General features: G+C 53.6%; 58 protein-coding genes and 1 tRNA gene (2 of these 59 only partly in view). 27 read left to right on the top strand and 32 right to left on the bottom strand.

All coding sequences use genetic code 11. From position 1 onward, the window contains the following. Window positions 1-432 carry the 3' portion of a DUF4336 domain-containing protein gene (locus AKG35_RS02180; protein WP_011129788.1) on the top strand. 792 nt of this gene lie to the left of the window's left edge, so the window shows 432 of its 1,224 coding nt (coding positions 793-1,224); the start codon falls outside the window, past its left edge; it ends in the stop codon at window positions 430-432. Here AKG35_RS02180 and AKG35_RS02175 read toward each other — a convergent pair. Together AKG35_RS02175 and lepB are read right to left on the bottom strand one after the other, a co-directional pair. Next, window positions 422-772, bottom strand: coding sequence for a DUF760 domain-containing protein (locus AKG35_RS02175; protein WP_011129787.1), 351 nt, complete (start codon window positions 770-772; stop codon window positions 422-424). The genes AKG35_RS02180 and AKG35_RS02175 overlap by 11 nt on opposite strands. A gap of 15 nt (window positions 773-787) precedes the next feature. Then, a complete protein-coding gene (lepB, locus tag AKG35_RS02170) occupies window positions 788-1,408 on the bottom strand; it encodes a signal peptidase I (protein ID WP_011129786.1) in 621 nt (206 codons plus the stop codon). A gap of 50 nt (window positions 1,409-1,458) precedes the next feature. On the opposite strand from lepB, the gene menD reads away from it, so the two are divergent. The 6 genes from menD (at window position 1,459) to AKG35_RS02140 (ending at window position 8,580) form a co-directional block, all read left to right on the top strand. Further along, the gene (gene menD, locus AKG35_RS02165) at window positions 1,459-3,285 is read left to right on the top strand and encodes a 2-succinyl-5-enolpyruvyl-6-hydroxy-3-cyclohexene-1-carboxylic-acid synthase (RefSeq protein ID WP_419177150.1); all 1,827 of its coding nucleotides are present in this window, start codon (window positions 1,459-1,461) and stop codon (window positions 3,283-3,285) included. Window positions 3,286-3,290: 5 nt separating this feature from the next. After that, on the top strand, window positions 3,291-4,184 hold the full coding sequence (menB, locus tag AKG35_RS02160) for a 1,4-dihydroxy-2-naphthoyl-CoA synthase (RefSeq protein WP_011129784.1): 894 nt from the start codon (window positions 3,291-3,293) through the stop codon (window positions 4,182-4,184). A 21-nt stretch (window positions 4,185-4,205) separates the two neighbouring features. Continuing rightward, the gene (locus AKG35_RS02155; RefSeq protein WP_011129783.1) at window positions 4,206-4,784 is read left to right on the top strand and encodes a L,D-transpeptidase; all 579 of its coding nucleotides are present in this window, start codon (window positions 4,206-4,208) and stop codon (window positions 4,782-4,784) included. Between the two features lie 59 nt (window positions 4,785-4,843). Then, on the top strand, window positions 4,844-6,343 hold the full coding sequence (gene glgA / locus AKG35_RS02150; protein WP_011129782.1) for a glycogen synthase GlgA: 1,500 nt from the start codon (window positions 4,844-4,846) through the stop codon (window positions 6,341-6,343). A 120-nt stretch (window positions 6,344-6,463) separates the two neighbouring features. After that, complete coding sequence (locus tag AKG35_RS02145; protein ID WP_011129781.1) at window positions 6,464-7,183, top strand: hypothetical protein; 720 nt, start codon at window positions 6,464-6,466, stop codon at window positions 7,181-7,183. Then, entirely contained in the window at window positions 7,183-8,580 is a 1,398-nt protein-coding gene (locus AKG35_RS02140; RefSeq protein ID WP_011129780.1) for a UDP-N-acetylmuramoyl-tripeptide--D-alanyl-D-alanine ligase, read from the top strand. Before AKG35_RS02145 ends, AKG35_RS02140 begins: the two co-directional genes overlap by 1 nt. Before the next feature lie 26 nt (window positions 8,581-8,606). Here AKG35_RS02140 and glmU read toward each other — a convergent pair whose 3' ends face one another. The 4 genes from glmU to AKG35_RS02120 form a co-directional block, all read right to left on the bottom strand. Next, entirely contained in the window at window positions 8,607-9,947 is a 1,341-nt protein-coding gene (gene glmU / locus AKG35_RS02135; RefSeq protein ID WP_011129779.1) for a bifunctional UDP-N-acetylglucosamine diphosphorylase/glucosamine-1-phosphate N-acetyltransferase GlmU, read from the bottom strand. A 467-nt stretch (window positions 9,948-10,414) separates the two neighbouring features. Next, window positions 10,415-11,362 (bottom strand): MnmC family methyltransferase, encoded by a 948-nt coding sequence (locus tag AKG35_RS02130; RefSeq protein ID WP_041384287.1) that lies wholly within the window; start codon window positions 11,360-11,362, stop codon window positions 10,415-10,417. After that, window positions 11,337-12,662: a 3-phosphoshikimate 1-carboxyvinyltransferase gene (aroA, locus tag AKG35_RS02125; protein ID WP_011129777.1), complete on the bottom strand. Its 1,326-nt coding sequence runs from the start codon at window positions 12,660-12,662 to the stop codon at window positions 11,337-11,339. Before aroA ends, AKG35_RS02130 begins: the two co-directional genes overlap by 26 nt. Before the next feature lie 153 nt (window positions 12,663-12,815). Then, window positions 12,816-14,381: a UbiD family decarboxylase gene (locus AKG35_RS02120; RefSeq protein ID WP_011129776.1), complete on the bottom strand. Its 1,566-nt coding sequence runs from the start codon at window positions 14,379-14,381 to the stop codon at window positions 12,816-12,818. 64 nt (window positions 14,382-14,445) lie between these two features. Here AKG35_RS02120 and AKG35_RS02115 point away from each other — a divergent pair, with 64 nt between their 5' ends. Genes AKG35_RS02115 through sds form a run of 5 tightly spaced genes read left to right on the top strand, consistent with a single transcriptional unit; the run spans window position 14,446 to window position 18,937 of the window. Next, window positions 14,446-15,177 carry a 2-phosphosulfolactate phosphatase family protein gene (locus AKG35_RS02115; protein WP_011129775.1) on the top strand — a complete coding sequence of 244 codons (732 nt, stop codon included), beginning with the start codon at window positions 14,446-14,448 and terminating at the stop codon, window positions 15,175-15,177. A gap of 42 nt (window positions 15,178-15,219) precedes the next feature. Beyond that, the gene (locus tag AKG35_RS02110; RefSeq protein WP_011129774.1) at window positions 15,220-16,041 is read left to right on the top strand and encodes a carbon-nitrogen hydrolase family protein; all 822 of its coding nucleotides are present in this window, start codon (window positions 15,220-15,222) and stop codon (window positions 16,039-16,041) included. Between the two features lie 4 nt (window positions 16,042-16,045). Further along, a complete protein-coding gene (locus AKG35_RS02105; RefSeq protein WP_011129773.1) occupies window positions 16,046-17,140 on the top strand; it encodes an N-acetylmuramoyl-L-alanine amidase in 1,095 nt (364 codons plus the stop codon). Continuing rightward, window positions 17,137-17,943: a glutamate racemase gene (murI, locus tag AKG35_RS02100; RefSeq protein WP_011129772.1), complete on the top strand. Its 807-nt coding sequence runs from the start codon at window positions 17,137-17,139 to the stop codon at window positions 17,941-17,943. The genes AKG35_RS02105 and murI overlap by 4 nt, the downstream gene beginning before the upstream one ends. A 22-nt stretch (window positions 17,944-17,965) precedes the next feature. Further along, a complete protein-coding gene (sds, locus tag AKG35_RS02095) occupies window positions 17,966-18,937 on the top strand; it encodes a solanesyl diphosphate synthase (protein ID WP_011129771.1) in 972 nt (323 codons plus the stop codon). Window positions 18,938-18,942: 5 nt separating this feature from the next. Here sds and AKG35_RS02090 read toward each other — a convergent pair whose 3' ends face one another. Together AKG35_RS02090 and AKG35_RS02085 are read right to left on the bottom strand one after the other, a co-directional pair. After that, window positions 18,943-19,620 carry an HAD family hydrolase gene (locus AKG35_RS02090; RefSeq protein WP_011129770.1) on the bottom strand — a complete coding sequence of 226 codons (678 nt, stop codon included), beginning with the start codon at window positions 19,618-19,620 and terminating at the stop codon, window positions 18,943-18,945. A gap of 374 nt (window positions 19,621-19,994) precedes the next feature. Next, entirely contained in the window at window positions 19,995-20,225 is a 231-nt protein-coding gene (locus AKG35_RS02085; protein WP_157859786.1) for a hypothetical protein, read from the bottom strand. Between the two features lie 363 nt (window positions 20,226-20,588). Between AKG35_RS02085 and acs the strand changes: the two genes are divergently transcribed. Next, window positions 20,589-22,565, top strand: a complete 1,977-nt coding sequence (gene acs / locus AKG35_RS02080) for an acetate--CoA ligase (RefSeq protein ID WP_011129768.1) — start codon at window positions 20,589-20,591, stop codon at window positions 22,563-22,565. A 12-nt stretch (window positions 22,566-22,577) separates the two neighbouring features. On the opposite strand, the gene AKG35_RS02075 is transcribed toward acs, so the two are convergent. Together AKG35_RS02075 and AKG35_RS02070 are read right to left on the bottom strand one after the other, a co-directional pair. After that, window positions 22,578-23,306 (bottom strand): DUF1350 family protein, encoded by a 729-nt coding sequence (locus AKG35_RS02075; protein ID WP_041384286.1) that lies wholly within the window; start codon window positions 23,304-23,306, stop codon window positions 22,578-22,580. Continuing rightward, on the bottom strand, window positions 23,303-23,764 hold the full coding sequence (locus AKG35_RS02070; protein WP_011129766.1) for a peroxiredoxin: 462 nt from the start codon (window positions 23,762-23,764) through the stop codon (window positions 23,303-23,305). Before AKG35_RS02070 ends, AKG35_RS02075 begins: the two co-directional genes overlap by 4 nt. 41 nt (window positions 23,765-23,805) lie before the next feature. Here AKG35_RS02070 and AKG35_RS02065 point away from each other — a divergent pair, with 41 nt between their 5' ends. The 3 genes from AKG35_RS02065 (at window position 23,806) to AKG35_RS02055 (ending at window position 26,465) form a co-directional block, all read left to right on the top strand. Continuing rightward, window positions 23,806-24,735 (top strand): 3'-5' exonuclease, encoded by a 930-nt coding sequence (locus AKG35_RS02065; RefSeq protein WP_011129765.1) that lies wholly within the window; start codon window positions 23,806-23,808, stop codon window positions 24,733-24,735. A 363-nt stretch (window positions 24,736-25,098) separates the two neighbouring features. Then, window positions 25,099-25,758 (top strand): alpha/beta family hydrolase, encoded by a 660-nt coding sequence (locus AKG35_RS02060; protein WP_011129764.1) that lies wholly within the window; start codon window positions 25,099-25,101, stop codon window positions 25,756-25,758. Window positions 25,759-25,886: 128 nt separating this feature from the next. Then, window positions 25,887-26,465, top strand: a complete 579-nt coding sequence (locus AKG35_RS02055; protein ID WP_011129763.1) for a peptide deformylase — start codon at window positions 25,887-25,889, stop codon at window positions 26,463-26,465. Window positions 26,466-27,078: 613 nt separating this feature from the next. Here the strand turns inward: AKG35_RS02055 and AKG35_RS12700 are convergent. The 8 genes from AKG35_RS12700 to ftsH all read right to left on the bottom strand — a co-directional run bounded on the left by AKG35_RS12700 (window position 27,079) and on the right by ftsH (window position 32,586). Further along, window positions 27,079-27,243, bottom strand: a complete 165-nt coding sequence (locus AKG35_RS12700; RefSeq protein ID WP_157859785.1) for a hypothetical protein — start codon at window positions 27,241-27,243, stop codon at window positions 27,079-27,081. 113 nt (window positions 27,244-27,356) lie between these two features. Then, window positions 27,357-27,983: a DUF3987 domain-containing protein gene (locus AKG35_RS02045; protein ID WP_041384285.1), complete on the bottom strand. Its 627-nt coding sequence runs from the start codon at window positions 27,981-27,983 to the stop codon at window positions 27,357-27,359. Then, window positions 27,976-28,206, bottom strand: a complete 231-nt coding sequence (locus AKG35_RS02040; protein ID WP_157859784.1) for a hypothetical protein — start codon at window positions 28,204-28,206, stop codon at window positions 27,976-27,978. The genes AKG35_RS02045 and AKG35_RS02040 overlap by 8 nt, the downstream gene beginning before the upstream one ends. Window positions 28,207-28,256: 50 nt before the next feature. Then, window positions 28,257-28,658, bottom strand: coding sequence for a hypothetical protein (locus AKG35_RS02035; RefSeq protein ID WP_157859783.1), 402 nt, complete (start codon window positions 28,656-28,658; stop codon window positions 28,257-28,259). Between the two features lie 146 nt (window positions 28,659-28,804). Then, window positions 28,805-28,877, bottom strand: a tRNA-Ala gene (locus AKG35_RS02030). Window positions 28,878-28,938: 61 nt separating this feature from the next. After that, complete coding sequence (gene lexA / locus AKG35_RS02025) at window positions 28,939-29,562, bottom strand: transcriptional repressor LexA (protein WP_011129759.1); 624 nt, start codon at window positions 29,560-29,562, stop codon at window positions 28,939-28,941. 135 nt (window positions 29,563-29,697) lie between these two features. Then, the gene (gene argF, locus AKG35_RS02020; protein WP_011129758.1) at window positions 29,698-30,654 is read right to left on the bottom strand and encodes an ornithine carbamoyltransferase; all 957 of its coding nucleotides are present in this window, start codon (window positions 30,652-30,654) and stop codon (window positions 29,698-29,700) included. A gap of 54 nt (window positions 30,655-30,708) precedes the next feature. Continuing rightward, a complete protein-coding gene (gene ftsH / locus AKG35_RS02015; RefSeq protein ID WP_011129757.1) occupies window positions 30,709-32,586 on the bottom strand; it encodes an ATP-dependent zinc metalloprotease FtsH in 1,878 nt (625 codons plus the stop codon). A 1,407-nt stretch (window positions 32,587-33,993) separates the two neighbouring features. On the opposite strand from ftsH, the gene AKG35_RS02005 reads away from it, so the two are divergent. Continuing rightward, window positions 33,994-34,650, top strand: coding sequence for an SOS response-associated peptidase (locus AKG35_RS02005; protein WP_011129756.1), 657 nt, complete (start codon window positions 33,994-33,996; stop codon window positions 34,648-34,650). A gap of 305 nt (window positions 34,651-34,955) precedes the next feature. Then, complete coding sequence (locus tag AKG35_RS02000; RefSeq protein WP_041384282.1) at window positions 34,956-35,750, top strand: potassium channel family protein; 795 nt, start codon at window positions 34,956-34,958, stop codon at window positions 35,748-35,750. Between the two features lie 327 nt (window positions 35,751-36,077). Here the strand turns inward: AKG35_RS02000 and ribD are convergent, their stop codons facing one another. The 5 genes from ribD to AKG35_RS01975 form a co-directional block, all read right to left on the bottom strand. Next, a complete protein-coding gene (gene ribD / locus AKG35_RS01995) occupies window positions 36,078-37,184 on the bottom strand; it encodes a bifunctional diaminohydroxyphosphoribosylaminopyrimidine deaminase/5-amino-6-(5-phosphoribosylamino)uracil reductase RibD (RefSeq protein ID WP_011129754.1) in 1,107 nt (368 codons plus the stop codon). 3 nt (window positions 37,185-37,187) lie between these two features. Further along, window positions 37,188-37,724: a DUF3122 domain-containing protein gene (locus AKG35_RS01990; RefSeq protein WP_419177149.1), complete on the bottom strand. Its 537-nt coding sequence runs from the start codon at window positions 37,722-37,724 to the stop codon at window positions 37,188-37,190. 81 nt (window positions 37,725-37,805) lie between these two features. Further along, complete coding sequence (locus tag AKG35_RS01985; RefSeq protein ID WP_011129752.1) at window positions 37,806-40,319, bottom strand: GH116 family glycosyl hydrolase; 2,514 nt, start codon at window positions 40,317-40,319, stop codon at window positions 37,806-37,808. 102 nt (window positions 40,320-40,421) lie between these two features. Next, entirely contained in the window at window positions 40,422-40,811 is a 390-nt protein-coding gene (locus tag AKG35_RS13450) for a calcium-binding protein (RefSeq protein ID WP_236069635.1), read from the bottom strand. 1,121 nt (window positions 40,812-41,932) lie between these two features. Continuing rightward, on the bottom strand, window positions 41,933-42,232 hold the full coding sequence (locus AKG35_RS01975) for a hypothetical protein (protein ID WP_236069634.1): 300 nt from the start codon (window positions 42,230-42,232) through the stop codon (window positions 41,933-41,935). Window positions 42,233-42,282: 50 nt separating this feature from the next. Here AKG35_RS01975 and AKG35_RS01970 point away from each other — a divergent pair, with 50 nt between their 5' ends. Beyond that, window positions 42,283-43,578 carry a bifunctional cobalt-precorrin-7 (C(5))-methyltransferase/cobalt-precorrin-6B (C(15))-methyltransferase gene (locus AKG35_RS01970; protein ID WP_011129749.1) on the top strand — a complete coding sequence of 432 codons (1,296 nt, stop codon included), beginning with the start codon at window positions 42,283-42,285 and terminating at the stop codon, window positions 43,576-43,578. Here the strand turns inward: AKG35_RS01970 and AKG35_RS01965 are convergent. The 3 genes from AKG35_RS01965 to pheS all read right to left on the bottom strand — a co-directional run bounded on the left by AKG35_RS01965 (window position 43,575) and on the right by pheS (window position 46,120). Then, window positions 43,575-44,105, bottom strand: a complete 531-nt coding sequence (locus AKG35_RS01965) for a DUF192 domain-containing protein (protein ID WP_328284563.1) — start codon at window positions 44,103-44,105, stop codon at window positions 43,575-43,577. The genes AKG35_RS01970 and AKG35_RS01965 overlap by 4 nt on opposite strands. After that, on the bottom strand, window positions 44,102-45,010 hold the full coding sequence (locus AKG35_RS01960) for an NAD(+) kinase (RefSeq protein WP_011129747.1): 909 nt from the start codon (window positions 45,008-45,010) through the stop codon (window positions 44,102-44,104). The genes AKG35_RS01965 and AKG35_RS01960 overlap by 4 nt, the downstream gene beginning before the upstream one ends. Window positions 45,011-45,112: 102 nt before the next feature. Beyond that, window positions 45,113-46,120, bottom strand: coding sequence for a phenylalanine--tRNA ligase subunit alpha (gene pheS / locus AKG35_RS01955; protein WP_011129746.1), 1,008 nt, complete (start codon window positions 46,118-46,120; stop codon window positions 45,113-45,115). A 70-nt stretch (window positions 46,121-46,190) separates the two neighbouring features. Here pheS and surE point away from each other — a divergent pair, with 70 nt between their 5' ends. Continuing rightward, complete coding sequence (gene surE / locus AKG35_RS01950) at window positions 46,191-47,000, top strand: 5'/3'-nucleotidase SurE (protein WP_011129745.1); 810 nt, start codon at window positions 46,191-46,193, stop codon at window positions 46,998-47,000. Here surE and AKG35_RS01945 read toward each other — a convergent pair. Next, entirely contained in the window at window positions 46,985-47,548 is a 564-nt protein-coding gene (locus tag AKG35_RS01945; RefSeq protein ID WP_011129744.1) for a DUF3611 family protein, read from the bottom strand. The two genes, surE and AKG35_RS01945, sit on opposite strands and share 16 nt — an antisense overlap. 45 nt (window positions 47,549-47,593) lie before the next feature. Here AKG35_RS01945 and AKG35_RS01940 point away from each other — a divergent pair, with 45 nt between their 5' ends. The 6 genes from AKG35_RS01940 (at window position 47,594) to AKG35_RS13270 (ending at window position 51,504) form a co-directional block, all read left to right on the top strand. After that, window positions 47,594-48,526: a bifunctional riboflavin kinase/FAD synthetase gene (locus tag AKG35_RS01940; protein WP_011129743.1), complete on the top strand. Its 933-nt coding sequence runs from the start codon at window positions 47,594-47,596 to the stop codon at window positions 48,524-48,526. Window positions 48,527-48,701: 175 nt separating this feature from the next. After that, window positions 48,702-49,763, top strand: a complete 1,062-nt coding sequence (locus tag AKG35_RS01930) for a thiamine phosphate synthase (protein ID WP_011129742.1) — start codon at window positions 48,702-48,704, stop codon at window positions 49,761-49,763. Continuing rightward, window positions 49,760-49,972: a sulfur carrier protein ThiS gene (gene thiS, locus AKG35_RS01925; protein ID WP_011129741.1), complete on the top strand. Its 213-nt coding sequence runs from the start codon at window positions 49,760-49,762 to the stop codon at window positions 49,970-49,972. Before AKG35_RS01930 ends, thiS begins: the two co-directional genes overlap by 4 nt. Before the next feature lie 25 nt (window positions 49,973-49,997). Beyond that, a complete protein-coding gene (locus tag AKG35_RS01920) occupies window positions 49,998-50,975 on the top strand; it encodes a DUF1517 domain-containing protein (RefSeq protein ID WP_011129740.1) in 978 nt (325 codons plus the stop codon). 128 nt (window positions 50,976-51,103) lie between these two features. After that, window positions 51,104-51,271 (top strand): hypothetical protein, encoded by a 168-nt coding sequence (locus tag AKG35_RS13275; RefSeq protein ID WP_011129739.1) that lies wholly within the window; start codon window positions 51,104-51,106, stop codon window positions 51,269-51,271. Window positions 51,272-51,336: 65 nt separating this feature from the next. Next, complete coding sequence (locus AKG35_RS13270; protein ID WP_011129738.1) at window positions 51,337-51,504, top strand: hypothetical protein; 168 nt, start codon at window positions 51,337-51,339, stop codon at window positions 51,502-51,504. Here the strand turns inward: AKG35_RS13270 and larB are convergent. The 4 genes from larB to era all read right to left on the bottom strand — a co-directional run bounded on the left by larB (window position 51,498) and on the right by era (window position 55,050). Further along, window positions 51,498-52,181, bottom strand: coding sequence for a nickel pincer cofactor biosynthesis protein LarB (gene larB / locus AKG35_RS01915; protein WP_011129737.1), 684 nt, complete (start codon window positions 52,179-52,181; stop codon window positions 51,498-51,500). The genes AKG35_RS13270 and larB overlap by 7 nt on opposite strands. Then, window positions 52,178-52,612 (bottom strand): TIGR03792 family protein, encoded by a 435-nt coding sequence (locus tag AKG35_RS01910; protein ID WP_011129736.1) that lies wholly within the window; start codon window positions 52,610-52,612, stop codon window positions 52,178-52,180. Before AKG35_RS01910 ends, larB begins: the two co-directional genes overlap by 4 nt. Further along, window positions 52,609-53,841 (bottom strand): tRNA (guanosine(37)-N1)-methyltransferase TrmD, encoded by a 1,233-nt coding sequence (gene trmD, locus AKG35_RS12555; protein ID WP_011129735.1) that lies wholly within the window; start codon window positions 53,839-53,841, stop codon window positions 52,609-52,611. The genes AKG35_RS01910 and trmD overlap by 4 nt, the downstream gene beginning before the upstream one ends. A gap of 177 nt (window positions 53,842-54,018) precedes the next feature. After that, a complete protein-coding gene (gene era, locus AKG35_RS01900) occupies window positions 54,019-55,050 on the bottom strand; it encodes a GTPase Era (protein ID WP_071818066.1) in 1,032 nt (343 codons plus the stop codon). On the opposite strand from era, the gene AKG35_RS01895 reads away from it, so the two are divergent. Beyond that, complete coding sequence (locus AKG35_RS01895; RefSeq protein ID WP_011129733.1) at window positions 55,021-55,542, top strand: hypothetical protein; 522 nt, start codon at window positions 55,021-55,023, stop codon at window positions 55,540-55,542. The genes era and AKG35_RS01895 overlap by 30 nt on opposite strands. 154 nt (window positions 55,543-55,696) lie before the next feature. On the opposite strand, the gene AKG35_RS01890 is transcribed toward AKG35_RS01895, so the two are convergent. Beyond that, window positions 55,697-56,491: the 3' portion of a bile acid:sodium symporter family protein gene (locus AKG35_RS01890; protein ID WP_011129732.1), read on the bottom strand. It continues 60 nt past the right edge of the window; only the last 795 of its 855 coding nucleotides appear in the window; the start codon falls outside the window, past its right edge — the gene reads right to left on this strand; its stop codon occupies window positions 55,697-55,699.

Below are 56,491 nucleotides of genomic sequence, written 5' to 3'. Positions count from 1 at the left end.
CCTCCCCTGTTGGAGGTGCTGCGCAATGCCTTCAGGCCCGGAACACTTAGCCCTAAAGCCCATTTCGGCCTGTTTCCATTCGCTTGGCAGCCCGGATGGGAAGCTGCGGCTCAGGAGCGTCTCGGGAAGAACGGCCCACTCCTACAAATTGCGCCTGTGTTGGAGCGGCTGGTATTTCCAAGAGCGAAGGACGTCTTATTGGAATGGTTGGATGAGATGCGGCGCCTGAAAGGGATGCGCTGGCTTGTGTCTGCTCACTTCAGCGACATCGTGGCCTTCAAGCCTCATCACGTTCGAGATTTAAGTGAATCTATTTCCAGACGCCCATGGGCTATCAATCAAGCCAGCTGGAGCTTTCTAGGCAGCGTTGATCAACGCCTGCTCAACCTTGGTGTGGTACCGAAAGATCCTCAGGCAGCCTTCAAAGATTGAGATCATCTGTGTCGACTGCCATCGCTTCATCTGAAAACAACGACTCTTCCAATTCCTTGCGTTGCTCCATTTGGCGCAAGAAATATCCAGTCATCATTGCTGATGCGAGCAAACTGGCGAGATTATCTCGACTGGCTGTGACCTTCACTTCAAATTGCTCACCTGGGATCATGCCCAGCAGGCCCTGAACATTGTGGCGAATAATGTCCTGAATATCATTGCTGGCGGACTTGGCAACTCGCTGCAATACATCAGGGGATTGATCCTGAAGGTACTGAATTAGCCCATTACCGTCCTGGCAATCGCTGTTATCGGTGGTCAGGAACTCCGGGTTGAACATCCGGTGTGCTTTTCGTCACGATGTTGACCCTATCGCAGCTAGGTCGTTTGATCCACTCTTGCCTTGGGAGGGGAACCGTATTGGACCGAACCGATTGAGTGGCCAGTACCTCCAAATAGCTGTTCCGATCACAGCTTCTTCTGGTAATGGCCCCCAGAGATGAGAGTCAAGACTGGAATTGCGGTTGTCCCCCATCACCCAAAGTTCATGCTCAGGAACGGTCACCTTCGCCATCTCGTAGTTCATTGGTGCATCACGGCAGTCATCCTTGATGGCGATCTCGTTGCGCAAGAGCTGACCATGATGAACTTCCAGTTGATCGCCCGGACGCCCCACCACGCGTTTAATCAAGGCCGCTTTAGGGTCGTAGCCAGCATCCAGTAGTGCGGATGGCGGGTGAAACACCACCACGCTGCCCAGTGGCAAAGGCTGTTCTTGTTGACGTGCAAGTCGAGGGCGAACCTTCTCAACAAGAATGCGATCCTTCAACTGAAGGGTTGGCAGCATTGAACCGGAGGGAATCCAGCGAGGCTCCACCACCTGCCAGCGCATCAACAAGGCCAGAACTACCCAGAGCAGCAGGCTGCGCCAGCTACCGCTTGCTTCTTTTCGAGGAGGAGAAGGTGTCGGGGTCATCGAAACTGATTAAGTCGGCCCTCGCCGGTCGGTATTGACCGAGAATCGCATTGGCTAAGGCTCAAGCTCTGTCTCTTGCTCACAACAATCTGTTGGTTTGCCTGAGCTTGCTCGAGGCATTTCATGCCTTGGGGCTGCGCCATCTCGTGCTTTGTCCAGGCAGCCGCTCGGGTCCCCTTGCACTGGCTGCAGGAGGAATGGCACGTACCAATCGCTTGCGGCTTAGCACTGCCATTGATGAGCGCTCTGCTGCTTTCTTGGCTTTGGGTTTTAGCACTGCTACAGGCACTGCAGCAGCTGTAGTGACCACTTCGGGCACCGCTGTAGCCAACCTTTTGCCTGCAGCGGTGGAGGCTGATCGATCCTGTCAGCCCCTGTTGCTGCTCACTGCTGACCGCCCCTATCGACTCAAAGACTGCGGTGCCAATCAAACGGTGAATCAGGAGACTTTCTTGAGTCCTGCCTGTCGATGGATTGGGCAGGGCCCAAGAGAGGGGTTGCATCTTTTCAGTAAAGAAACGCTGGAATCATTCGCAGAGAAGGCCTGGCAACGAGCTCATCACCCCGCAGGGGCCGTTCATCTCAATCTGCCTTTTGAGGAACCTCTACATCTCAGTGAAGAAGAGCAGAGGATGATCTGGAAGGGGTGGTCTCCCAAGATTCCACGTTCATCTCCGATCAAGCCAATCAATCTGGCAATGGCAGCTGAGGGGACTAATGGGGTTACCGATCAGGCTCCCTTTGCATTGGATCCTTTACGACCCGGCGTTGTGATAGCTGGTGCTTGGCGAGGCCTAAGCAAAGACCTCTTTGCTTTTCAGCAATCCTTGCGGGAGTGGCAGGCCTTGAGTGGCTGGCCCGTGCTGGCCGATCCACTATCGGCTCTGCCTTCAGACCAACCTGGTCTAATCCGCTCCTGGGAGCTGCTTTTGGCTACTGGGCTTTTAGGCTCTCAGGAGCAGCTTCAAGTGCTGCGTCTAGGACCAATGTCAGCCAGTCGGAGCCTTGAGGCATGGTTGAAAAGCTTTGGTGACGGTCAGCTCCTGATTACAGAGGGAGACTCCCGTTGTCTCGATCCCCTTGGTTTGTCAGTGCAATGGAATCATGGATTGACGAGCTGGTGGCAACACCATCACCATCGCTGGATCGATGCTGATGCAGCCTCTCAACAGGCAACCAAGGCTCTGCTGAGGAAATGGCAAATCAGCGATCGTTTTGCTCAGGAGTGGCTGGATCAGCAGTTACCCCTGCAGGGTGCCATCACAGAACCAGCCCTGGCTCGCTGGTTATCCCGTCTTCTGCCAACTGAGCTACCAATCATGTTGGCAGCGAGTAGTCCTGTGAGGGACTGGCTGGCTTATGCGGACAAGAGCTTATTTTCGAGACGATGCTTCAGTTTTCGAGGCGCGTCTGGTATCGACGGCACCCTTTCTTTAAGCATGGGTTTAGCGATGGCTCTTGGGCCCACTTTGCTTGTAAGCGGCGACCTGGCTCTCCTTCATGACAGCAATGGCTGGTTGCTTGCTCATCCCCAGCGCCCGCCTTTGGTGGTGGTGTTGATCGACAATGGTGGCGGAGGCATCTTCGAGCAACTTCTGGTGAAGACAGCTCCTAGCGAAGCATTTGAGCAGCTGTTTGCCATGCCTCAGGAGGTTGACCCTCTTGCTCTTGCAGGGGCTCATAACATTCCTCACCGTCAGGTGGCCTGTCTCGAAGACCTACCAGCAGCCTTGGAGTGGGGGCTCTTCCAGGCTGGACCTGTTTTGATACGTGTGTGCACGCATCGGCGTCAAGATTCATCGATGAGGCAACAGCTTCGCGAGGGATTGATGATGCATCTGCAGTCGATTTCCCAAAATGGCCACATTGATCTTTGATCCCGATGGCTATGGATTCCAATCGGTTTGATAGGAGGCCAAGACAGGTTTTGCCTGGCAAGCCCACGATCGAATGGGAACCCTGGGGTGAATATCAAGACGTCCTGCTTGATCGCAGTTCAGAAGGAATTGCCAGGGTTGCGATTGATCGTCCGACCAAGCGCAATGCTTTCCGACCACGCACGGTGATGGAACTCTGTGATGCGTTTACCAGAATTCGAGACGACCAACGTTTAGGCGTGGTTTTGTTCACCGGTGTTGGACCTGCTGACGATGGCGGCTATGCCTTTTGTGCAGGTGGTGACCAAAGTGTGCGCGGCGACGGTGGCTACCTCGATGAGGAGGGTTTGCCGCGCCTCAATGTTCTCGACCTACAGCGCATCATTCGCAGCTTGCCAAAGGTTGTGATTGCACTTGTCGCTGGCTATGCGATCGGCGGCGGCCAAGTGCTGCACTTGTTATGTGATCTCAGTCTGGCGGCAGAGAATGCCGTGTTTGGGCAAACCGGTCCCAAGGTGGGCAGCTTTGATGGTGGCTTTGGTGCTGGTTACCTAGCCAGAGTCGTGGGGCAACGCAAGGCTCGTGAAATCTGGTTTCTCTGTCGTCAATACGGAGCTGAAGAAGCGCTGAAAATGGGGTTGATCAACGAGATTGTTCCTCTTGATGGTCTTGAAGCAGAGGGAGTGCGTTGGGCAAGAGAGGTGTTGCAGCACAGCCCCACAGCCATCCGCTGCCTGAAGGCCGCATTCAATGCTGAAACCGATGGCTTGGCAGGACTTCAGGAGCTAGCCGGCCAGGCCACCCATCTGTTCTATCGAACGGATGAAGCCCAGGAGGGGCGAAATGCTTTTCTACAAAAACGACGTCCAGATTTTTCAGGCTCAGGCTGGCTTCCCTAACCAGCCGCTCTAGGCAGCGTCATGATTGACGCATCGTTTGCTTTGGGGAAGGAGTTCTTGCTACCGCTTCCACTGCCGCTGCTGCCCTCCCTGATTCATGCAGCTGTTCAGGACTCTCTTCCCCAAATCGTCGCCAGCTTCCCCCTCGCTGTGATTGAACGTGAGGGGCGGCATCTGGTCTTGGATCGGCGTAGCCGTCGGCTGCTTGTTTTGGAAGATGGCTCCTTAATTAAAAGCTTCTCAGTGGCGGTTGGCATGCCTGGCTGGGAGACTCCGACAGGTGAGTTTCAAGTTTTAAGCAAAACTCCCCATCCCATTTGGGAGCATCCCCAGAGCGGAAAGCGAATCGGATCTGGGCCGAAGAATCCCCTTGGTAGTCGCTGGATCGGCTTCTATCGAGATTGCAATGGTAGAGACGCTCACGATGGTGATCGTTGGCTAACGATTGATGGCTGCGTCACGTCTGGCTTCCATGGAACGCCCCACCGCTGGACTGTTGGCCGAGCCGTTTCCCATGGTTGTGTTCGGCTGTTTGAAGAGGACATCCAATCCCTCTATCGGCTGGTCAAAATCGGCACGCCGCTCAAGGTTCTCCCATGATCGTGATCTGATTGAGCTGATGCACATTTAGAGTCTCGCGGCTCTCGACTGACTTGAAAATGCGCGTGCTATTTGCTGCTGCGGAATGCGCGCCGATGGTCAAGGTTGGTGGAATGGGTGATGTGGTGGGCTCATTGCCCCCAGCTCTGGCCAAGCTTGATCATGATGTGCGTCTGATCATGCCTGGTTACGGCAAGCTCTGGAGCTTGCTGGATATCCCTACTGATCCGATTTGGCGGGGTCAGACCATGGGCAACGAGTTCGCCATCTATGAGACAAGTCATCCCAGCAATGGTTTGCCCCTTTATCTGGTAGGGCATCCAGTGTTTGATCCTGAAAGGATCTACGGCGGAGAAGACGAAGATTGGCGTTTTACGTTTTTCGCAAGCGCGACAACGGAATTTGCCTGGAACGTTTGGAAACCGCAAGTGCTGCATTGCCACGACTGGCATACCGGGATGATTCCTGTGTGGATGCATCAGGACCCTGAAATCAGCACGGTCTTTACCATTCACAACCTCAAATATCAGGGCCCCTGGCGCTGGAAACTTGATCGGATGACTTGGTGCCCCTGGTACATGCAAGGGGATCACACCATGGCGGCAGCCTTGCTTTATGCCGATCGGGTGAATGCCGTCTCCCCCACCTATGCCAGAGAGATTTGTACATCTGAATACGGGGAGAGCCTTGATGGCTTGTTGAACTACATCTCTGGAAAACTGCGTGGGATCCTCAATGGCATTGACCTGCAGGATTGGGACCCTGGCAATGACAAGTCTTTGCCAGCCACTTTCAATGCCGATGACCTTTCAGGTCGTGCTGTGAACAAGCAGGCCCTTCAACAGCGCATGGGGCTTGAGGTCAATCCAGACACCTATCTACTGGGGATGGTGAGTCGGTTGGTGGATCAGAAAGGGGTTGATCTTCTGCTGCAGGTGACAGAGCGGTTGCTTGCTTACACAGATTCCCAGATCGTCGTGCTGGGCACTGGTGAGCGTGGTTTGGAATCCGGCCTGTGGCAATTGGCAATTCAGAACCCTGGCCGCTTCTCGGTTTTCCTCACTTACGACGATGACCTAGCACGTTTGATCTACGGCGGCAGTGACGCATTTCTGATGCCGAGTCGCTTCGAACCCTGTGGCATTAGTCAGCTGTTGGCCATGCGCTACGGCAGCGTGCCGGTGGTGCGCAAAGTGGGTGGTCTTGTCGACACGGTGCCTTCCTACGACCCTATTCATCAAACCGGTACTGGATTCTGCTTCGATCGATTTGAGCCTGTTGACTTCTATACAGCATTAGTGAGGTCTTGGGAGGCGTTCCGTCATCGTGATTGCTGGCGTGAGTTGCAGCAACGTGGAATGACTCAAAACTACAGCTGGGATCGCTCCGCTCTCGACTATGAGCAGATGTATCGGGATGTCTGTGGCTTTAAGGAGCCGTCTCCTGATGCGGCGGTTGTGGAGCAATTTTCTCTCGGCCAGGGTTCAGATCCTTCCCGTCAGAACCAGGACAGCAATGCGAAAAAAAGAACCAGACGCAAGAAGAAGGGGAATGATTAAAAAAAGAGGTTTAAACTTGGTTGTTGGTTTTGCAGATTTAGCGGCTCTTTTGCAGACGACTCCATTGCTGCGCCCCAATCTTTTCAATCTGCCGCTTGGTCGTCAGGGCTCCTGATCAGCATGGGAAAGTCGCCCCCCCGGCCAGAGAAGCAAACGGGACAACTCCCAGTCCCCTATACCAATCCCTGGGTATCCCTGAGAGAGGGATTTCGTGATGTCTTCGCAGACCTTGGTCTGCGACTCAGGCAACTCTGGCGTCTCAACCGGCAAGGCGAATTCTCCACACCAAGGTTCTGGCCTTCTGCAATGGCACCAATGTTCTGGCCATTGACACTTGCAACAGTACTGGTCTTGGGAGTGTTCCTCAGCAGTCTGCTGATTGACCAACCTGCAGCTGTGGCACAACTAGATCCTGCAGAGACGTATCCCAGCAATTCAGCTGCATTGGCAGTGATGTCTAGCCCCTCCACTGCGGAGTCAGAACCTGTTGCAACGTTGTCGGAGCCTTCTGAACTGGAATCCACACAACTTTCAGCGCCTTTAGCTGTACCTCTTCAGCTTGAGCCTCTCTTAACGATGCTGGCAGACAATGATCTCCCCAGTGGCTTGCTTCTTGCAGCCGAACCAAGACCCCTGGACAATGATCTTGTGTTGAGACTTAGTCCAGTTTGGAACAACCTCAATTCATCTCGACAGCGTGAACTTGCCGATCGTTGGCAGGCTCTTGCTGAACAGCTCGGTTATGACGAACTTCAACTTCAAAGCGAGGATGATCAACTGCTTGCCAGGACAGCAAGAGTGGGTGTGGGCATGATCATTTTCGATCAGGATTTGGCTTAATGAGACTGCGTCTGGGGCAGCTGGTCGAGTTTTGGGGTGCTCCGATGCATGTTCACGCGTCTGACCTAGATCTTGACCAAGCTGTTGGTCCGATCTGCACAGACAGTCGTCAGTTGAGCGAAGGCAGCTTCTTTGTGCCGTTGGTGGGGGAGCATTTCAATGGCCATGCCTTTCTTGCTCAAGCTCTGAAGCTTGAGGTCCAGGCGGCTGTGGTGGCTCGCAAAGATCATCATCCAGTACCCGAGGGTCTCCCCCATTGGATTGTGGAAGACACTCTCGAGGCTTATCAGCAACTGGGGTTGCTGCATCGCCGTCAGTTGAATGTACCGGTGGTTGCCGTCACAGGTTCAGCAGGAAAAACCACGACTCGGGAGTTGATCCGCTCTGCACTCACACCCCTTGGTGAGGTCTTGGCAAGTGCAGGCAACAACAACAACGACGTGGGTGTTCCGCTCACCTTGTTGCAGGCTCATTCAGATCATGGCGCAGTTGTGGTAGAGATGGGGATGCGTGGAATTGGGGAAATAGAACGTCTCTCCTGTTGCACCCAACCAGACGTCGCTGTGATCACCAATATCGGCAATGCACACGTCGGTCGTTTAGGTAGTCGTGCGGCGATTGCTTCCGCCAAGTGTGAGATCACCACTTGCCTGAAACCCAGAGGCGTGATCGTTATCCCAGCAGGGGATTTGCTCCTGGAAGATGCTCTTGAACGGATCTGGCGGGGGCGGGTGATCCGCGTGGCAGTTCAAGACAATCAACAATTAGAGCCACCAGAGATTGCAGATCTGCATCGAAGACCTCTACCCAAGGCCGATCTCGTTGGCTGCGTTGACCTGGCCAAGGGTGAACTATTGCTAGAAGGAAATGCCTACACCCTGCCTTTAGAAGGGATGCATAACGCTTGCAATTTGATGCTGGCACTCGCAGTTGCCCGTGAATTAGATGTCTGCAAGGAATCGCTATCCAATCTAAAGGTAGACGTTCCTGGTGGCCGTAGTCGACGGCTAAAAGTTGGCAACTTCACTGTTCTAGACGAGACCTACAACGCTTCGCCCGAAGCCGTGCAAGCAGCATTGGAACTATTAGCAATTCAACCGGGGCGTCACTTTGCAGTCCTCGGAACCATGCTGGAGCTAGGAGACCAGAGCGTGGCTTTGCATCGCCAAGTTGCTGAACGGGCGGTACAAGTTGGTTTAGATGGACTCGTCGTCGTTGCTGCAGGCGCTGAGGCTGAGGCCATGGCAACAGCAGCAGGGTCCTTGCCGCATTTGGCCGTCGTTGCCAACCCAGAGCAGGCTGCTCAGCCATTGCAGGCTTGGCTTGAGGCCGGCGATGTGGTTCTGCTTAAGGCTAGTCGTGGTGTCGCTCTAGAGAAATTGATCCCATTGCTCTAAGAGGGCTAAGCCTTAATCCTCTCGTTTCACTGCCAACCATTTTTAATCAGTTGTTTGGAGCGGCCAAGGGCGAGAGCACCATTGGGAACATCTTTAGTGAGAGTGGAGCCAGCTCCTACTGTCACGTCCGACCCTAAAACAATCGGCGCCACCAAAACGGAATTCGCCCCTGTTTTGCTGTTATCACCAACCACGGTGAGATGTTTTCTCACACCGTCGTAATTTGCAGTGATCGTACCGGCCCCGACATTGACATGGCGACCAAGTTGTGCGTCACCGATATAACTGAGGTGATTCACCTTTGAACCCTCGCCAATTTGGCTTTTTTTAATCTCCACAAAGTTGCCGATACGGCATTGATCAGCGATGCCTGCTCCAGGGCGTAGGTGTGAGAAAGGGCCAATAGCCACCTCATTTCCCACTTTGGCATCACATACAACGGAATGAAGAACGCTGACTCCATGGCCAAGTTCGGCATTCTCAATCAAGCTTCCTGGGCCAAGCTGGCAGCCATCGCCAATATTGCAGCAGCCCCGCAAATGGGTTTGGGGTTCAATTACCACATCTCTACCGAACTGACAGTCTTCACTAAGCGTGCAGCTAGCAGGGTCAGTAAAAGTGACCCCTTCCTTCATCCAATAGTTACGTAGCCGTTCTTGAAGCAGCGCCTCACAGTTGGCAAGTTGACAACGATCGTTGATGCCATTCACCTCATCGGGATCAGCCACCTCTACATGCATCGCAATAGGTAGCAAGGCCACAGTGTCGGTGAGGTAGAGCTCACCTTGATCATTATCACTACAAAGTTGGGGTAGCACTGCGGCCAATTTCTTCCAATTGAAGCAGTAGATGCCTGCGTTAGTGAGATTGTTGTGGCGCTGTTCGTCACTACAGTCGCGATGTTCAACGATGCTGCTTACGCGGCCTTGTTGATCTGAAAACACCCTGCCATAGCCCGTGGGATCTGCGAGTCGGGCTGTTAGCAGCGTGACGTCGGCACCACTTGAGCGATGTTCGTTCACCAAGTGTTCGATCGTGCTTGGTCGAAGTAATGGGACATCGCCATTGAGAACCAAGAGCTCGCCATCAAAGCCCTCCAATACGGGCAGTACTTGCTGCACCGCATGACCTGTGCCGTTCTGAGGTTGTTGAACAACAAACTCCAAGCCTTGCCAATCAGTGAGCTGCTGTTGCACCTCTTGCGCCTGGTGGCCAACAATCAACAAGCGCCGTTGAGGTTGAAGGCCCGAGCAACTGGTCAACACCCGCTCAACCAATGTGGAACCTGCGAGCGGTTGCAAGACTTTCGGCAGGCAGCTCTTCATGCGGGTGCCCTTCCCAGCAGCCAAGATGGCGACGGCAAGCATGGAGCGAATGGCGAATCGGCCGGAATCTAATTGAATTCCGACAACTTCACTGCAGTTAACAGCATTTAAGCAGGATCAGCTCAGCTTCTAGCGGTGATGATTCAGCCAGAAGAGCGCCAGAGAAGTTTCTACTTTCACTAGCACTGGCACTTTGCAGGCAAAGAAGCACACGATGATCCCACATAAAAAGCCTCCTTATTGATAAGTCATATTGATGAGTCATTGTTCAAGCAATCCTATAGATCATGATCAACAATCTCAGGTAAAAGCAAGCTGCCAATCATTGGTATGAATCACCCAGTAAAAGAGGATCCATTAAATCAAACGCTGCAACAACATCTCCTTTGGGATTAATCAGCTGTAAAGAATGAACTTGCGTTGAGTTGGAAGGATTCAAGAATGACTCTAAACAATCTCTTTCAAGTCTTATCTATTCTAATTTTTCACTCGTTTCTTCCTGACAAAAATCAACCATGCCTTTGCTTGGCTGTCCAACGGTGGTGCCAGGTATTGGTCGCCTCTAATCCGCAGAGCTGTTGTTCAGTGCTGCGCCGCCTCCGGATCACTTCTGCCTGATCTTCTCCAGTTGGATCGCGGTACGGAACGGCTGCGCGTGTATGTAGATGTTCATGTTCCATTGCAGTAAGCGCCCTCCAACCAGGCCCTTTCTCTCCAAAGCTGATCTTGAACTGCTTCATCCCCATGGTGCCACTGCTCCAACCTCCGCGCTCCCCGGGAACTTGCAGTAGCGAGAATAATTTCAGCCCTGCTCGCTGCAAGCTGGCACGTATGGCCGCTGCACGGCTGTAGGTCAGGAGCCTCCCACCTGGAGCTAATCGTATGGCCAGGCCATGCAGAAACTCTTCACTCCATAGCTGTGGGCAGCGACCTGGAGAGAAGGCGTCGTGAAGAATCAAATCAAACTGCTGATCTTGGGGTAGCTGATGAAGCGTTTGGCGTGCATCACCCCACAACATTGTTCCCCTGCTCTCTGGCTGATCCCAACCATCACAATCTCGGATTAAAATAAGTTTCTGGTGGACCGATGCTGACCAGGCACTACAGAACCCCGTCTGCGCCAAAGCGAGTTCCAGTGGTCGCCTGTCAATCTCTAGACCCCACCACAGCACATTCGGTGCTGGAGTTGGCATGGCATCCAGCACAGCCGCAGTGTTGTAGCCAAGACCCATGCATACGTCGAGGATCCGAAGAGTTTGTCCGCCACTAAAGCGCGTCAACTCTGCCGGTTGTGCGAATTTCGCGCATGCTTCATTCAGCGCTCCGGCGGAGTTGTGGAACGCTTCGTCGAAGTACTCACTATGCAGGCTAAAGCTACCATCCGCCGTTGGGAAAACATTCAGTGCCCCCAAAGGGCGAGAGTGGCCGGCATTAGCGATGCAGCCGCTCAAGGTCATCCCAGAAGTTGGGGTAGGACACAGCCGCAGCTTCGCTACCAGTCAAGCGAGAATTGCCCTCCGCCAGCAACGCAGCCACCGCCAGACTCATGGCGACTCGATGATCCGTTTCACTATCGAGGTCTGTGCCTCGCAGTGTTCGTCCCCCTCGGATGGTGAGCCCATCGGCATGTTCGTCGATATCTGCTCCCATAGCCGTGAGCTGCCTGGTCATCACAGCGAGCCGATCGGTTTCCTTGACGCGCAGTTCACTGGCGTCAGTAATTTTGCTTTCACCATCACAGAAACAAGCAGCCACCGCCAGGATCGGCACCTCATCGACCAGGCGAGGAATGATGTCCCCATTGATGCTGAAGGGCTTTAACGATCCTTGCCTCACCCGTAGGTCTCCAACTGGTTCACCGGCGACTTCATGGCGGTTGAGCACCTCAATGCGAGCTTCCATTTGCTGCAACACTTCCAGAATGCCGGTACGGGTGGGGTTTAAACCAACGTTTTCCACCACGAGCTCAGCTCCAGGAACAAGCGCTCCTGCGACAAGCCAAAAAGCAGCGGAACTGATATCACCTGGCACGACAATATTTTGCCCATAAAGCTTTTGTCCTGGGCTCACTCTGATATGGCGACCCATCTCTCCTCCCACCTCGAGATCAGCACCGAATGCCCGCAACATGCGTTCGCTGTGGTCTCTCGAATGGGCTGGTTCGATCACAGTCGTTGCCCCATCGGCTGTAAGGGCTGCCAGCAGCAGGGCTGACTTCACCTGGGCACTTGCTACAGGTGTACCGATGACACCACCACGAAGTTTCTGACCGCTCACGGCAAGTGGTGCGAAGTCGCCGTTGGATCGTCCTTTAATTTTGGCTCCCATCATTGTTAATGGCTGGCCAACCCGATTCATCGGTCTACGGCGCAAAGAGGCATCACCGCTAAGCACGAAATGGCGGCCCTTGCGTGCCGCCAACAGCCCTAGCATCAGCCGAATTGTTGTGCCGGAGTTACCGCAGTCGAGTACATCTTGCGGTTCTTGGAGTCCATCGAGACCAACGCCTTCAACGCGAACTATTTGCCCGACATGAATCGGGCCGATCGTGGCTCCCATCGCTCTAAGACAGGCGGCGGTACTCATGGGATCTTCAGCAGGTAAAAGGCCCTCGATGGTTGTGACCCCTTCTGCGATAGCTCCAAATAACAGCGCTCGATGGGAAATCGATTTGTCTCCAGGGACTCGCACCGTTCCAGAAAGCCCACCACCTGCTCGAAGCTCACATGACGATGAGGCAGTGTTTGTAACGCTCAATGGGTGTGGCCCGGATCAGATCGATCTTATGGTCAAGCGTTTGACCTTATTTCCAATTTGTTTTTGTGCTGTGTAATTTGTTTCTTTTGGACCATCTCAACCAGCCGATATCTACATCTGCCGAGTGTTTTTAGGTAACAGTCCATTTTTAATTCAGGTCTTTTTGACCATCGCTTGACGACAAAGGCTCTCCATCACATAGCCGAACAGGCTTGGATCAGGTTCTTCGCTACCCAAATCCTCCAGCCCCAGCTCCTGCCATCGAGCATCCACCCTGCTTTCTAGATCTGCATCCCGGCTGAGTGGCTCGCCCCATTCATGGCGCTTCTCAGGGCCAATCTTAGTGGTGGCGTCGATGGCCATCCTGCCTCCAAGCCCTAGATGTTCGCTAGCGAAATCAAGGCTGTCGAAGGGGGTGTTCTCAAGTACAAAGAGATCCCTTTGCGGATCGACCTGTGCAGCGATAGCCCATACCACTTGGCGTGGATCTCTCACGTTGATGTTTGCATCTACCACGACAACGAATTTTGTATAGGTGAATTGGGGCAAGGCGCTCCAGAAAGCCATCGCGGCACGCTTGGCTTGTCCTGGATAAGACTTATCGATTGCAATCACCGCCAGCTTGTAACTGAGGGCCTCCATCGGTAGAAAGAAGTCAACAATCTCCGACACCTGTTGACGCAAGATGGGCGTGTAGATGCGGTTCAAAGCGATGGCGAGCATCGCTTCTTCCTTGGGTGGGCGGCCGCTAAACGTCGTGAGGAAAATCGGATCGCGACGTTGAGTCACGCAGTGGAAGCGCACCAATGGTGAGGACTCCACTCCTCCGTAGAAGCCCATATGGTCACCAAATGGACCATCCTCTAATTCCTCACCTGGTGTAATGGTTCCTTCCAACACCACTTCGCTGTGGCTAGGGACTTTCAGATCCAGTGTTTTGCAGCCAGTGAGCCGTACACCCTCTCCTGCATAAAGACCAGCAAAAAGCCATTCACTGAGTTGCACAGGAATCGGAGTTGCTGCGGCCATGATCAGCAGAGGGTGTACACCAATAGCAATGGCCACCTCAAGCTTCTGACCCATGGCAGCAGCTTTGCGTAGGTGCCTGGCTCCGCCACGAACGCTCAGCCAATGCACCGTCATGGTCTTTGGCGATTGGCGTTGTAGGCGATAGACCCCCACATTCGGCACTCCCGTCTCCGGGTCTTTTGTAATCACAAGACCCAGGGTGATCACACCACTGGCATCTCCTGGCCAAGGCCGGATCAAAGGCAGATTGTCGAGATTCAAGGCATCTCCACGCAGCACCTGCTGATGGCAGGGAGGTGTGAGATCCAGATCTGGTCGCGCTTTGATCAGATCCCAAAACACACTTGCAAACTGTCTGGTTTCTTGCAGACCCTTTGGCGGCCTTGGTTGTTGCAGCAGAGCCAAACGAGTTCCCAGATCCTCAAGTTGCTGAGCGTTGTCCAGACCCATGCTCCACACCACTCGCTCCAAGGTGCCCATCAGATTCACTGCCACTGGCATCGATGAACCAATCACGTTTTCGAACAACAGGGCCGGCCCACCCAAGCCCAGCACTCGATCAGTAATAGCGGCGAGTTCTAAATCTGGTTCTACGGGGGCAGTGATCCGCCTTAGTTGGCCACGTTGCTCAAGTAGGGCTAGGAAGTCCCGCATGTCTTGGGACGCAGGTCCGGGACGAAGCAGGGGCATGGTTGGTAAGACAGCCAGCAAAATTATCTAGTTACTGTGGCGCACGTCGTTCCCTATCGAGGCCATGCAGCTCGCTTATTTCCATGTGGCCGCGGATGTGCCTCAGGGGGCTGAGCCTGATGCTGCTGTCGTCATCGACGTTCTCAGAGCCACCACCACCATCGCCTGGGCTTTAAACAACGGTGCCGAAGCTGTTGAAACCTTTGCTGATTTGGACCAACTGAGGCAGAGCGCCGCTCAATGGCCGGAGTCTTCCCGTTTGATGCTTGGTGAGCGAGGCGGACAGCGCATTGAGGGATTTGATCTGGGGAATTCCCCCGTCGCTGTGGTGCCCGAGCAAGTGGCTGGCAAAAGACTATTTATGAGCACGACTAACGGCACGCGCTCGTTGCAGCGAGTGCGTGGGGTTCAGCGTTTATTCACTTTGGCACTACCAAACCGCAAAGCTGTTGCAGACCACTTGTTAATGGATCCACCTGAGCAACTTTGGATTGTTGGTAGTGGCTGGGAAGGGGCCTACTCCCTGGAGGACTCTTTGGCGGCCGGAGCATTGGCCGATTTGCTATTGGATGCTGCGGCTGATGAGGCTTGTGTCGCGAACGACGAACTCACTGCTGCACTAGCCCTTTGGCAGCAGTGGAAGCACGATCCAGAAGCCTGTCTTCGTCAAGCCAGCCATGGCCAACGCTTAATTGGGCTTGGCGATCACGATGCAGATTTCAGATGTTGTGCTGAATTGGATCGGCTTTCTGTGGTTCCTGTTCAGGTCAAACCCGGAGTCCTTTGTGCCTCTTGAAACCTCACTGCGATCTAAAGTTTCGCTCTCTGTTTCAACCCTGTGACCGACTTTCTGGCAGCCGCTTTGCAGCTGACGAGCACCTCGGATCCAGAGCTCAATTTTGCTGCTGCCGAGGAGCAGATCGAACTGGCTGCCCGCCGTGGGGCGGAATTGGTGGGATTACCTGAAAATTTTGCCTTTATGGGTGATGACGAGCGACGTCTGGAGCTGGCACAAGACTTAGCTGAGCAATGCAGCCGCTTTCTGGTCACCATGGCAAGGCGCTACCAGGTGGTGCTTCTGGGCGGGGGCTTCCCTGTACCTTCAGGAGATAGCAATCACACGGTCAACAGAGCCGAATTGGTCGGTCGTGATGGTCAGCTGCTAGCGAGATACGACAAGATTCATCTCTTCGATGTGGATCTACCTGAAGGCAACACCTATCAGGAGTCGGCCACGACTACGTCTGGTCGTGAACTACCCCCGGTCGTGGATGTGCCAGGACTATGTCGAGTGGGACTATCCATCTGCTACGACGTGCGCTTCCCTGAGCTCTATCGCCATCTCGTCAGTGCTGGTGCCGAGTTATTGATGATTCCAGCAGCATTCACGGCTTTCACCGGAAAAGATCACTGGCAGGTCTTACTTCAAGCCAGGGCCATCGAAAACACCTCCTATGTGCTTGCACCTGCCCAGACAGGTCGTCATTACAGCCGTCGACAGAGCCATGGACATGCCATGGTGATTGATCCCTGGGGAACCGTCTTGGCTGATGCAGGAGTGAGTCAGGGTGCAGCCATTGCTCCTGTGGATAACTCGCACATTGGTCGCATTCGCGCGCAAATGCCAAGCCTCCAACACCGGCAGTCAGCACTGTTCTGAGCCAATGGCCTCGGCTCCATCCCGCCCTCTCATCCTGCTGGTGGTTGGTGCCTTGCAGATCCCTTTGGTTTTGGCAGCGTTGCCGGCCAGAGCGGCAAGTGCTTTAGCGGCCTGGGCACTTGGAATCGACGGGGTGTTGCAGTTGCGTACATCAAGAGGGGCTCGTCTAGAAGCGTTCTTTCAACCAGCGGATGGGGCCCAAGGAGCAAAGGTCTGGATTGATTTTCCTGGAGAATTGAGCCGCTCCCGCAGCCTGCGGGGTAGCGGGCCGGTGCGTGCAATTCGTTTGGGGATACCAACGCCTGGCTCAACTCGACTGGTGATTGAGTTCAAACCATCAATCTCTCTGAATCCAAATCAGCTCAAGCTGATAGGAACCTCTCCGGACCGCTGGAAGCTCAACTTCGAAGGCTTACCGACCCGCGGGCTTCGCCCTATCGGTGAAGGAGACCTGACAGCATCAACTTTGAGCCGATGGGCTCCTGGAATCCGGATTACACCCACACGGACGCCTATCAATGCCTCTGGTTTGCCGAATGTTCCCCGCGGGCGCTTTAGAGTTGTCATTGACCCTGGTCATGGTGGTCCAGACCCTGGTGCTATAGGGATTCGCGGTCTACGTGAGACGGATGTTGTTCTCGATGTTTCCCTTCAGGTGGCCCAGCTATTAGAAGCTCGAGGGGTGCAGGTCATCATGACCCGCACAGCTGATGTGGATTTGGATCTACCGCCAAGAGTGGCGATCGCCAATCGAGTAGGTGCTACTGCATTTGTAAGCATTCATGCCAATGCCATCAGCATGTCCAGACCACAGGTCAATGGAATCGAAACTTTCTATTTCTCTGATTCCCGTTCAGCCAGGTTGGCGTCTCATATCCAGCAACAGGTGCTGAACGTCTCCCCTGGGAGCCCCAACAGAGGGGTCAGACGGGGCCGTTTCTTTGTCATCCGGCGAACCACAATGCCCTCCGCCCTAGTTGAGACAGGTTTTTTAACAGGACGGCTAGATGCTCCTCGGCTGGCTTCAGCAGCCCATCGCCGCAAGTTGGCTCTGGCTATTGCTACTGGCATCCTCAACTATTTGCAGGGGGTCCGTTGAAGCCTCGCTTGGGATTATTTGATAGCGGCGTGGGTGGGTTGACTGTGCTCAGGCGAGTGCTGGAGCGCCATGGGCAGGTGCCTTGCCTCTATCTCGGTGATACCGCCCGAGTCCCTTACGGAAACCGCATGCCGCATGAAATCCGAGTGATCGCCAAGGAGGTTGTCCAGTGGTTACGAGACCAGCAAGTGACTGCGGTTGTGATGGCTTGCAACACCACGAATGCGTTGGCTTCTGATGTGGCTGAAGCGGTTGCGGGAAGGATCCCTGTCGTGAGGTTGATTGAGGCAGCAGCCAACATGCTTTCGGAAGAGCGTGTGGGAGTACTGGCCACTCCTGCTGCTGCTGCATCAGGCGCATATGGCAAACAAATTGAGATCTCTCGACCAGGCACGATGGTTATTGAGCAGGGATGTCCGGCCTTTGTGCCATTGATTGAGACTGGTCAACTCAGCAGCGAGGAGCTTTATCAGGCGGCGCGTGAGTATCTGAATCCACTCTTGGCTGCACAGGTGGAAGCAGTGGTTCTCGGATGCACTCACTATCCTCTTCTTGAACCGATCTTACGTCAGATTTTGCCGCAAGATGTGCGCTTGATTGATCCTGCTATCGGTGTGGCCCGCGAGCTGGATGTTCTGTTGGGTAGCCCAACGATCCCATTAGGAACATCACTGTCGCTGACCTCTACACGGTTCTGCGTGACTGCCAATCCCGAGGGCTTTGCCACGCGTGCTACGCCATGGTTGGGCGAGCGTCCTCAAGTTGAGTTGGTTTCACTGCAATGTCCTGCCTGCGCCTCGTAAGATCACTCCACCGAGGGAATCCATGGCCACCGTTACTGAGCTGCTGCAGCCGGTCGAGCTGGATCTTGAGACCCTGCTCACTGATCTGCGCAGCTTGATTGGTGCCGGTCATCCCATTCTTCAAGCAGCGGCAGAGCACTTATTCAGTGCCGGGGGCAAACGCCTTCGCCCGGGCATTGTGCTGTTGATCTCAAGAGCTTTATCTGCCGATGGTGATCTCTCGGCCCGTCATCGTCGGCTGGCGGAGATTACCGAGATGATCCACACGGCTTCTCTTGTTCACGACGACGTCGTCGATGAGGCTGCCACTCGCCGAGGCGTGGCCACTGTTCATAGCCGTTTCAATCATCGCGTTGCGGTTTTGGCAGGTGATTTTCTATTCGCACAGGCCAGTTGGCATCTGGCTAATCTGGATAACTTAGCTGTGGTCAAGCTTCTCAGTCGGGTCATCATGGACCTCGCGGATGGGGAGGTGAAGCAGGGCCTCTATCGCTATGACACAGGCCAATCATTTGCGACATATCTAGAGAAGAGCTATTGCAAGACGGCTTCTCTAATGGCCAACAGTGTGCAGGCTGCCGGCGTACTCAGTGGTGAGAGTGTTGAGCATCAGAAATTACTGCATCACTTCGGTCGCCAGCTTGGACTCGCCTTTCAGGTTGTCGATGACATCCTCGACTTCACAGGCAGTGAACAGCAATTAGGCAAACCTGCCGCGAGTGATTTGGCCAGTGGCTATCTAACGGCACCGGCTCTCTATGCGCTAGAAGAGCATTTAGCTCTAGCTCGTCTGATTGAGCGAGAGTTCAGCGAAGAGGACGATCTTGATCAAGCCCTTGAGCTGGTGCGTAATTCGCAGGCCATTTCACGCAGCCGTCAGTTGGCTGAAGATTTTGCCAGGGAATCTCGTGAAGCCATCGCTTGGCTACCAGATTCACCTTGCCAGCGTGCATTAATGGAACTACCTGATTTTGTTTTAAGCCGTCTCTACTGAGCTTTTCAGAGTGCATCCCAAGCCTGCTGGAGATGGTCAAGAACGGTTTTTAACTGAGCGATTTGACGAGGATTCTCATCTTTAAACTTGCCATCGCAATTGATGTGGACTTCGTTTTCGCTCAGCACCCAGACATGACACCCTGCGGCTAGAGCCGCCTGTGTGCCGGCCTGAGAGTCTTCCAATGCCCAACAGGCAGTCGGCTTGACCGCCAGCCGCCGCGCGGCAAGCAGATAAGGATCTGGAGCGGGTTTGCCTGCTGTAAGAGATAGATCATCGCCAAGAACTCGAGTCTGAATCTGTGCAAGCCAGCTGTGATGGATACTTTTAAATGCCACGGCATCTGCCGTACTACTGGAGGCCATGGCCATTGGCAGCCTGTGGTCGTAGCACCAGCGAACCAATTCCTCCGCTCCAGGCATGGCTTTGGCCTGACTGAGCAGATGCTTTGCGATCGGCTGGCGCACGGCTAAGAGCTGTTCGATCCCTACCGGGGTGTTCAACCAGTTGTTGACCAGCTGAGCACAATCAAGCCGCCGCCGACCTTTTAACATCAACAACTGACTTGTACTGAGACTGGTAGCAAAGACAGCCGCTGTTTGAGACCAGGCCTGAGCATGTAGAGGTTCAGTATCCAACAACACTCCATCGAGATCAAACAAGCAGGCCGCAGGGAAGGACATGAACCAATGCGCACCCTCTCGGTTGACTTGATTAAAACTCAATATCCAGCTCAGTTATTTTCGATTGGATGCAAGTTGTCAATGGTTTAACAGGAGGTTGTGTGGCTCAACTCATACTTTTAACACCTTTCCTGTAAAAGTGACTCAACTAGCAAGAGAGACTGCTCATCAGTCATGAAAAGAAGCCGCTATCGCGTTTTCATCTGAAAGCTGCGATTTTGCATTGAGATGTAGGCTCTACTTGACTTGCGTCTTATTGGTCCATCAGATGACCTTATCGTCAATCCAAAGACAACTCTGCCATGAAGCAAAAACTAACACATGTCAGACTGGCCAAGCATGATGTGATGACTTAAGCAAGACAATCCCCTTATTCAAAGAAAGTTGCCATTCAAGTCATTAAACAAATCTCTAAGCTTCCACTCAACTGAAATAGTGAATATGGCCGCCAAGCAATCATGCTGCTGAGATGCTTCAAGAGATTCTGGAAGCACAAGACAGCCGACCTGATAAAAGTCGACACCTGTATATGTTATCAGCATCCAGCTCAGAGGATGAATACATTTTTCAAGTTTATCAATCGCACAAATCAACTCAGCCGGCATCACTTTTACAATCGACTTTAGGACCCAGTCACAAGTGTCATGCTGAAGTGATTCCGAGTTAATAGATTGCCCGCAGAGTTGGTCCATCGTTGTGCTGCTACCAGCATTCTTTTCACCATTAACAGGAATGTATTTTCTGACTATATTTGGCGGACTGCAAGCAGATAGGAAAAGACTTTAAAATTGATCATTTTACTTTGTATTTTTATCTTATTTCAGATTTTTACTCTTTCAATTTGTACTCATTTAGATGCCCTTCAGAGACTGTCGCTTCGGGGGTTCGTTTAAACAAGCGTGTCACAGCGCTGTAGTCCCTGCTCTTAATCGCTTGAATGCGGGAAATCACTGGTCATTGATTGCCTTATGTCCCCTGATCCATCCGGCACCATTAAGTCAGTCCTGCAGGAGCAGCGCGTCTTTCATCCCTCCGCAGAGTTGGCCTCACAGTCGATGGTTGGAAGCCTGGAAGCCTATCGTCGGATGGCAGAGCAAGCCAAAACTGATCCTGACAGTTTCTGGGGTGAAGCCGCTCGCACTGAGCTGGAATGGTTCGAACCCTTTGATAGCGTTCTCGATTGGTCGAATCCTCCCTTTGCGCGTTGGTTTGAAGGAGGCACGACAAATCTTTCCTTCAACTGTCTTGATCGCCATCTCAATGGGCCGAAGGCAAACAAAACAGCCCTGATCTGGGAGGGAGAGCCAGGTGATGTGCGGCGCTTCACCTATCGAGAACTTCATGCTGAAGTGTGCAGGGCTGCCAATGCGCTGAAAGCTCTTGGCATTGGCAAAGGTGACCTGGTTGCCCTTTATATGCCAATGGTCCCAGAAGCGGCCATTGCCATGTTGGCTTGCGCCCGTATCGGAGCCCCACATTCTGTTGTCTTTGGTGGCTTTTCCGCTGAAGCCCTTAGAGATCGTTTGGTGGATGGTGAAGCCAAAGCCGTGATCACTGCTGATGGTGGTTTTCGTAAGGACAAGGCCGTTGCCTTGAAGCCGGCAGTGGATGCTGCATTAGCCGAGGGTGCCTGCCCCAGCGTGACGTCGGTGCTGGTGGTGCAACGCACGAAAGAAAGCGTGGTGATGGAAGCTGGTCGAGATCAGTGGTGGCACGAGCTTGTGTCAGCTCAATCGCAAGAGTGCGCGGCGGAACCCATGGCGAGTGAAGATCGCCTGTTTGTGCTCTACACCTCTGGCTCCACTGGAAAGCCAAAGGGCGTTGTGCACAGCACGGCAGGCTATAACCTCTGGGCTCACCTCACTTTCAAGTGGATCTTCGACATTCGCGACGAAGACGTCTACTGGTGCACAGCCGATGTGGGCTGGATCACAGGCCATAGCTACATTGTTTATGGGCCTCTTTCCAATGGGGCGACAACTGTGATGTATGAGGGGGCACCACGCCCATCCAAGCCTGGAGCCTTTTGGGAGCTAATTCAGAAACACGGGATCACGATTTTTTACACTGCACCTACGGCAATTCGGGCATTCATGAAAAGTGGTCGGGCTGTACCCGATCAATACGACATGAGCAGTCTGCGCTTGCTAGGTACCGTCGGAGAACCCATCAATCCTGAGGCCTGGATGTGGTATCGCGAGGTCATCGGTGGTGATCGTTGCCCAATTGTCGACACTTGGTGGCAAACGGAGACAGGTGGGGTGATGATCAGCCCATTACCTGGTGCGACGCCAACAAAGCCAGGGTCTGCGACCCTTCCCCTACCAGGCATTGAGGCTGAGGTGGTTGATGCACAAGGCGAGCCAGTAGCCGTTGACGAAGGTGGATATCTGATCGTGCGACGTCCTTGGCCAGGAATGATGCGCACCGTGCACGGAAATCCTCAACGCTTTAGAGAGAGCTATTGGGAATACTTACGCCCTAAGGATGGCAGTTTCATCTATTTCGCAGGCGATGGAGCTCGTCGAGATGGTGATGGTTATTTCTGGGTGATGGGCAGGGTGGATGATGTGATTAACGTTTCAGGCCATCGTCTTGGCACGATGGAAATCGAATCGGCATTGGTGAGTCACCCGGCAGTGTCTGAAGCGGCAGTGGTTGGAAGACCTGATGACCTTAAAGGTGAAGCGATCGTGGCCTTCGTCACCTTGGAAGGAAGCAGGGAAGTGAGTGATGCTTTGATTCAGGAGCTTCGTGTTCATGTGGGCAAGGAGATCGGCCCCATTGCTCGACCTGATGAGATCCGTTGCAGTGATGCCTTACCCAAGACCCGCAGCGGCAAAATTATGCGGCGTATCTTGCGGGCTTTGGCCGCTGGAGAGGAGGTCAAGGGTGATACCAGCACCCTGGAAGATCGCTCCGTACTGGATCGGCTTAGAGCCTGATCACAACCTCGTTCATGGGCTTGCCCAAGAAGAGATCGTTTCCACCAATTGATTGAGAGTCTCGGCCCGGGCGGAGTCATCCGCCCAGTCGCCGAGAAGGTTCTGCCGTAACCCTGCACTGGCTGGGGTGAGGTGATCGCCTGGAAGATGCAAGCTTTGTGTTGCATCTTCCACTCGCTGCTGGAGACTATTCAAAAGGCTTGGGCTCTGATCGAGGCTGTCATTCCCAAAACTCACCAATAAGTTCTGAGGTTGGTGGTAACTCTCGCGGATCAATCGCAATGTTTCATTAGGGCTTGGGCTGAATTCCGTGTAAAAGCCAAGCTTTGGCGCAAGTTCGCGAAGCATGGGAATCGAACGATCAGCCGTGAAATTGTTGAAGCTTAATGCCACCAAAGCCCTGCTGTTACGACCTCCATCTGGGGCTAGAAGATGCAACTTACAGCCAAGGCTATGGCCCAAGCGAAGGGGTGTAGGAAGGGCTCCGACTCTGGCCTCAAGTTGTTGTCGACAACGACGCAAATGTTTCCAAGCTTCATTGGCCTGAGCCTGATGGTCGAAGCCTGGCACATAGCCCCAAGCATGAACCGCCAGATTGTGGTCAGCTAAACCTTCAAGCAATCGTCGGTAGCTGAGCTGGGGGCTCGCCGCCAAATAACTGCCCCCCACCATCTCGACCAGTGCGATTGGCTGAGCTGGCCATAGTCCCCAGACGTTGCCGAGGCGTCTCCATCTGGTCATCGTTTCTTTTTGATTTCCTCCACGACACGGCATGCCTCACGCATATGAGCAGGACCATCGAGGAGATTATTAAAAATATGGCGGATTGTTCCTTGGCCATCAATCACGTAAGTAACTCGGCTTGGCAGCATCCCAAGGGTGCGAGGAACTTCAAAGGCTCGCCGCAGTGTGTTGTCCTTGTCGCTCAGTAATGCATAGGGCAGGCCATGTCGTTCTGCAAATTGCCGATGACTAATGTCATCGTCTCCACTCACCCCCCAGACTTCAGAACCGAGGTTCTCAAAAACTGAGTAATTGTCTCGAAAGCTACAAGCTTCGGCTGTACATCCAGGAGTGTCGTCCTTGGGATAGAAAAACAACACGAGTACTTTGCCTTTGAGATCATTACTCCGCCGCTTGTTGCCATTTTGATCAACCAGATCAATGGCAGGAGCCTTATCACCAACTTGAAGGGCCATGCAGAAGCTCGCATCTATGGCGCACCCTAGAGAGCCCCTTGATGGGTGCGGGAGAATACAAGCAATCGATTGATGAACTCGGCGTGGGGGAAGCAAAGCAGCATCTCTTTGGAGCTGGTCAGTTGGATCTTCTCCCAGATCTCAATGCAGAAGAGGCAGTTGTCACTCCTTCAAAAGCTGTCACTACTTCAAAGGCTGTCTCTTTACCGCAACCTCATGCACCAGTAGCACTGCCTTCTTTGCATCGAGAAGCTTTGAGCTCACTGCCAGAGATGCTGCTGATCATCGATACGGAAACCACTGGATTGGATCCGAAGCGAGGTCAATGCCTAGAGGTTGGCGCCATCCTTTTCCATGCACCGCAGCGTGCTGTGCTTGCCCAGCATTCCTTTTTGCTACCTGTGGAAACCAATGCGGCTGAATCAATCAATCGCATCCCCGCTGAGGTCACACGCTTGGATCAACCTTGGCGACAAGGGCTGGACTATTTCCAAGCCTTACTGGATGCCGCTGATCTGTTAGTTGCTCACAATGCTGGCTTCGATCGTCAGTGGTTCGGAAAGGATCAGCTTCCAGCTGTCTCCAAGCCCTGGCTGTGCACGATGGAAGACATCGCTTGGCCAGTTGATCGTCAGCTTCGTTCAAGGCCTTCTGTAAGAGATTTGGCTCTCGCTTATGGCGTGCCAGTATGGGCCGCTCATCGTGCTCTCACCGACTGCATTTATCTCGCCGAGGTGTTCGCCCGTTGCAAGGATCTCGAAACGCTCCTGCTTCATGGGCTAGAGCCAAGGCGTTTGATGCGTGCCCAGGTGTCTTATGAACAAAGACACCTGGCCAAAGATGCTGGCTTTCGTTGGAATGATCCAATTCAAGGTGCCTGGACCCGACGCTTAAGTGATCGAGAGGCCGCCAAGCTTGACTTCCAAGTGGTTGCTATTGATCAACAAGAGGAGCAGCCATTGAGTGCATAACGTTGCCTTCAATGGCGTCATCCGTTTGAGAAAAGGTTGAGCTGCCAAACATCCTTGCTCCGAGAGAGTTGAATTCTGATTGATTCCCTTAGTCAAGAGCTGAACTCTCCTAACAGTCTTATCACTTGCTTGCTGCCGCTGTGGCATAAGCGATCAAGCTTGCGAGTTCTGGTTGGAAGGCAATTAGAAAAACTGCAATTACCTAAGTAAAGACTCTTTGTCAGGGATTAGATCAGCCCTAGGTCACAACCCCATTGAATAGCTACCTACGATTATTTGTTGAGCCATTCCGTTCCTTCCTGACAAAAACGATGACTCACCAAGCATGTCTACTTAGCTGCCAAAAATCAGGAGAATGCCTAGATGAATAAGTTATCGATGGATCCCACTCCACGCTTGGTGAATGGTTCTAGCGCTGCACCTGCCACCCTGCTCTTAGCCCATGGGGCTGGTGCAGCAATGGATAGCCCTTTCATGACAGCGATGGCCAGTGGCTTAGCTGAAGTCGGTTGGCGAGTGGTGCGCTTTGAATTCTCATACATGGCTAAACAACGCATTAGTGGCAAACGCTCTCCCCCTGATCGAATGCCGAAATTGAAGCAAGTCTTCCTCGAGCAGGTCGAGAGCGAAGCTGCGCTTCGACCTGTAATCATTGGCGGTAAGTCGATGGGAGGCAGAGTCGCGAGTCTTCTGGCAGATGAACTCTCAGCCAAAATGAACGTACTTGGCTGCATCTGCCTGGGTTACCCCTTTCATCCCTTGGGGAAACCTCAGCAGTTGAGAACTGAACATCTTGCCGTGCAAAAGACGCCAACCTTGATTTTGCAAGGCGAACGCGATGGGATGGGGCGACAAGACGAGGTAGAAACCTACACTTTGTCGCCAATGGTCTCTTTGCAATGGATGCCTGCCGGAGATCACAGCTTCAAACCCACCCGAAACTCTGGACTCACTGAAACCGAAAACTGGACCGCAGCAGTGACTCACTCAAGTAATTTTTGCAAGAGACTGCTAAGCAGCTGAACATTAACAAAAGCCAAAACAATGAGCCTGATAACTCACTTGTCCATTTACAGAATCTTGCTCATCCTTGTGGCTGGTTTTGTTGTGTTGGCGAAAACTACAGAAAAGAGAAAGGGAGGTTAATGATCATGGCTGTGAAAGAAATCCTGCGTATGGGCAATCCTCAACTGAGGAAAGTGTCCAATGTCGTCGATGATGCCTCTGATGAGCTGATCATTTCACTCATCAAGGATTTACAAGACACGGTGAAGGCCCATCAAGGAGCAGGGCTCGCCGCACCCCAAATTGGTGTCCCTTTAAGAGTGGTGCTGTTTGGTGGAGGAGGCCCTAATCCTCGCTATCCCGAGGCCCCATCGATTCCACAAACACTTCTGATTAATCCTGTCTTAACACCAATCGGCTCTGATCTAGAGGATGGTTGGGAGGGGTGCTTGAGTGTGCCAGGCCTGCGGGGCAAGGTATCGCGCTGGAGTCGGATTCACTACAGGGCGCTGAATGAAGATGGTTTTGAGGTTGAGCATTGCCTTGAGGGCTTCCCAGCTAGAGTTATCCAACATGAATGTGACCACTTAGACGGGGTTTTGTTCCCCGATCGTCTTGTTGACTCTGCCTCATTTGGCTTCACAGGGGAGTTAGAAACTGCTGGCATCATTGAGAAGCTTTCCAGTGCAGAGCAAAAAGCATCACAACAGAGCAGAGCAGATTGAAAGATTAAATCTTATTCTTAAAGAGACAACGCGCCATCATTAGCCAAGGGCTAAACAGTGACAATGGTCAACATGAGGCTATTAATATGGACATTTTTTGTATTTATCATGATGCTAGAAGTTGCTCCCAACGATGGACAAATTCTTGTAGGAACGTTTTCTGGACTATTGATCGGACTGTTAGTGCACACACTGAAAAGCTTAGACAAAGCACAGTAAGATGAGAAATTAACAGCTGCTGACGACTTAGTAGTGACTAAATCCAGAGAACAGCTTGAAAAGTGGATGAGTGAGACAAACTCCCTCCTCCACAAAAGGCTGAGGAATAGAGCAATAAAGCGACGCACTCTACGGGCCTTGACATTAACTAGTTTTATCCTGATCGTTGCGACAGAAATCGCCCCTAATGCCGATGGCCAGGTTGTCTTTGGTGCATTTCTTGGCATAGCCCTATATCACTTCTCCATTGAATTAGAAAATCTGGAGGACAGTGAGTAAAACCAGAACTGATTGCTTTACTTATTAGCAACTGCTCTAGATAACACGATATAGAGTTCCCTAAATGTCGACAGATTAATGACAACGACTTATTTAGCGAGAAAGGACATTCCGATCAAGTTGAGAGCCGCGGGGTGATCCGGCACCTTGAACACCATGCAGAAGTGAGGTGGGTGGCAGCGTTGTCAGTCCAAGTGGTGACGCCCCTGTGACCAACATCACAGCCCTCGTTGAGGCAGGTCGCCAGGTGAATCGTTGATTCGGCCGATGGTTGGTTCATCGAGAGGGGAGACCCTCCACCGCTTCCAAACCAATGAAGCGCTTTTTCTCACTATTTGTAGGTCGCTGGTTCACCACTGCCCGGCGGAGAGAAGTGCAGTCATCACCGTCGTACTACTCTAAAAATTGAGCCTCAGCGGTACCCCTGCCGCGCCTGGTGTCAGCCTCCAGCGACCGCAGCATCCCGCTCAATTCAGCGCGGGTCAGCAGAACACCAAGGCCAGCCTGCTCGTAGAACTGCAGCCACATCCCGAGCGCCTCCGGGGAGAACTCCTTCTGATGCAGTGGGCACCGGCGGGCAGGATGTTTCTCCCTGTCTTGTGGTTCGGAGTCCTCCCATACCTTCAGCAGCAGGTCATACCGAGCCTTCTCTTCCTGCTGAAGCTGCCGGGATGGATCGGAGATGAGGGCCTTCTGGATTGGACTCTTGGTCAAACCGCTTGGCCCCACTAGCCCGACGTACAGGTTGGCGGGGACCCAATAGCGACCATCCGGCGACACCTTGGTGCCGAGCTTGAGCAGGCCGCTGTAACCGCAGAGCAGCGTAAACACGGAGGTCAGCGCATCGGCAGGCAGCACCTCCGTCACCATCTCCACGGCCCTCGCTAGATCGGACGGCAGGAGGTTGTCGAAGCTGAATCGCTGGCGGCCCTGAGCGACCCGGATGCTCTTGGCGGCATCCCTGATCGCCTCGTCCGGGATGGTGGAGTGATGGTCTACCACCGACTGCAGATCAGTCATCGGCGGGCCTCCGGTAGCCGTGTTGCTGGGCTTGCCACCAGAACGTCCCAGCACTGATCTGATCACCTCCAAAGCGGAGGATCTGGTCGGGGTCCCAACCGTTAGGGCTGTGGGCTTCGAGTAGTTTCCGAGCCACATCCGTACCGTACCCAGCGTCGCGGCAGGCAGCCTTCAGGCCCCAGGCCATGTTCCGATCCACCGGGTAATTGCCGTGTCCCGGCACCCGTGGCGGGATGAGCTTCAACGCATCGGCGATGTCCTGCAGCGTCCGCGTCAGCTGCTTGCGATAAAGCGACTTCGGGATGTGACGCGGGCGTTCCGGCAACGGGGATCGATGACGGCCTCCCAGCCGCTGTCCTCCTCCTCCAACGAGCGTGTGATAGTGGGGGTGGCGCTGTCCTTGGCATCTAGTTTCTTTTTGGCCTCAGCCAGCGAGCAGTGGCGCTCGTCCACCAGCTGCTTGTGCTGGCAGACCTTCAGAAAAATTTCCCCGCTGCAGGCCGGGTTCCATGGCACCCCCAACTGCACCGATTGTCTGGGGTTCTGGTGCTGCTTTCCATCATTGATGCGTCGGGTGAGCTGGGTGTCACCGTTGCGATCAGCGATGCCCCAACCCATTCCACACCTGTCTTTTATCTGCCCACGAAGGCGGGCGAACCACTTCTGCTGAGGCATGTGCGCAGAACAATTCCTATGCGCAGAATCATGCGCAGAAATGGGCAGACATGTGACTACCCAGGCAGGACACGATGCGCAGAAGGGCACTAAAAAAGCGGCCTTTCTGCCGCCCAAAACCCTGTCTAGGACAGTATTTTTAAGAATGGAGCCAAGGAGACTCGAACTCCTGACCCCCTGCATGCCATGCAGGTGCTCTACCAGCTGAGCTATGGCCCCATAAACGCCGGTAACACTGGGCTCGTACCGCCGTCAAAACACAGCTTACAACGGCAAGGCCTCAAACCTGACGCCAAACAGCCACGAGCTTGCCCTGAACCTGCACCTGATCGGCTGGTAGCTCAATCGGCTCATAGGCGGTATTAGCAGCCTCAAGCCGCACCGAAGCGCCGTTGCGGTGAAAGTGCTTCAGCGTGGTGCCACTTCCGGGCACAAGTGCACTCACCACCGTTCCATCTCGCAGCCGCGAAGGCTCAGGCACTGGCTCCATCAGAACCACATCGCCATCTGCAATGTAGGCATCCACCATCGAATCACCATTCACGGTGAGCGCAAACAGTCCACGGGTCTCCAAAACTGGTGCAAGATCTAACCGCTCCTGAACATCATCAAACGTCTCCACCAAACCACCAGCGGCAACTGCACCCAAAACGGGAATACCGGACACCAACCCACCAAGTAGCTGCAAGGTACGCGCCTGCCCTTCCTGCCAAGTAATCCATCCCTTCTGCTGCAAATGTCTAAGCCGGCTCTGCACCGGCGCTGGTGAGCGCAGACCCATGGCCTGCATCATCTGTCGAATCGAAGGGCTGTGGTGATGGCTGCTGATGTAATCAGCCAACCAGTCATAAAGCTCCTGCTGGGCAGAAGTAAGCAACTCAGGAGAAGAGGCAGCCAATGGCAATGCATTGATTCGTCAATACATGTGTACCTATAGGCACTGAATCTGGCAAGGGTTTAAACACCAAACAGTGCAGCCGCAAGACGATTCCGAGTTAACCGGAGTGCTCAAAACCGAAAGCAGCAATCCAGCCTGGAACTAGAGACCACCAAGCACGGCCGCAAGCAAAGCTTGCTGAACATGCAAACGATTTTCAGCTTGATCAAAGATTCGACTGGCCTCTCCTTCCATCACGCCTGAACTGATCTCCTCCCCTCGATGAGCCGGTAGGCAGTGCAACACGATCGCATTGGGATCTGCATGAGCAAGCAAATCCTCATTGAGACAGAAACCACGAAAGGCCTCTTCCCGCTGCGACTGTTCCTGTTCCTGTCCCATCGAGGCCCAAACATCGGTGTACAAAGCCTGCGCACCTCGCACTGCATCAACTGGATCTGTCATCACTTCAATACGAGCATCAGCCACTGCCAAGTTGCGGGCCTGATCAATCACCTCAGGTAGAGGTTCAAATCCCTGCGGGCAGCCAATCCGAACGTTGACCCCCAAGAGAGCGCCGCAGAGCATCAAAGAATGTGAGACGTTATTTCCATCGCCCACATAGGCCAAGGTCTGGCCGGTTAATGACCCGAGAGCCTCTTGAATCGTTAGGAAGTCAGCCATTGCCTGACAGGGATGCTCCAAATCAGTCAAAGCATTGAGCACCGGAATCGAAGCCCAATGGGCGTAATCCAGCAGTTCCTGCTGAGCAAAGGTCCGCACCGCCATCACATCACAGAAACGACTCAACACTCTCGCCGTGTCTTCAAGGGGTTCGCCCCGGCCCAATTGTGTCACCTGAGGATTGAGATCCACCGTTTGCCCGCCAAGGCGTGCCATCGCGACCTGAAAGCTCACTCGTGTGCGCGTCGAGGCCTTGGTAAAAATCAATCCGAGAACTCGATTTCCCAAATCAATGCGGCGATCCCCGCTCTTGAGCTGACGGGAAAGCTCAAGCAAGGCAACGGTCTGCTCCGCAGTGAAATCAGCACAGGAGAGGAAGTCTCGACCCTTGAGGTCTGCAAGGACGGCTGCAACACCTTGGGGATTGACAGCCATTAGGGAAGCTTCAAAGAGTCTTTATCGGAGACCAGCCCCCCTGCCGTCAAGCCTTCAGGCAATAACAACACCTCTAGGGAGAGAACTGGAATCAAGCATCTGTATCAGCTCATCGCCTTCGATCACTTCCTTTTCGAGGATCTTCTGGGCGATGGTCTCCAGCAAGGCGAGGTTATGCCGAAGAATCGAAAGGGCACTCTCATGACCTTGATCCACCAAACTCCTCACCTCCTTATCGATGGCCTGAGCAGTGGCATCACTCACAACTCGGCGTGGATTGTTGTTACCACCAAGGAAACGCCCCCCACCTTGCTTGTCATAAGCCAGAGGGCCCAAAATATCGCTCATCCCATAAGTCCCCACCATCTGCTCAGCAAGGTCAGTAGCGCGCTGTAGATCATTAGCAGCACCAGTGGTGATCTTGCCAAACACGATTTCTTCTGCTGAACGCCCTCCTAACAAGGTGGCAATCTGACCTTCAAGGTCTTGCTTGGAATTGAGGAAACGCTCCTCAGTAGGTAACTGCAAGGTGTAACCAAGAGCACTCATCCCCCTTGGCACGATTGAAATCTTGGCGACCTTGCTACCTCCAGGCATCAGGTGTCCAACGATGGCGTGCCCCACCTCGTGATAGGCCACAACCTTCTTCTCATCATCCTGGAGCACTCGGCTCTTCTTCTCAAGGCCTGCCACAACACGCTCGATCGCTTCGTTGAGATCCTGCAGCTCTACCTCTTTTCGTTTACCACGAGCTGCCAACAGGGCCGCTTCGTTCACCACATTGGCTAGATCAGCTCCAGCAAAACCGCTGGTCGCCTGAGCGATGCGGTCTAAATCAACCCCTTCGGCCAATTTCACTTTCTTGACATAGATCTCGAGAATCGTCTTGCGGCCAGAGAGGTCTGGGCGATCCACAAGGACCTGTCGGTCAAAACGACCTGGCCGTAGGAGGGCCGCATCAAGGACCTCGGGCTGGTTGGTCGCAGCCAACACGATGACGGGCTTATCTGTGGACGAGAAGCCATCCATTTCCGTGAGCAGCTGGTTAAGGGTCTGCTCACGCTCATCGTTGCCTCCTACGACACCCATTGAGCCAGAACGACTTTTACCGATGGCATCAAGTTCATCGATGAAGATGATGCAAGGAGCCTTCTTCTTAGCCTGCTCAAACAGGTCCCTCACGCGGGCTGCACCAGCGCCGACAAACAGCTCGACAAACTCCGAACCAGAAATAATGAAAAAGGGAACCTCTGCCTCCCCAGCAACAGCCTTGGAGAGCAAGGTCTTACCTGTACCAGGCGGGCCCACAAGCAGTACACCCTTAGGAATGCGAGCACCTATGTCTGTATATCGCTCAGGTGTTTTGAGAAAATCAACGATCTCAGTGAGCTCATCTTTTGCCTCATCGACCCCTGCCACATCGGCAAAGGTGACTCGTGACTCTTCATCAGGCACATAAACCTTCGCCTTGCTCTTCGTGAAACTAAGAGCGCCCTGGGCACCACCACCACCCATCGAACGCCTGGCAAAAAACTGCAGTACAAGGATGAAGATCAGCGGAGGAACAACCCAGCTGAGGATGGTGGAGAAAACATTGGGCTTCTTCGGCGGCGCTGCTGCAAATTCAACTCCTTTGCTTTCCAAGCGTTGGGGCAGATCCATATCGAAGATCGGCGTAGTGGCCAGCAACGAAGGTGCTCCCTCCTCAGGATTGGCCAGTTCGTATCGGATCTGATCCTGAGTGATGAATGCCCGCTTCACGGCGCCATCGTCAACCTGATCAATAAATAGTGAGTAGGGAACCCTCGGCACCTGTGCAGCAGGATTGGGTAAGAAGCTGCTGAAAAGCAACAAAACACCGAAACCGATCAACACCAAATTGACGATGCCAAAGCGTCGATTCGGTTTGTTGTCATCCTCACGGATCGCCATCGAAAAAAATTGATTTCCGGGCTGTCACGCTAAGACGATCAATCCGTAAGCGCTTGCCTTTACTGGTGTGAGAACCGAACGTCACCCCAAACGAAGCGCTGCTGGCTGCCTTGGAAACGTCAATGCATCGTTGTCAGTGGCTGCTAAGACAAAGCCTTTTCGTTAAGGGTTTCAAGGAGTTCACCGCCAATCAAAGGCACTCATTCCCCCCAAACCAAGACATTAACTGCCATCTGATTACTAGTGAAGCCGATGCTGCAAAGACAGTTTCAAGGCAACCAACGACACCCCTAGGGCAAAAAAAGAATCTTGCAGTGCATTGGCACCACAAGTCTTGATGTCGGCCTCTTCGAAAAAGCGCTGCCTGAACAATCAATTTAGTTTCTGTAGAAGCAAGACATTTTCTTTAGCCATGAGAGCAAACCAATGCCATGAAGGTATTTACTCTCAGGCAATTGCGCCTAAGCGATGTAACTTAGGTGCTTTATTATTATTAATCAAACATTCGACCCCCGAGAAAGTGGGCTAGGATTCATTAAACAAAAGGGAGGCATTCGCTTCACCGTGACAACCTAAACTGCGCCTGGCTGTTACCGCAACCAATCGGCTGCATTCTCCTGCAGGCATTCACAAATCCATGTCCTACAGCGACAAGGCAACCCCAATAAGGTAATTTCTCACGGGGGTGTCTATAGCGAGTAAACGCTGATATCTATATGCAGGAATATCTAGAATAGAAGTCATCTTGACTTCTCAGAAAGGCCAGTACCGATACAAACTTTAGGCGCTGAAGCATCAACAGGTCAACCCTGAAATCTATTGATCTAAGCAACGAAAAAACTCACCGCCATGAAGTACCACCCATTCTATGTAAGCGCAAAAGGCGGGACAATTCAGTGTTTCGAGGACGACAGAGGTCGCCTGTTTCGAGTTTGCTCAAGATCTCAATGCCTTTATTGCGAAGGGCTGCACTCAGCAAAATCACATCTTGACTATTTAGAGAAGTCTAAAGAACTTCCTGCAATGTTGCTGCCTCCATGTTCTCCTCTTCAGCCAGATGAGCTATGGCCGTATCCACCACTTGCCCTGCTGATGGATACGGCAACAAACGTCTTAATGGAGAACGACTCTGCCAGCCCTTCAGGTATCACTGAAAACACGAAGTCAAATCATGAGTTTTCGTTAGAATCAGAGCAGACTTGGGATGCTGTTGAGACTTACTTTGAATGCATTTCAACCTGCTCACTTGATGACGGCGAATGTCTCACCAGCTGTGTTGAGCAACTAAGAGAGGCTGAAGAGTAAGCAAATTCCATATCTCGACCATCTATCAACGCAAACACACAAAAAAGATCAATAGAAAGGTCTTATCAGACACAATCAAGCCCTGGGAGAGAGAGAGGAACCATGTGTGGCTGCTATAGCCTCACCACCCCAAGGGACACTCTGCGAAAGGTCCTGACGCCGTGGCTGACTAACAGCTCTTCGTCAACATGGCTAAAGCACTACGCCCCTCGCGCTGAAATCCACCCAGGCGAGCCGGTGCTCGCGCTAAGAGAGCATCAAAGACATACGGATGTAACCCATTTTCTTTGGGGCTTTTTGGCCAGCTGGGTGAAAGACCCCTGGCGAGGCCCAAGGCCAATCAACGCTCGTGCCGAAACCCTTGCGGAGAAGCCATCTTTTCGCGCAGCTTGGCGTCATCACCGCTGCCTATTACCTAGCGATGGTTTTTATGAAAAAGGGCAACGGATTCATCGTTGCGATGGTGAACCGTTCTGGCTGGCGGGGCTGTGGGATCACTGGATCGGGCCCGATGGCAGCGAAGTAGAAACCTGTTGCGTCATCACCACGCGCGCCAATGCCTTAGTGCGTCCACTGCACAAGCGGATGCCTGTCATCGTGCCAAATGGCTTAGAAGAGGCCTGGCTGGAAGAAGGGGATGCCACCCACTTGCATGGACTTGAAAGCTTGCTTAACCCCTGGGATCCACATGATTGGTGTGTGAGCCGAGCCACCAAAATGGCTTCAAGGACCAACCCAAATCAATTACAGCTTTTCTGATCGCGGCTGCCCCACTTCTCCCCACACGAATGAGAGCTCTCAAGGAATGACCATCCACTAATACAGCTTGATTGACAAACAGAGAAGAGAATTAAGCCATTTAAGAAACGGAGCCCTTCGCAAACAAAGAGTTAACGATGCCTGCAGGGAATATCTTTACTTGGAATGGTCACAAGCTATATTCCTGCTATCGTGACCCTGAGAGAAACAAATATCGAACAATCATCTAAAACGTTTCTTCTCACTAAACAGGGGCTTGACAAACGCACCGCTTCACTAAACATTTTATGAGCTGATTGCTTCGGTTGACTACTACACCACGGCAACGAAAACATCAATATCGAGAGAGGCTTTATCGCCTGTTGCTCGCTTTTACCCTGCTGCTATTAGCAAGCTTTGCCGTACCGCAGTTTTATTGGCCTGCTCCAATTTGCTATTCAGTCATCGCAATTCTTATCACCAGGTTGCTGGCGAGAAAAGTCAAACACCATATCTGGAGAGAAAGGCTCTATCAGTGGCTGGGATGGGCAGCATTGCTGAGCCTGTGGTTCTGGGTGCTCACGCCAAGTCACTGGACCTACAGCGGTATTCCCCTGATATGGAGCTGGATTGTGTTCGTAAGCTGGAGCTTAATTCGACTGGTGAAGCAGCTGAGTCGTGAGCACCAAGTCAGCGAAATGGTTTTGATGGGAGCAGCCGCGGGATACTTACTCTTAGGAATCAGCGCCGGGCTGGTGATGAATGCCTTGTATACGTTTGAACCCAACAGCTTTGCGCTCCTGGATTTACCCAGCCAGGCCATCACCAGCAACAATCACAGCGTACTGAATACGCCTCATAAATTTGCCGAGATCAACTACTTTGCCTTCGTGTGCCTAACCACCGTTGGCTTCGGGGGGATCAAGCCGATTCTGCCCGCAGCAAGGATGGTGAGCGTTACCACCAGCATTGTTGGCCCTCTTTATCTAACGCTGATGATGGGTGCTCTGATCAGCCGCTTTTCAAGCAACAGCAGCAGCGAGCGGATTAACAAAGAATCGGCTCCAAAAGACACTCAGACTTCAGATCATGAAGTCACGACTAATAAAAAAGATGGATAAATTTTGCATATTACCTAATAACATCAAGGTCAAGTCAACTGTCAAGTAGCTCTCACCATCATAACTCTAAAGCCTCTCCCCTGTTCATCACCCTTCTGGCAATTTCAGCTCGATTGACAGATGGATTGACAAACATTGCGATTAAAATCAACACGACCTACAAAGCCTTCTGAATCTTGTCAATTACAAATACACCAAACAATCATCGATTGATGCTTCCAACATTGTTGCGATAACTTTCTGTAGTCAGCCTATAAAAATAGTTACCAATACAATTCATAGATACAACTTACTCCAACAATATTCAAACGATAAATATTATATACCTCAGCAATGCTTAGAAAGCTCATATTGCAAGAGCCAGTCAGCCCCCAACGACTGCAATGAGCCAGACGCGAGCCCAACAACCTCTTTCATGCTTGTGAGGCCAAGATCATCAAGTGGTGTTCTCGCCGGCAAGCCACCCAACAGCTTGGGAGCCACCACCACCGCCAATTCTTGAACACAGCCTTGCTGCAATGCTGCGGCTGCTAAGCCTGGCCCGCATTCCCACAGCACACGATTGCAGTCTTGTTGAGCTAAGGCCTGCAGCAACTCAAGCGGTTCAGAGACAGGCAAAGCAAGTAGCTCAGGCCCCTCAGGCAAATGAGCCAACTGTTCATGGCCAGGCTCTAGGCCATGTGCAACGAGGGTCTGAGCCACTGCAGTGTTCCAAAGCTGAGCTTGTTGAGGCAAGTCAAGGCTGCGACTCAGCACCACCCGCTTTGGTTCGGGGTCAGAGTGCCCACGACTGGTCAACAACGGATCGTCCGCACGCACAGTGCCGCCTCCAACGATCACAGCATCACATTGGCCACGTAAGCGATGCACCCAGCGACGCGCTTCACCACCACTGATCCACTGACTGGCGCCATTGGGAAGAGCCGTGCGTCCATCGAGGCTCATCGCCCATTTGAGAATCCCCCAGGGGCGCCCAGTAGAAACCCGATGCACAAAAGCCCGGTTCTGATGTGCTGCTTCGAGCTCCAACACAGCAGTGATCACCTCCAGCCCGGCATCACGCAAACGAGTGATGCCGGCTCCAGCAACACGAGGGTCTGGGTCCTGCATTGCCACCACAACTCGGCGAAGTCCGGCAGCGATGACGGCCTCCGTGCAGGGAGGCGTGCGGCCTTGATGACAACAGGGTTCCAGGGTGACCAGCAGGGTCCCACCGCTGGCCTGTTTACCAGCTTGTGCGAGAGCGCCTACCTCCGCATGGGGCTCACCAGCACATGCATGAAAACCCTCTCCCACAAGCTTTCCAGCCTTGTCTAGAACAACTGCCCCAACAAGAGGATTGGGACTGGTGCGACCATCTGCGAGAGCAGCTAACTGCAACGCCCGCCGCATCCATGGCAGCCAAACAGCACTTGCAGAGGGGTTGACCTTCATCAACTATTGAGAAGCCTGCGGCAATGAACGCCACTCGCCGACGACATAAGGAGGCACAGGCAGTTCAGTAAACACACCGGCGAGCTGCAAGCGCAGTGGGCGATTGTTGGTTAAATCATCCAGCAAAGGGTTGAGATCGAATTCTGCTGCCGCTTCACGGCCATCCTTCGCCAATTGCGGACTGGCCATTGTGATGTCATCCAAGGCCCAGTCGCGGCGACCGGCATGCACAAGCAGTGCGGTTGGATGATTGAGACGAACCTTGCCGGGATAACCAACAATCCTCAACACCACTGGCCCACCTAGCGGGCCCTGGCGGTAAGCCACCACCTGCCAACTGTGATAATCGAGGTCACGCAGGGTCTCAAAGCTGCGTACAAATAAAGAACTTTCATCACTTTCATTGGTCAACACCTGCGCCTGGGCAAGAGATGGGCTGAGCAGCAACAGCACAACAGCCACAAAGAAGCAAGCCAAAGCCCTCTTCAGCATGAAAAGGCCAGGCCATCGATGCGATGCAGAACTCCCTGCGCTGGACATGACCTCAAAGAAGGTCTTAACAGCGTATGCAAAAAACCATCGCTGCCGATAGGACATCCCTCACAGATTGGCGCCACTCATTCACCACTCAGACCCTGCCCGTTCGGCACCTGGAATCAACTGCCAATCCGTATGCGTTGCCCACAGGGCCCAGATCGCCATTGCACGCAAATAGTGGCAAGCCCTATAGGTCTTCACTGCAGTAATCGCTTCTGGGGTGCGGAACTGCAAGCCACCGCCATACACCTGATTAACCACCGCGGAACAGATGGCTGTGGCCGTCGTTGCATCGCCCATCAATCGGTAGTAGGCCGCCAAACCGAAGTTGATACCAGTCCATACCTCCAAGGGATGGGTTCCCTTGGGATCAAGTGGCATGCCATCACGGCACAAACCATTGGCAACTCCCAAACGGCCGCCTTCAAAGCCTTCAAAGCAGGCCTCTTTGACTGCATTCAGACTGCTGCGACTGCGTTCATCAGCAACAACAGAGGGCAGCCCCAGCAAGCGTGCATAGAAATCACCACAGAGTTGATCAGCCATCACCACGGGCGTACCACTCTCAGCATCGATCTTGTAATACTCCCCATTCCAAAGCAGCCGATCGAAGTTGACCCGTGATTGCTCAAGCCAACCGCTGAACTGATGTTGCTCCTCTGCCGTATTCAGCCCTAAGTCCAATTGCAAGCGCTGTGCCATGGCTAGAGCAGCCTCAAGAGCTGCAATCCAAAGAGCACCGCAATAGGCGCTCACGCCTTGTAAAGGCCAATCGTCAAAGGTCTGATCCGGAGCACCACCGTTATCAGGCAGACCATCGTGATTGACATCAAACCGCTTGAGATAACTGAGGGCTTGCACTACCGCCGGCCAGCATTCAGCCAAGAAGCTCAGATCTTCACCATTCGGTGAGAGAAGAAACGTTCGCCATACCTGCAACACATAATCACTGGCCAGATCTTTCCAGAGATTGCAATCCTGATAAGCGGTGTAGTTGGTGGCATCAAACGGCGACTCATTCGGTGCTCCCAGATCATGGGGAGTAGCCGCCGCCCTCTTTCGGGGGGCCTCGACCCGGCCACGCCCCTGGGTGAAGTACCAGCCAATTGGTCGTGGCGTGGCATCTGCCGCTGGAATGGCTCGAGCAAAACTACGCAAGACGGCCTTATCGAGCTCAGGCCACAACTGCAGCAAAGCCAAGGAGCCATAGAGGCGCACATCAAGACTTTCGTACCAGGCGTAGTCGAAGCACTCAAGAACCCCAAAGCGACCCACCGGATCTCCTGGACGGGCTGCCGTCCAAAGGCTGCCACCGCTAGCCAAGTCGTAGAGCTCATTGAACAAAGCCATTCGCAAGCGCTCCGGCAGATCCTCACGAGCCAGCACCGGTGCTTGCCAGGCATCAATCTGCTCACGCCAATCAGACCAATCACTCAGGGCTTCTGCAGCAAGAGCGGCGGCCGCCTGACCATCGCTGCCATGAAAGTCGGTATAACGACGCAAATCGCGAACGCCTGTAGCGAAAGCCGTCACCGGTAGATCCCAACTGATCACCACAGGGATCTCAAGACTTTCGCCAGGTGCCAGGGTGACCTTCACCGCTAAAGCAGCGCTGGTCTGCTCCCCCGCCAAGCTCTTGTGTGCGGTATTGCTGTTTGGAATGGTTCCTTCACTTGCGAAGGAACTCCACAGTTCGCTGCCATCTCCGCTGGGATCCCAACGGCTACAACGCATCACCTCCACTCCAGGCAGATGATCAGGAACAGCCAAACACCACTGCCCTTGGCCCTCAGCCAATGGGTCAGCTCGCTCACCCTCCATCAAGACACCAATCAGCCCTGGCTGATCAATCCAACGATTGCACTGCCCCTCGCCACGGCCGATGGCAGGCACATAACTGTGTTCAGGGCTCCCATCATCGCGGAAATGCACGCTGGCCGAGGGATCGGTGTTTGTGAACCAGCCACATGTGTTGCGCCAACTCAGCAGCAGCGACAATTCCAGAGATTGCGATGTTGGGTTCTGCAGCTGCCAACGAAACACGGCCAGGGGGTAGCTCGTGCGTCGGTAATCACCAGGAAGGATTGGACTAAACGCTTCGCAAACCAGCTCAGCCGCGAAGACTCCTTTGTAATGGGTCCAACTGAGCGGATAGCGGGCTGAATAGCTACCAGTCTTGCGTTGCTCTGTACTGGCTGGATACCAGCTCCAAGAGGAGAGAGGCTTGTCTAGCTCAGGCTGAGAGTCATCGGTTTGTGGCGCTGTAGCCAGCGCATGAGCACGCACCTGATCCCCCTGCCGCTCAAACAAAGCGAACTGGCAATCAGGAATGCTGCCCTGCCAATGCTCACCACCATCAAGATTCCAGAGATTGAAATCACCGCGTGGGCTACGCCCGATACAACCGGCCCCGAAGCCTCCCAGGGGCATGCCATGCCAGGGCCCATCATCGAGATTGCTGGCATAACGCACCGTGTAAGGCTGTTGCCAAGGCAATCCAAAAGCACGGCTCCAGCTGGCGGCAGGCACACTCCAAGGCTTCAAGCTCGATCCACGCTTCAACAAGGATCTGAAAGCTGAAAAGCCAAAAAGGGCCATGGGGCAAGAGATGATGCGCCCAGCTTGTCAGCAGATCAGCCGACCAGCTAGGGGATCACGGCATCGTTTGAACCTTGTTGGCATAACAACGGTTTCTACCGCTCAGATGTAATCAATCACATCTGCAGCTAGGAACTCATCCTTATCAACATCCAGAAGGGTGGTGTGAATGCCGTCTGCTCTGATCGATAGATCATCTCCGGCTTGCCTCAGGGAACACAGAACCCCATCACCAACAGAGATGCGATCGTTTTCAGCGAATGAAAAGACGATGATCACATCAACACCACGACTCAGCCAGTAGGTGTCAGCTCCACGATCACCTTTAAGGGTGTCATCACCGAAACCACCATATAGCCAATCATCGCCATTTCCTCCAGCAACTTGATCATCTCCAGCGCCTCCTAGTAGAACATCATCACCACGACCGCCAAAGATCACTTCATCTGCAGATGCTCCAGCCAAGGAATCATCAGCATCAGAAACAATCATTCTTGGATCTCTCAAGCTCTCAGGAAGAACACCAGAGAATGATTTCGTATAAAGCTCAATATCATTACCATCACCACCTTTGTCTGTGATGAAAAGATAAAGTGTTCCTCCGTTATCGCTTTTAAATCTGCCTATTGAATCTCCTTCATCAAGGCCATCATATTCACCAGAGAGATTTCCATCAACTTTGGCAATCACAAAGGAATCACCAGCAGAAAGTTTAAAGCCATCAATTAGCGAAACATCGAGTTTTCCTGCGAGTTCTAGATCACCGGTAATTTCAATCCAATCGTGGTCTGTTGCTGTTCTATCGCCATCGCTGTGGCAAGTGCCGCCAAGTCCTATATCTTTAGAGCCACCTTTCTTGTAGTGGTTGCAATCAATGAGAATTCCGCCTGCGGAGCTACTAGGATTGACAGTTCCATGGTCTATCCAACTGCCTAAAATTACACCATTGTCTGCACAGGTTCCTTTATTAATAAAGCCATTAAAGCCTAGGCTGTTTTTCTAATTATCAATAGTACCGTTGTTGCGCAGCTGCCGCCATCGTTGTTGTTCATCGTGCTGCTGTTACTCAGCGTGACTTTGTTGTTCAGCGTTCCGTCGTTAATGTTGTCCAACGTGCCTTCGTTGTTGTTGCTAAGCGTGCCATTGTTATTTATCAACCTACCGTATTAACCAGTCCCATGTTGCGCCCTAGAGTAGTGATTGTGCTTCCTAGTGGATTTAGATTAGGCGAAATCTGCCTTCCCATTGCCCTAATTAAATCATGAGCCAATAATAGCACTCGCGAATACTATTATTTAAAGCATTTAATTGCATACAATAACCCAATGACTATGCATGAATGATTCATCTAATCCAATGAAGATAATCTTCCGCAGCTTTAATTATCTTTCTGTCTTTCCTCAGTAGATCTATTGCTTCATCTGATCTGTATTAGCAGTAATCGCCTGGCCCCCTTACAAAGGGCTAGGCTTTCGTCTCGGCGAAAATACCTAACAATTCCAAAAAGAAGCTTCACAGCCTCCGCTTAATAGCAATGATCGACCTGTAGCTAATCAACTCATCAATATACAAATGCGCCCCTAGACCAAACAAACTGCCGAACTCTTACTTCTCTACTCAGCATCCAACAAAGCATCGATGGTGACGGCAGAACGAACCAAGGCCTGGTAGCGCTGCAAAACACGGCGATTGCGATCCAACCAGCGCGCTGGATCATGAGCTTGAGCTGAACTTGCAGCAATATCAAGGTGAGGGGCTTCTCCATCAAGCAATTTCAACTCGTCCTGCTGCTGAATCAAGGCAACAACCAACTCATGCAAACGCCGACGGCGATCAAGCACAAACGCATCCTGTTCCTGATCCGTTTTCTGCACCTTGCCCGCCACCTTGCCCGCCTCCATGTTGCTCACCATTCAAGGCAAAGACAAGTCAGCCATACAACCTCTCAGCCGAGAATGACAACATGCCCGCCTCAATCAGCTCCGCAGCGATCCACATCATCGGCACCGATGCCGCAGGCCTAGATCACCTTGCTACTCCATTGCACGAGCTAGTGCTCTCAGCCCAAGGGCTGGCTGCACCAACTCGGTTATTGCAACAGCTGCCGAGCTGGTGGCAGCAGCAGCAAACGGATCAGCCTTTGCCAGAACTGATGGCGAGCGATCAACCAGAGGCTCTGATTGCCTGGTTGCACCAGCGGCAGGGCACAGCCATCGTGCTAGCCAGCGGCGATCCGCTCTGGTTCGGCATCGGCAGGCGGCTACTCGAGGCCTGTTCTGCTGATCAGCTGCACTTTCATCCAGCACCTTGTTCGCTGCAACTAGCCTTTGCCCGGCTTGGACGCCCTTGGCAGGATGCCGCCTGGATCAGCCTGCATGGCCGTGACCCGGCCCCCTTAGCTCAAAAGCTGCAACAACGCCCCGCAGCTCTAGCTGTACTAACCGATCCCAACCGCGGTGGAGCCGAAGAGGTGCGTACGATTTTGCGCGCTTCTGGCCTAGAAGCTGCCTATGCAGTGTGGCTTTGCGAACAGCTCGGACACGCCAATGAACGGGTGCAACGGCTGACGCCACAGGATGCCTTGCCATCGGATCTTCATCCCCTACACATGGTGGTGCTGCTTGCCGAACAAGCTGCTCCAGCAGGAGATCCAGCCAAGCTTCCATTGTTCGGTCTTGACGATGGCTTGTTCCTGCAACACGACGATCGCCCTGGCCTGATGAGCAAACGGGAGCTCCGTGTTCAGCTCCTCTCAGAGTTAGAGCTACCAGAACAGGGCGTGCTCTGGGATTTAGGTGCCGGCGTCGGCAGCGTTGGCTTAGAAGCCCTACGCTTGCGCCCACAACTGCAATTGCTTGCTGTTGAAAAGCGTGGCGGCGGCGCAGCGCTGATTAAGGCAAATGCTGCCCGGCTTGCCGTTCATCCTGCTGCTGTGCTCGAAGTTGAGGCCCTCAGCCTGCTGAATGGAACTGATCTACCAGCAAAACTCAGCAACCCCGACCGGGTGCTCCTAGGGGGTGGCGGCCGCCAGGGAGCTGCTCTACTCAAGGCCGTATTGCAAAAACTTCAACCACATGGAGTCGTCGTGATTCCACTGGTAACCGTTGAGGCCATGGCAGAACTCAAGCCCTTACTTCAAGATTGCGGTTGCACCGTGAAAGTGAGTCAACACCAAGCCTGGAGGGGCCTGCCGCTGGCAAACGGCACACGCATGGCGCCGATGAACCCGGTGATGATCCTCAAAGGCACGATGCCTTAAGGCTGCCAATCAACAAGCTTCGGCAAAGGTTGAATCTGCACAACATCACCAACCTTGATGGATAGCCGTGCTGCCTCCCCGGCCGCCAACTCCACCACTCCATCCGCCGGCAGCTTCGGGCCATAACTCGGGCAGGGCAAATGCGGGCAAACAGGTACAGCCGCCTCAATCGCAATCACCCGACCCTGATCAACAAACACCATGTCAAGCGCAGCCAAGGTGTTGTGCATCCAAAAACGCAATCGCCTCGCAGGCTGAAACGGAAACCACATGCCCTGGCCTGATGGCAAGGCATGGCGCTGCATCAATCCCAAGCGCTGTTCTTCTGCCTTATCGGCTACCTCCAATAACAAACAAGTACCGCTTTTAAGGCACCACTGAGCTTCGAGAGGCAAATACTGAGGCGAGGGTTCTGCCCGCACCCCAATAGCTGAAAGAACGCTGAGACCTACCGCCAGCCCTCCCCAGAGCAAAGGAAACCGCAATCTCTCCCCCCCCCACTGCAAGCAGAGGGCCCTACAGGTCATGGTCGATCAGGTTTGGCAACATGCGGCAAACCCCAGCCCAACTTGTTGCGCAACACCTGGAAGAACTCGTGATCTGCCAAGCGCACAAATCTCACAGGATGATCACTACGACGAATCAGTACTCGGTCTTCTGGCCACACATAACAACCCGCACTGCCATCAACCACCATCATCAAGCGATCCGCCGTCGCTGGAAACACAGTCACTGGCTCCTGGTCGCTGAAAACCAGCGCTCTTGACGCCAGCGAATGAGGGGCAATCGGTGCAAGCTGAAGCACCGGGCACTCAGGTGTAATCACCGGGCCTCCTGCACTGAGTGCATAAGCCGTTGATCCCGTAGGCGTCGAGAGGATCACACCATCAGCAGAGATATCCACTGGCGCATGGCGACCGATCGCGACTTCGAAATGACACATGCTGGTGAGTGGTTCACGATGCAAGGCCATTTCATTCAAAGAGAGTGCCTCCCAGCGGCACTGATCACCGCGCAACACACTCACCACCAGGGTGCAACGCTCCTCAATCGTCCACTGCTTGTTAAGCACCTGCTCAATCACCCGATCGAGATCAGCCAAATAGGCCTCCGCCAGGAAGCCAAGGTGTCCGGTGTTGATGGTGAGGATTGGCACCTGCACAGGAGCTGTCTGCCGTGCCGCCGAAAGCACGGTGCCATCACCACCCAGAACAATCGCCAGTGCCATCGAGGCATCGAAACCCTCAGGTACGCACGCGTTGTAACCAAGCAGGCGCAAATGCTGATCTGGATTGGCAAAGCCAACCATTCCACCAGAACTACTTGCTCTGACCACTTCGATACCAGCCTGTTCAAGCCGCGACTGAAGGGTCAATGCGGTCTCTACCGCCAACTCTTTGCCGTCATTAACGATCAGTCCGACACAGGGCACCGATCGAATGAAGCAAAGAACGAGCTCACTTTATGGGGATTCAGCTGTTTTTGGATGATGCACTACGGCGATGCTTCATCCAGCACACGATCGGCTATCGACTCAAAACTGCTCAAGGAAGCGCAAATCACTCGTATAAAGCCTGCGAATGTCGTCGATGCCATGACGGACCATGCAGAAGCGTTCCACACCAAGGCCTGCCGCAAACCCACTCCAGCGCTCTGGATCAAGCCCCAGGCCCTCTAACACTGCTGGATCAACCATGCCGCAACCCATCACCTCCAGCCAACGCCCACGCCACTGCACATCCACCTCTGCCGATGGTTCGGTAAAGGGGAAATAACTAGCCCGAAATCTCACCGGCATATCGCCAAAGAATGCCTTGAGGAAAGCCATCACCGTGCCGCGCAGATGGCTGAAATCAAGGCCTTCATCAATGGCCAACACCTCAACCTGATGAAAGACAGGCGAATGGGTCGCATCCACTGCATCACGCCGATAAACCCGGCCTGGCGCCACAATCCTTACTGGCGGCGGATTCTCTTCTAGATAGCGAATCTGCACAGGCGAGGTGTGGGTACGCAGAAGCAGATTGCCGCCCAGATAGAACGTGTCCTGCATGTCTCGAGCGGGATGGTCCTCGGGAATATTCAAGGCGGAAAAGTTGTAGTGATCGGTCTCCACCTCCGGGCCTTCAGCCACCCGATAGCCCAAACCAGAAAACAGATCCACGATCTGCTCAGTTGTTGTAATCAAAGGGTGGCGATGGCCCACAGGAATGCCACTGGCAGGCGCAGTGACATCAATCGTTTCCTGCAGCAGCCGATCAGCCAAAGCTGCCGCTTTCACCACCTGCAACCGTTCCCCTAGCAGGTTTTGCACCTGTGTTTTAAGCACATTGGCGCGCTGACCAACAAGCGGTCGCTCTTCACTAGGGAGCTTGCCCATCGCCCCGAGAACACCAGACAAGCGCCCTTTCTTGCCCAACAGACTCACCCGCAATTGCTCCAAGGCATCCGCATCTGCGGCAGCAGCGATAGCAGACACCGCCTCAGCCTCGAGGGCATCAAGCTGGTCGGTGAGCTGCTGCAAGGAAATAGTGGCGCTCACTGAAAAAAGATCGCAGCCACTGACTTTAGGTAGTCATCATGATTAAGTTCCCCGCAGTGGATACGAGGAGATGACTCCGTTGCAAATTCTGATTAGCAATGATGACGGAGTTTTAGCTGAAGGCGTCCGCTGCCTAGCCGCTGCCGCCGCCAGCCGCGGCCATAGGGTCACAGTGGTCTGTCCCGACCATGAGCGCTCTGCTACCGGCCATGGCCTCACCATCCATACCCCCATCCGAGCCGAACGCGTCGATGAGCTCTATGGGCCAGGTGTGAAGGCTTGGTCCTGCAGTGGCACGCCGGCAGATTGCGTAAAACTGGCCCTCTCGGAACTCTTGGCAGAGAAGCCCGATCTAGTGCTCTCTGGGGTCAATCATGGCCCCAACTTAGGAACTGATGTGTTCTGTTCAGGCACGGTGGCCGCAGCCATGGAAGGCACCCTTGAGGGATTGCCGGCGCTTGCGGTCAGCGTCGCCTGCTTCCAATGGAGGGATTTCCAGGCTGCTGCCCAATTAGCGATGGATGTTGCAGAGAATGCATTGGCAGACCACTGGCCCAACAACCTGCTCCTTAACCTCAACATTCCCCCCTGCCATCTAGAGCAGATGGGATCACTGCGCTGGACTCGCCTTTCAATACGCCACTACGAGGAACAGTTCAGTCGACGTGTCGATCCGCACAGCCGCACCTACTTCTGGTTAGCAGGAGAAGTGGTGAAAGATCTTGAGACCGCCGGTGATGGTCCACGCGACTGGCCCAGCGACGTGGCCCAAATCGAAACAAATTCCCCCTCCTTGACACCCATCCAACCCGATCTGTTTTGGCGTGGTGATCTTTCTGCTCTACCAGCAGCATGCGTAGCCAATCAACCAGTGCGATAAATCCTCTGCAATAACCAAAGCGAAAAGATCAGACCAACCAAATGCGCAAATAACACCTGGGTGTTGCTCAGAACCGAAAGCATCTCCAAGGAGGTGATCGGGTAATTATCTAATGCAGAACGCCCTGCACCAATCGAGATCCCCGGCGCTTGCATCGACGCCTGTACAAACAAACTTCCAGCCAACGATTGATAGCCAATGGAGGAGAACACCAACCCGAGCAGATCAACAATCACGCCCCGTTTAAGCAGACGACTGGTCTCACCACGACTGGGGCGAACATTACTGTTGAGAGCCCTACCGAGGCGAACGATCAGCCAACCCTGCCAAAGGCTGTAGAGCAAAAACAAGAACGCCAAGCTTGTCAGTGACAAGCCAGGACCAAGCCCTAGTGCTCGCTCAGAGTTGCGGGCCAAGCTGCTGCCGATGTTGTTGAACAACAGCACGCCAACGACAACAACCCCAAGGATTGTCTGTATCCAAAAACGAATCCATCCCATGCGGCGCAACCCGAGCGAAACCATTTGAAGATCGAGAGGGTCAGCCATCCGAGTTTTTGCGGCGGTCGTTCAAACTTGCCATCTACGCGCGCCATGTGCACGGCCACCTTGATTCCTCTCTGCCCCCCTCAGCAGGCAAGAACCCCGACAGCGCTTGCCCTCGGTAGTTTCGATGGCCTTCATGCTGGCCATCGCCGCGTTATTGAGGCTGTTGTAAACAATGCGCCTGGCGTGCCAACGGTGGTGAGTTTCTGGCCCCATCCTCGCGAAGTGCTCTATGGCGAACCACGATTACGACTGGACCTGCCTAGCGAAAAAGCCTGCCTCCTCGCTCCGCTTGGTGTCGAACAACTTGTGCTGGTGCCCTTCGATCGTGCTCTGGCATCCCTCAGTGCCGAAACCTTTGTAAAGCAAATGCTGATCCACACCCTCAAAGCAGAGCGCATTGCCGTTGGGGCCAACTTCCGCTTTGGACGTAATCGTGAGGGCGACACAACCACCTTGCAACAACTCGCCGCAGCCGCCGGAGTGGAAGTGATGGTGTTGCCAATCCTGGAAGACACAGAGGGGCGAATGAGCAGCAGCCGCATTCGCTCCGCTCTCAGCGAAGGCGATCTACAGGCAGCAACGACCCTGATGGGCCGGCCCTATCGCTTCCGCGGCCGTGTCGTCAGCGGCCGCGGCCTTGGGCGAAAACTGGGCTGGCCTACAGCCAACTTGCAAGTTGATGGGCGCAAATTCCTGCCAGGCCTTGGGGTCTATGCGGCCTGGGCATCAGTCAAAGATGAAAGCAAACCCCTTGCTGCCGTGATGAATTTGGGCCCCCAACCCACAGTGGATCCAACATCGCCCTCCGCCGTAGAGGTCCATTTGCTGGATCAGCAAATGGACCTGGAAGGATGCGAGATCTTGGTTGAACCGATCCAGAGACTTCGAGGCCAGCAACGCTTCGCAAACCTTGAAGAACTCAGCACCCAGATTGGCCGCGATGCAGACCTAGCACGCAGCAAATTGAAGGCCCGATAAGCCAGCGTTAAAAGGCAAGATCAAGCAGGGGTGGGATAAGCATTCGTCAAACCCCAAACAATGAAGACCCCGATCCCACCTAAAAGAACAACCCCCCAGATCAGAACGTTCATGGTGCTATCTGAACCACTGTTGTCCATGATCGGAATGGGGATGCAATTGTGCCAAGACTGCCATGAAATCGATGCCTTTCGCCCCGATCGCAGATCTACGTGTGGCTCAGCTGATCGATGCCAACCTCGATCGAGCTCGGGAAGGATTGCGAGTCGTCGAAGACTGGTGCCGCTTCGGCCTAGATCGTGAAGAGCTTGTGATGACTCTCAAAGACTGGCGTCAGCGACTGGGTCGCCATCATCACGACAGTTACAAACAGGCACGCTCCACTGCTACAGATCAAGGGATCGGCCTCAGTCATCCTGCTCAACAAGAGCGACACGAGCCATGGCATGTTGTGGCAGCCAACTGCGCACGCGTTCAAGAAGCTCTACGCGTGCTTGAAGAGTTCGCCCGTCAGCCAGATCCTCAGCTGGCAGCCAGCGCTGCTGCAATCCGCTATGGCCTCTACGACCTAGAGGTGACCGTGCTGCAGGCCAACGCAGGCAAAAAGAGACGCCAACAATTACAGGACTGCCATCTTTGCCTGATTACGACATCACAATCCGATCTAAATAGCAACGATCTGCTCAGGACAGTGAACGCAGCATTAGTCGCTGGCATCGACATGGTGCAATACCGCAATAAAGAAGCTAGCGACTTGCAACGACTGACTCAGGCAAAAGAACTGGCCAGCCTATGCAGAAAGCATGGGGCGCTATTCATCGTTAATGACCGAATCGACTTAGCCCTTGCGGTGGACGCCGATGGCGTTCATCTCGGCCAGGACGACCTCCCCACAGACGTAGCAAGGCGACTGATCGGCAGCGAACGACTACTGGGTCGAAGCACCCAATTCCTTGCCCAGCTTCAAAAAGCTGAAGCAGAAGGTTGCGACTATCTAGGAGTGGGACCTGTCAACAGCACAGCCACAAAACCGGAACGACAACCAATTGGGCTTGCCTATGTGAAGGAGGCATCTAAAGCCACCCAGCTACCTTGGTTTGCCATTGGTGGCATCAACATCTCAAACCTAGAAGCATTACGTCAAGCCGGAGCAAAGCGAATCGCTGTGATCGGAGCGATCATGAATTCCAAAGATCCTGCCGCTACCAGCCTTCAACTACTGGAGGCTCTGAGATGAAACTGATGGTGAATGGTGAAATCAGGGACATCGAACCAGAACCGATGCCAACCTCGCTGGCGGCCGTGATCGAACAGCTGGGCTACCACCCTCGCCTTGTCGTTGTGGAGTTCAACGGCACAATCCTGACACCAAATCACTGGCAGGAGCAGCTGGTGCAGGAGATGGACCAACTTGAAATCGTCACTATCGTCGGCGGAGGTTCCTAGAGTTCAGACCAACCGCCGCAACGTTTTGGCCAGCTTGCCAAACCTTCCCTCCAAACGCACGCTCAGCCGCTGGCTGACGGCTCTATTGCTGCCGCTCCTGGTAGCAGGCTTGATTCTGGTTCAACCCGAGCCAAGCCATGCCGCTCGTGGTGGACGCATCGGAGGGGGAAGCTTCCGTGCACCCTCAATGCCACGCAGCAGCGGTGGTATGCGCGGCGGCTATGGAGGAGGTTATGGAGGATACGGCGGGGGCTACCGCGGAGGTGGTATCGGTTTTCCCTTCCTCATTCCCATATTTGGTTTCGGTGGCGGCGGCCTTTTTGGCTTCCTAATTCTGATGTCGATTGTGGGCGTTCTGGTCAATGCCGTACGGGGTGGTGGCAGGGGAAATGCCGCCCTTAATGGTTCAGGCGAACTCGCTCAACGGCCCACTGCGGCTGGCCCCGTCACCATGCTGCAATTGCAAGTAGGGCTTCTGGCCAGCGCCAAGGCTCTGCAGGAAGATCTGCGCGAGCTTGCGGCCTCAGCGCAAACAGGCAGCTCAAGCGGGCTGCAACGGGTTCTGCAGGAAACCACCCTTGCCCTTCTGCGTCAGCCAGAGCTCTGGGTTTACGCCAATGTAGAAACCGGCAGCGTGCCGTTTGCTTCCGCAGAATCCACATTTAACCGTCTTTCGATGACCGAACGCAGCAAATTGCGAGCGGAGGTGACATCCAACGTTGCCGGCGAACGACGAACTGATGAGCTTTCAGAAAAGAGCGCCGGCGAGGCCGATGCAGCAAATGAATACATCGTCGTCACGATTTTGGTTGCATCCAGCAGCCGCATCAAGCTGAGTGAATCAATCAGCAGCGAGCAGCTACGAGAAAGCCTTCGCATCCTTGGATCCACCTCTTCAACTGATTTGATGGCCCTGGAGGTGATCTGGCAGCCCGAAGGTCGAGGTGATGTTCTGAGCGCAGAAGAGGTTGTGACGTCCTACCCCAACCTGCAGCACCTCTGATTGCATACCCCGATCAAGAAGACCCAAATGCAGGTCTTCACAAAATCTTCCACAAAGAATGACCGTCATGAACCAAACACAAGGCCTAAGTATTGATACCTTGATTCGAACACATTCCCGCACCCACCTTGTCTGCCGCGTCCCGACCTGACCCCCGTGCAATGGAATGGCAAACCAATGGTGAATTGGCTCGTGGTGATCTATTTGAACTAGTTCGCCGTTTGCGTGATGTTGAATTGCCAAGTCACAGCAATGAACTATGGCGACTTGGTGCCAAATACGAAGAAACAGAGTGAATCCCGGCACTACCCTTGCGCGATTCAATTAGGTACCCCATCGTTCGCTCAATCAAGAAAAATGCATGGGTTCACGTTCGTTGCATTGGGTGAATACAACAGTTTTGGCAGAAGCCCTAATGCGCTATGAACAGAATCGCTTGCCACGATCAATGAAGCTCTGGGTTGAACAGCTACTTGAACTCAGCCCCCAGGATTCTCACCAGTTGCTGTCTCACGATCCAGATTATTGATTGACAGCTACTTCGCCTGTGATGGCTGCTTTAAGGATGCGCAGTGCCGCCATAGCAGCTCCATAGCCATTATCAATATTCACCACCACCAGACCAGGTGCACAACTGGCGAGCATTCCCTCAAGGGCTGTACGGCCTCCTGCACTGACCCCATAACCCACTGACACGGGAACACCAATCACAGGCTGTGGCACAAGCCCTGTCAACACAGTCGGCAGGGAACCCTCCATGCCTGCGCAGGCAATCAGTACCTTGGCTCGTTGCAGCCGTACCAACTGATCGAGAAGCCTTTGCAAACCAGCAACACCCACATCCAGCAAGAGTTCACTCTGGATGCCATGCCAACGCAACGCCAAAGCAGCTTCCGCCGCTATAGGCAAATCACTGCTACCACCACTAAGCACCACGACCTCACCAAGTGCAGGCAGCAAGATCGCCGGATCTCCGAGTGTGAGGCAACGAGCCTGAGCATGAAACTGCACATTGCTAAGCAGATCTGCCACGGCCGCCGCCTTGGCTTGATCAACCCGCGTAACCAAGGCCAGTTCACCCGCAGCCTCAAGACGACTCAGACATGCTGCGATCTGTTCACTGGTCTTGTGTTCACCAAAGATCGCCTCCACCATGCCAAGCCGCTGCCGCCGCTGTAGATCCAGCCGTACCTGCGGCTCAGTCACTGAGGCACCAATTCGCCTTCAAATTGCAGCAAGAAAGGATGACTACTGGCCTGACCTGTGGCCTCACGGGCCAGCTGTTCAAAGCGTGCCTGCACCACATCCACCTCAGCCTGTGGAATCGATTTCCACTGTTCTCTGCTGGCCCAACGAATCAGCAAGATGCCCTCCTCCTGTTCAGCGTCCCAAAAAATATCCCGCCCCAGATAGCCACTCTGCTTCGCGAGCCAGGGTTCCCAACTGCCCTGCTCAGCTTTGAGCCAAGCCTCCCGTGCATGGGCCGGCACCTTGATGCGCAGATGCTCGACGACAGCAACGTCATCGCCGCCATCAGGATCATGACGAGCGGCAATCGCGACATCAGGATGACCGGACAACATCACTAGAAAGCTAAGAACAAAGGAAATCAACCTAGACAAGCTTCTGCAATTCATGTCAGGCCTATCTGCTGCAACAGTGCGACTGCCTGACTACTCATCCCCTCCTCTCGACCTTCCGGTCCAAGCCCTTCATTGGTGGTGGCCTTCACACCCACGGCATCCAATTCCACCCCCAACCGTTGTGCCAGGTTGCTGCGCATCGCATTGATGTGAGGCTTGAGCTTGGGACGCTCAGCCACCACCACAGCATCCACATTCAAAATCTGCCAGCCGCGATCTCGTACCAGAGCCACAACCTGCTCAAGCAGCATCAAGCTATCGGCCCCTTTCCAGCGGGGATCATCCGGCGGAAAATATTTACCGATATCGCCTAAAGCAAGAGCCCCAAGCAAGGCATCCATCAGCGCATGAACAAGAACATCAGCATCGCTGTGACCATCGAGCCCCAACCCATCGGGATGATCAAGTGTCACGCCACCAAGAATCAAGGGGCGGCCGGGCACTAAGCGATGAATGTCATACCCGTTGCCGATACGAAACTGCATGGAGGTAGAACCATGGGACTCCATTGTCAGTGTTGACGATTGTTGCTGATCAGACCAGCGAACATAGAGATCCGGACGACGCATCTGCGTACGCAGCTGCCGCTGTTGCTGTCGCCACAGAGCAATCGCACCATGATCACCACTGCGCAACACATCTGGAACAACCATGCCGCGAAAATTCGCTGGCCTTGTGTAGTGAGGATGCTCGAGGAGAACATCGCTATGACTCTCATCCTGCAACGACTCTGCCGTTCCAACAGTTCCCGGTAACAACCTCACCACCCCATTGATCACCGTCATGGCTGGCAGCTCACCACCGGTGAGCACAAAATCCCCTACAGACACCTCCTCATCTGCCAAACCTCTAATCCGCTCATCAAAACCTTCGTAATGACCGCAGATCAGCACAAGCTGATCGTGGTCCTCTACCCAACGATGCAAATCCTTCTGGCATAGAGGTTTTCCCTGAGGAGTCAGAAGCAGCACCCGCCGTCGCGCCTGAACAGGAATCGCCTCAACAGCAGCAAAGACTGGTTCTGGCTTAAGCACCATGCCAGCACCACCGCCATAGGGCTGATCATCAACCTTGTGGTAGCGATCCGTGGTGTAATCGCGAGGATTATGGGTGTGCAAGACAGCGATGCCAGAGGCAAAAGCACGACCAATTACCCCGAGTTCACCAAGAGGCGTAAATGCCTGTGGCACCAAAGTCACTACATCGAGGCGAAAAGGAGCCATCACCTTCAGGCCGCTAAATGGGAGAACCAAAGGATCTGCGTACAGACGCTGTGCAAGCTCATCCGCTGATCAGAGCATCCCTGAAGAAATAACTTCAGCCCAAAAGACTTAAAAAAGGGGTTTGGATGATCAAGCATTCATCAATCCTCTCAGTCGCCCATTTGAAACAGGCAATAATCACTTGCCCTCATAACCAAGCTCCGCCAATCGCGCTGGCTTAGAGCGCCAATCAGGCACCACCTTCACAAACAGTTCTAGGTAGACAGGGCCATCGATCAAGGTCTGCATCTGCAAGCGCGCTCCCTGACCAATGGTCTTCAACATCGAGCCTCCCTTGCCGATCAGGATCCCCTTCTGGCTCTTGCGTTCCACCAGCACGGTAGCCAACACAGCCGTCCTCCCCTGTCGACCAGGCCGTCCATTGGCAACAGGCATCTCTTCAACCCGATCAATGCTCACCGCCACGCTATGGGGCACCTCCTCACGGGTATGCATCAGCACCTGCTCGCGAATCAGTTCAGCCAGCAGCACCCGCTCCGGCTGATCACACACCATCTCCGCTGGATAGAGCTGGGGGCCTAGTGGCAGGTGCCCCACTAAAGCTTCTACAAGACCATTGCATCCCTCACCACTAATCGCACTGCAACGTATGAGCGGCCAAGCAGAGTCTGCCAACAGCTGCCGATAAGCCTCCTCCGCCGGGTCTTGTTGCTGCTCGGCAACACGATCCCACTTATTAAGAGCAACTAACACCGGCAGATCCTGCTGGCGTAGCAGCTCCACGATAAAAGCATCGCCACAACCGGGCGATTCACAGCCCTCAAGCAGAAGCAACACCAGGTCAACCTCACCAATGGCTGCACGGGCGCTTTGCACCAGCCGTTCACCAAGCAAATGGTGAGGTTTGTGAATTCCAGGGGTGTCCACTAGCACCATCTGAGCCTCGGAGGTGGTGACGATGGCTCGCAGCCGATTGCGCGTGGTCTGCGCCACAGGAGAAGTAATCGCCACCTTCTCTCCCACCAACTGATTCACCAAGGTGGATTTGCCCACATTGGGCCTGCCAATTAATGCAACAAAACCGGAACGATATCCCTCAGGGAGAGACTCCATGGCGTCAGGTGACATGACCTGGCTCAATGTGGCCCCATAGCCTGACTGAAAGCATGCATAACATCCATGAGCACCCCAGCGCCAAGCTTTGAACAAGCGATTGAAATCACCGCTCAGTGGCTGAGGCTATGGGAAGAGGGCGAACTCAGCGATGAAGTACTCGCCGACCGGGTCGCGGAATTGGTAGCCAGTCGTGATGGCGCCCGTGGATTCTTTGTAGTGAGCCTGGCAGGGGATTCCCCACTGATGGATCGCCTACCCGAAGCCCTGGTGATGCAATTAAGGGCTGCTGGAGAAGGTGTCGTTGACCTGACCGTCCGCAACCTAGCGATGAGCACGGCGATGGCCATGCACCATCAACGCACAGGCGATATGGCACAGCAGGCTGGATCGAAGAAAGTGACATCTCGCTGCACTGAACTGCTGCGTCTGCTCGAACCTAAGTCCGTCAAAACAAGACTGGAACAACTGCTTGAGGCTGTTGAGCACACCCGTGGAGAAGATGTCGCTTTTCTCAATCGCTGGGGTTATGACGACGAGCAGAAGCAAGCCATTACAGCCTCAATCGAGGCCATCGCAGAAACATGAATGGCTTAAGCAATGGCTAATTGACTGGCCTGTTGATTTGTCTATTGATTTGTCTATTGATTTGTCTATTGATTTGTCTATTGATCTAGTACTCAGGTTGAGTTCAGCTTGATAGCAAACAGTGGAAGTTAAAAGTGGAAACAAAAGAAACAGCTCAAGTTCCCATCGCCAACCGCTTGCGCCAATTCAAGAAAGGAATCGAAAAAATAATTGTGAGTACTAAATAGGTCAGGATCGATAGTTTGAGTTCAAGCATCTGTGGAGCATTGATCTGGGCAAACAAGAGTGCCAAGCCTGGATTTCGCATGGAGATCACCAGTGAAACAGTGGTTCGCTCTTTGGGGTCCGGCCCCGCTAGCAGATAACCGATCAGCAACGATGCGATCACCATGACGGCCATCAATGCCAGCGCCAGCAGGTTCTTGCTGGCAAAAGGAATGAGTAAGGGAAAGGCCTTAACAACAATCACCACCAGGAGCAGCAGCAGCAGCAAATTGGCAAGCTTGTTGAAGAACGGCTCAGCATGTTCGGCCCAAGCTGGTAACCAGCGGCGGAGAAACAGACCTAACAACAACGGCAGGATCTGAACCTGGCCCACATTCATCGCCACGTGCATAGGTCTGATCTCCCAACCTTGCCCTTTAAAGACAGTCGTGAACAACTCAGCCATCAGAGGAATTGAAAGAATCGCCGCAATCGCCGCAGCCATCTGCAAGTAGACAGCCATCTGAGCATTGCCGCCTGCTTTTCCCGCTTTGCGCAGTGTGAGCGGAGCACTTGGGCAAACCGCCATCAGAGCAATCGACAATCTCGCAGGCTGAGATAACTCAAAGCTGAGCGCAAGCCAGAGAATGATCATCGCCACCAACGGCACCAGCACGCAGGTGCCCAGCAAAACGCGCAGCAACAAGGCTGAGCGGTTTCGGATCAAATCAAAGTGGTTGTCGCG

The sequence above is a fragment of the Prochlorococcus marinus str. MIT 9313 genome (assembly GCF_000011485.1).
GTDB lineage: Bacteria > Cyanobacteriota > Cyanobacteriia > PCC-6307 > Cyanobiaceae > Prochlorococcus > Prochlorococcus marinus_D.
The sequence above is the reverse complement of the archived record's forward strand: the minus strand, read 5'-3'. Positions and strand labels throughout refer to the sequence as shown.

Coding starts and splice junctions, on each gene's coding strand:
- AKG35_RS02175 (WP_011129787.1), bottom strand. CDS start 772: ATGTTCAACCCGGAGTTCCTGACCACCGATAACAGCGATTGCCAGGAC.
- lepB (WP_011129786.1), bottom strand. CDS start 1,408: ATGACCCCGACACCTTCTCCTCCTCGAAAAGAAGCAAGCGGTAGCTGG.
- menB (WP_011129784.1), top strand. CDS start 3,291: ATGGCTATGGATTCCAATCGGTTTGATAGGAGGCCAAGACAGGTTTTG.
- AKG35_RS02155 (WP_011129783.1), top strand. CDS start 4,206: ATGATTGACGCATCGTTTGCTTTGGGGAAGGAGTTCTTGCTACCGCTT.
- glgA (WP_011129782.1), top strand. CDS start 4,844: ATGCGCGTGCTATTTGCTGCTGCGGAATGCGCGCCGATGGTCAAGGTT.
- AKG35_RS02145 (WP_011129781.1), top strand. CDS start 6,464: ATGGGAAAGTCGCCCCCCCGGCCAGAGAAGCAAACGGGACAACTCCCA.
- AKG35_RS02140 (WP_011129780.1), top strand. CDS start 7,183: ATGAGACTGCGTCTGGGGCAGCTGGTCGAGTTTTGGGGTGCTCCGATG.
- glmU (WP_011129779.1), bottom strand. CDS start 9,947: ATGCTTGCCGTCGCCATCTTGGCTGCTGGGAAGGGCACCCGCATGAAG.
- AKG35_RS02130 (WP_041384287.1), bottom strand. CDS start 11,362: ATGACCTTGAGCGGCTGCATCGCTAATGCCGGCCACTCTCGCCCTTTG.
- AKG35_RS02120 (WP_011129776.1), bottom strand. CDS start 14,381: ATGCCCCTGCTTCGTCCCGGACCTGCGTCCCAAGACATGCGGGACTTC.
- AKG35_RS02115 (WP_011129775.1), top strand. CDS start 14,446: ATGCAGCTCGCTTATTTCCATGTGGCCGCGGATGTGCCTCAGGGGGCT.
- AKG35_RS02105 (WP_011129773.1), top strand. CDS start 16,046: ATGGCCTCGGCTCCATCCCGCCCTCTCATCCTGCTGGTGGTTGGTGCC.
- sds (WP_011129771.1), top strand. CDS start 17,966: ATGGCCACCGTTACTGAGCTGCTGCAGCCGGTCGAGCTGGATCTTGAG.
- AKG35_RS02090 (WP_011129770.1), bottom strand. CDS start 19,620: ATGTCCTTCCCTGCGGCCTGCTTGTTTGATCTCGATGGAGTGTTGTTG.
- AKG35_RS02085 (WP_157859786.1), bottom strand. CDS start 20,225: ATGCCGGCTGAGTTGATTTGTGCGATTGATAAACTTGAAAAATGTATT.
- acs (WP_011129768.1), top strand. CDS start 20,589: ATGTCCCCTGATCCATCCGGCACCATTAAGTCAGTCCTGCAGGAGCAG.
- AKG35_RS02075 (WP_041384286.1), bottom strand. CDS start 23,306: ATGACCAGATGGAGACGCCTCGGCAACGTCTGGGGACTATGGCCAGCT.
- AKG35_RS02070 (WP_011129766.1), bottom strand. CDS start 23,764: ATGGCCCTTCAAGTTGGTGATAAGGCTCCTGCCATTGATCTGGTTGAT.
- AKG35_RS02065 (WP_011129765.1), top strand. CDS start 23,806: ATGGGTGCGGGAGAATACAAGCAATCGATTGATGAACTCGGCGTGGGG.
- AKG35_RS02060 (WP_011129764.1), top strand. CDS start 25,099: ATGAATAAGTTATCGATGGATCCCACTCCACGCTTGGTGAATGGTTCT.
- AKG35_RS02055 (WP_011129763.1), top strand. CDS start 25,887: ATGGCTGTGAAAGAAATCCTGCGTATGGGCAATCCTCAACTGAGGAAA.
- AKG35_RS12700 (WP_157859785.1), bottom strand. CDS start 27,243: ATGAACCAACCATCGGCCGAATCAACGATTCACCTGGCGACCTGCCTC.
- AKG35_RS02045 (WP_041384285.1), bottom strand. CDS start 27,983: ATGACTGATCTGCAGTCGGTGGTAGACCATCACTCCACCATCCCGGAC.
- AKG35_RS02035 (WP_157859783.1), bottom strand. CDS start 28,658: ATGCCTCAGCAGAAGTGGTTCGCCCGCCTTCGTGGGCAGATAAAAGAC.
- argF (WP_011129758.1), bottom strand. CDS start 30,654: ATGGCTGTCAATCCCCAAGGTGTTGCAGCCGTCCTTGCAGACCTCAAG.
- ftsH (WP_011129757.1), bottom strand. CDS start 32,586: ATGGCGATCCGTGAGGATGACAACAAACCGAATCGACGCTTTGGCATC.
- AKG35_RS02005 (WP_011129756.1), top strand. CDS start 33,994: ATGTGTGGCTGCTATAGCCTCACCACCCCAAGGGACACTCTGCGAAAG.
- ribD (WP_011129754.1), bottom strand. CDS start 37,184: ATGAAGGTCAACCCCTCTGCAAGTGCTGTTTGGCTGCCATGGATGCGG.
- AKG35_RS01990 (WP_419177149.1), bottom strand. CDS start 37,724: ATGTCCAGCGCAGGGAGTTCTGCATCGCATCGATGGCCTGGCCTTTTC.
- AKG35_RS01985 (WP_011129752.1), bottom strand. CDS start 40,319: ATGGCCCTTTTTGGCTTTTCAGCTTTCAGATCCTTGTTGAAGCGTGGA.
- AKG35_RS13450 (WP_236069635.1), bottom strand. CDS start 40,811: ATGATTGTTTCTGATGCTGATGATTCCTTGGCTGGAGCATCTGCAGAT.
- AKG35_RS01975 (WP_236069634.1), bottom strand. CDS start 42,232: ATGGTGAGCAACATGGAGGCGGGCAAGGTGGCGGGCAAGGTGCAGAAA.
- AKG35_RS01970 (WP_011129749.1), top strand. CDS start 42,283: ATGCCCGCCTCAATCAGCTCCGCAGCGATCCACATCATCGGCACCGAT.
- AKG35_RS01965 (WP_328284563.1), bottom strand. CDS start 44,105: ATGACCTGTAGGGCCCTCTGCTTGCAGTGGGGGGGGGAGAGATTGCGG.
- surE (WP_011129745.1), top strand. CDS start 46,191: ATGACTCCGTTGCAAATTCTGATTAGCAATGATGACGGAGTTTTAGCT.
- AKG35_RS01945 (WP_011129744.1), bottom strand. CDS start 47,548: ATGGCTGACCCTCTCGATCTTCAAATGGTTTCGCTCGGGTTGCGCCGC.
- AKG35_RS01940 (WP_011129743.1), top strand. CDS start 47,594: ATGTGCACGGCCACCTTGATTCCTCTCTGCCCCCCTCAGCAGGCAAGA.
- AKG35_RS01930 (WP_011129742.1), top strand. CDS start 48,702: ATGAAATCGATGCCTTTCGCCCCGATCGCAGATCTACGTGTGGCTCAG.
- thiS (WP_011129741.1), top strand. CDS start 49,760: ATGAAACTGATGGTGAATGGTGAAATCAGGGACATCGAACCAGAACCG.
- AKG35_RS13270 (WP_011129738.1), top strand. CDS start 51,337: ATGGGTTCACGTTCGTTGCATTGGGTGAATACAACAGTTTTGGCAGAA.
- AKG35_RS01910 (WP_011129736.1), bottom strand. CDS start 52,612: ATGAATTGCAGAAGCTTGTCTAGGTTGATTTCCTTTGTTCTTAGCTTT.
- trmD (WP_011129735.1), bottom strand. CDS start 53,841: ATGGCTCCTTTTCGCCTCGATGTAGTGACTTTGGTGCCACAGGCATTT.
- AKG35_RS01895 (WP_011129733.1), top strand. CDS start 55,021: ATGAGCACCCCAGCGCCAAGCTTTGAACAAGCGATTGAAATCACCGCT.